Below are 55,909 nucleotides of genomic sequence, written 5' to 3' on the forward strand. Positions count from 1 at the left end.
CCTTTCAAGGGGCGGACTCTAGCTCCGCGTGGAGGAAATTCTCAGGGGCACGTCAAAGCTCGAGGCGTCTCGAACGCCTTTATATTTATCCAGATCGTGTCCAGGAAGCGCGCGAACAAAATCCAAATCAGCGGGATGCCAGCGTCCAATTTCCCAAGCGCACGCGAAACGTATCGCAGATCTTATCGCAACAGCGTCATGCCTAGATAGTTGATCTCGGAACTGATCGATCCATAGTTTTTGAAAATCGTTAGGGGTCAAAGTCGCAACCGCAAACACTATCGCGTGAAGCTTTCCCTCGTCGTGCATCGCTATATAGCGATGGCCGTAGTTCATTACGGTTGTAACCGAACCTTCAATTAATCTGTCAGCTAAATGCGCCCGGATAAACTGATCGATCCATGGGTGATCAAAGCTCAATCTGAGGTTTCTAATACCTCCATTAATGTGCAGCGACCACTCGCTCAGAGCAGGCTGTTTAAGCGTCACATCTTTGCGGCCGTAACGATCCCTGTACCTGACCAAGGGCGGCATGGCCGGCAAAGCAGGGAGGGGAGGGGGCTGTTGATCGAGCGGAAAAAGTGAATACTGCACCACTAGCTCCACACTCCGCTTCGCAACGCTGCCAGAGTGTCATCGAAACTTTCGTTCCACATCTTCGCGTAGCGCGGCTCGAAGAATGCGCGAGCATAGTGAAATGGCATTTCTGAACCTGGAGCCCACCCCATAAAGGGACGAATCCTGCGCCCTATTTCCTCAAACTCCATCCCGCCCTCCGAAAATCGTTGATACCTGACTACAGCTGCTGTGTGTCGAAGCGAGTGGGGCGAGAGTTGGTCATTAGCTCGCGCGGCCAAGGCATTGCGCGCCTGAGCAGAAAGACTCCGTTTTATCTTCAGGAATATCTCATTGAGTGACTGCTTGGATATCGGAGCCCCTTCCTGCGAAGAGAATAGGTACCCATGCGCCGGGTCACCGCGATAATGAACGATATAGTTGTCAATCGCTGCTGTAAGTGCTCTCGACAGCGGCAGGTCGCGGCTTGCCCAATGGTTCTTCAGTTGCGGTGAACTGGATCGTCGATCTTCGTGCTCTGGCGGGCGAATACTGACCCAAAATACCTGTTCTCCCGTGCGAAAATCGAACTCATTCTGAAGGCTATCGGGTGTAAGAAGAAGCAATTCACTGCGACGCAAGCCAAGCTGGAATAGCATTAGAGCCATGGCATAATTCCGCCACCGATTTGTCTCAGTGCGAAACGGATTTCTCTCGCTGTCGGGGTTCACGATGTCAAACACATCTTCTAGGACAATGGCAGGCAAGGACTTTACTTGGATCGACGCAGTAGCTGCTTTTGGCTGGGCGCGTAGCTGCGAATAGGAGCGCTGAAGACGCTGCAGGTCCTTCGATAGATCTCGAGGATCGGCCCCGTTAATCATACTTAGGACACCGAACACGAAGCGCCTTTGGAGCGCCCAACGCTTCTCCGGCGCCGTTTGAGACTGATGACCTAACAAGGCTGAGGACAGTACGCGTTGGATAGCGTTGAGATCCGCAGCAACAAGCGCTCGATCGAGGTCGACTGGCGGATTCAGGCGTTCAGCATCATGATAGAGTTGGGATATAGCAAAGGCATGTTTTTCGCGCGTCGCGATGGCCTGGTGTGCGTTGAGAAAATCAAGCCATATCGTTGCGGCATACCGAGGTAGCCCGAGCGCATCGGTGCATACTGGACCGCGCAAGGATGCTGGGATCAAACTCATACGCCAAAACACACAACCAACCGTAGCTGTCGTAGCTTCAGCAGGATTAGACGGGAATGATCAAGGGCATACGTGTCGAATGGAGCCCGCCCAAGCCCAAGCTGCTGCGCTGTTTTGAATGGCTGCGCAGCTTGGGCTTGAGCTCATGTTGCAACGGAAATGAACTTGGTCGGCCTTCGCATAATATATCTTAGGCGATAAAAACCAACACGCCTCACAGATCATCGACGCTCGCCTCTGCGGCTGCTTGCGCCTCTTCCTTCAGCCAGGCGGCAAAGGCTCTGGCGGGCGCTGACGCGCCGCTGCGCTTGATCAGGACGTAGTAAGCCAACGCCGTGCTCAGCGCGCCGTCAGCGAAAGGCGCCACCAGGCGGCCGGATGCCAGATCCCCGGCTACGAAGGCATAAGGCGCCAAGGCCACGCCCTGGCCGTGTGCCGCCGCCTCGATGGCCAGCGCTGTCTGATCGAACCGCGGCCCTGCCTGGACGTCAGTGTTCGTCAGTCCACGCGCCTTGAACCAGGCCGCCCAGTCCGGGCGCGGTTCCTCCAACTCGCTGGGACGCAAGTGAATCAGCACATGGCGCGCCAGGTCTGACGGACGACGCAAGGCGTTTTCGCCCATAGTTAACGACGGTGCGCAAACCGGGGTTACGTCAGCGTCCAGCAGTTTTTCGGATCGCACGCCAGGATAGTCGCCCCGGCCATAGCGAACGGCCACGTCGACCCGTCCGCCGCTGACATCGGCCAGGCGCATGTCAGCGGACATCCACACCTCGATTTCAGGATGCGCGGCCGCGAAACGGGCGATGCGCGGCGCCAGCCATTTCGAGGCGAAGGACGGCGGTACGCTGACCGCCAGGGCGTGACGCCGGTCGGGGCGATACAGCAGATCCCCTGCCCGTTTCAGATAGTCGAACCCGTCACGCAGCAAGGGGTAGAGTTCGGCGCCCAGCTCGGTCAGGGCGATCTGGCGGCCTTCACGATGGAACAGAGGCGCGCCGGCGTGTTCCTCCAGGATGCGGATCTGCTGGCTGATAGCGCCTGGCGTGACCGAGAGCTCTTCGGCGGCGCGGGTGATGTTGAGACGACGTGCTGCAGCCTCGAACGCCTTCAGGGCGTTAAGCGGCGGAATCCGACTTTCGGCGGCTGGTTCCTTGCGGCGGGTCATCGGCTTATCCAGTCGGGCGCCGGCAGGCCGCGTGCGTTGAGGAAGCCAGGGTCATAGATCTTGCTGGCGTAACGCTGGCCCGCGTCGCACAGCACGGTCACGATGGTGTGGCCGGGTCCCATGTCGCGGGCCATGCGGATGGCGCCCGCGATGTTGACGCCGCTGGACGGGCCGAGCGACAGCCCCTCGTCCCGCACCAGATCGAACAGGATGGGCAGGAACTCGGCGTCCTCGATCCGATAGGCGTGATCGACCGACAGGCCGTTCAGGTTGCCGGTGATGCGGTTGACGCCGATGCCCTCGGCGACCGAACCGCCCTCGCCTTTCAGCACGCCTTCGGTGAACCAACTGTAGAGAGCGGCGCCCGGCACGTCGGCCAATCCGATCTTCAGCGCCGGATTCTGTTCGCGCAGATAGGTCGTGGTTCCGGTCAGGGTGCCGCCTGAACCGACAGCGCAGATGAAGCCGTCTATGTGGCCGTCGGTCTGTTTCCAGATTTCCGGACCGGTAGCTTCATAGTGAGCCAGGCGATTAGCCAGATTGTCGAATTGATCGGCGTAGAAGGCGCCGTTCGGTTCGCTGTCGCTCAGTTCCTCGGCCAGACGGCGCGAGAAATGGACGAAGTGGTTGGGGCTGGCGAAGGGCGCCGGATCGACCTCGATCAGACGAGCGCCGTGCAGGCGAACGGCGCGCTTCTTCTCTTCCGTCTGGGTGCGCGGCATGACGATGACGACCGGGTGGCCCAGCGCCGCGCCGACCAACGCCAGACCGATGCCGGTGTTGCCCGCGGTGCCCTCGACGATGGTCCCGCCGGGTTTCAACGCGCCCGAGGCGCGCGCCGCACGAATGATGCTGAGCGCCGCACGATCCTTGATCGAGCCGCCGACGTTCAGGAACTCGGCCTTGCCCAGGATTTCGCAGCCGGTCAGCTCCGAAGCGCGCTTGAGGCGCACCAGGGGCGTGTTGCCGATCAGGCCGAGGACGTCAGGCGCGACAATCATGGAAAATCCGAACCATGGGGAGGAGCGATCCTCTTAGCCACAGTTCAGATTTTCTAACAACCGCCCTAGATGTGGATCACACGGCCATAGGCGTCCAGGGCGGCTTCGTGCATGGCCTCGGACATGGTCGGGTGCGGATAGACGATGCCGTGGATGTCTTCCTCGGTCGCTTCCATGGTGATGGCGGTGACGTAGCCCTGGATCATCTCGGTGACGTCGGCGCCGATCATGTGGGCGCCGATCAGGGCGCCAGTCTTGGCGTCGAAGATGACCTTGACGAAGCCTTCGGTCTCGCCCGCCGCGATGGCCTTGCCGTTCACCTTGAAGGGGAAGCGGCCGATCTTGACCTCACGGCCTTCGGCCTTGGCCCCCTGCTCCGTCACCCCGACCGAGGCGACCTGAGGCTGGGCGTAGGTGCAGCCAGCGATGGGCGAATGGACGTTCGGCGTCTTGTAGCCGGCGATGTGCTCGGCGGCGTGAATGCCTTCGTGCGAGGCCTTGTGCGCCAGCCAGGGCGCGCCGGCGCAGTCACCGATGGCGTACAGGCCCTTCACATTGGTCTGGCAGTGGCTGTCGGTCTTGATGTGGCCGCGATCCAGTTCGACGCCCAGCGCCTCCAGCCCGATGCCGTCGGTGTTGGCGGTGATGCCGACGGCCGAGATGCAGACCTCGGCCTCCAGGCTTTCGGCCTTGCCGTTGACTTCAAGATCGACCTTCACGCCCTTGGAATCCTTGGTGACCTTCGTCACCTTGGCGCCGAGCTTGAACTTGATGCCGCGCTTCTCGAAGCCCTTCTGGGCGGCCTTGGAGACCTCTTCGTCCTCGACCGGCATGACGCGGTCCACGGCTTCAACGACCGTCACCTCAGCGCCCAAAGCCCGGTAGAAGCTGGCGAATTCGATGCCGATGGCGCCCGAACCGATAACGACGAAGGTCTTGGGCAGCTTCTTCGGCGCCAGGGCGTCGCGATAGGCCCAGATCTTGTCGCCATCCGCCTCCAAGCCGATCTGCGGCAGGGCGCGGGCGCGGGCGCCGACGGCCAGCATGACGGTCTTGGCTTCGATCGCGCGCGTGCCGCCAGCCTTCAGCGCCACGACGACCTTCGGCGCAGCCGCGCCTTTCTCAAGCTTGGCTGAGCCCTCGATGACCTCGATCTTGTTCTTCTTCATCAGGAAGCCGACGCCCTGATTCAGTTGCTTGGCCACGCCGCGCGAACGCTGGATGATGGCGTCAAAATCGAACGACGCGCCCGAGGCGGACAGGCCGTAGTCCTTCAGGTGCGACAGGCTTTCGAACTTCTCGCCCGACTTCAGCAGGGCCTTGGTCGGGATGCAGCCCCAGTTCAGGCAGATGCCGCCCAGGTTCTCGCGCTCGACGATGGCGACCTTCTGGCCCAGTTGGCTGGCGCGGATGGCCGCGACGTAACCGCCGGGGCCCGAGCCGATGACGACGAGATCGAATTCAGCAGCCATGATCAGATCAACTTCTCGATGTCGGCCTTGATGGCCTCGGGTTCAGTCTGGGGCGAATAGCGCGCGACGACGCGGCCTTCGCGGTCGGTCAGGAACTTGGTGAAGTTCCACTTGATGGCCTGGGAGCCCAGGAAGCCGCGCTTCTGTCGGGTCAACCAGGCATAGAGGGGGTGGCGGTTCGGTCCGTTGACCTCGACCTTGTCAAACAGGGGAAAGGTCACGTCGAAGCTGCTGGCGCAGAAGGCGGCGATTTCCGCCGCCCTGCCCGGCTCCTGCGCGCCGAACTGGTTGCAGGGAAAGCCCAAAACCTCGAACGGCGCGTCGGCGAAGTCGCGGTGCAGCTTCTCCAGCCCGTCATACTGACCGGTGAAGCCGCACTTGGACGCCGTATTGACGATCAGCAGCGCCTGACCGCGAAAACGATCCAGCGAGACGTCCGCGCCGTCGATGGCGCGGGCGGAGAAGTCATAGACCGAGGTCATGACTTCACCCCTCCCACTTTTTCAGCACATGATCTCATCCGAAAACCGCTGACACTTTTCGGGATCATGTGATTAGGCCAGCATCGCCACGGGATCTTCGATCAGCGGCTTGAACGCCTGCAGGAAGCGGGCGCCCGTCGCGCCGTCGACCACGCGGTGATCGCAGGTCAGGGTCACGGTCATGACCGTGGCCACGGCCAACTGCCCGTCCTTGACGACCGGACGTTGCTCGCCTGCGCCCACGCTCATGATGCAGCCTTGCGGCTCATTGATGATCGAGGAGAAGGACTTGATGCCGAACATGCCCAGGTTGGACACCGAGAAGGTGCCGCCCTGGAACTCTTCCGGCTTCAGCTTGCGCTCGCGCGCGCGCTTGGCCAGATCCTTGGACTCGGTCGCGATCTGGGCCAGACCCTTGGTCTCGGCCTTGCGGATGATCGGGGTGATCAGGCCGCCGTCGATCGCCACCGCCATCGAGACGTCGGCGTTGTGGTGCATGGCGATGCCTTCCGGGGTGTAGGAGGCGTTCGCCTCCGGCACCATCTTCAGGGCCAGCGCAGCGGCCTTGATGACGAAGTCGTTCACCGAGACCTTGATGCCCTGCGGCTCCAGCATCTTGTTCACCTTGGCGCGGACGGCCATCAGCTGGTCGATCTCGCAGTCGATGAACAGCGGGAAGTGCGGCACGTTCTGGATGCTGTCGACCATGCGACGGGCGACGGCCTTCTTCATGCCGTCCAGCGGGATCAGATCGTAGCTGCCGTCCGGGATGCCCATCTGGGCCAGCGACATGACCTTGCGCGGTTCGACGCCTGCCGCAGGGGCAGCAGCAGCCGAGGCGACCGGCTTGGCGCCGCCCTTGCCTGCGGCTTCCACGTCACGCTTGACGATACGGCCATGCGGGCCGGTGCCGGCCACGCTCTTCAGGTCCAGACCGGCCTGAGCGGCCATACGGCGCGCCAGCGGCGAGGCGAAGATGCGGCCGCCGTCATCAGACTTCGGTGCGGCCGGAGCAGACGCCGCCTCGGCCTTCGGAGCCTCCGTCTTAGGCGCTTCAGCCTTCGGCGTCTCAGCCGGAGCATCAGTCTTCTTGGACGCAGGCGCCACGTCGTCGCCGGACAGACGGGCGATCGGCGTATTGACCTTCACGCCTTCGGCGCCTTCCGGCACGAGGATTTCCAGCACTTCGCCTTCGTCCACGGCTTCGACTTCCATCGTCGCCTTGTCGGTCTCGATCTCGGCGATCACATCGCCGGCCGAGACTGTGTCGCCGACTTTGACGTGCCACTTGGCCAGGACGCCCTCTTCCATCGTCGGAGACAGGGCGGGCATCAGGATGTCGGTCATTGAGCGGTCTCCGTCTGCTGGCTGGAAGCCGCCTTTTCGTGCGCGGCGTCCCAGCTGTCGCGGATAGCCTTAAAGGCTGTCGGCTGGTCGAAACCGTGCATGTCGGCGTAGGCGTGAGAGAAATGCCAAGCCAGTTCGGCCAGCACGACGCCGATGTTCGCCGGTTCGCGCAGAGCCGGGCGGATGTTCATCTGCGGCCCGTCGACGTTCCACCACACGCGGATCAGTTCCAGCACCTGTTCATCGGCGCCGTCGAGCCCCTCGGGGATCGATAGAGCCTTGGCTTCCAGGGCCTCCGTCATGCCATCACCTTCTTCACGGCGGCGACGATCTTGTCGACGCCCGGCAGAGACAGGGCTTCCAGATTGGCGGCATAGGGCAGCGGCACGTCTTCCTGGTGCACGCGCAGCGGCGGAGCGTCCAGGTAGTCGAAGGCGTGTTCAATCACGCGGGCCACCACTTCGGCGCCGACGCCCATCGGACCCCAGCCTTCTTCGGCCGAAACCAGGCGGTTGGTCTTCTTGACGCTCTCAACGATCGTCTCGTGATCCAGCGGACGCAGGGTGCGCAGGTCGACGACCTCGGCCGAGATGCCTTCTTCAGCCAGCTTTTCGGCGGCCTGAAGGGCGAAACCGACCATGCGGCTGTGCGCCGTGATGGTGACGTCCGTCCCTTCGCGGCGGACCTTGGCCTTGCCGATCGGCACGACGTAGTCCTCAACGTCCGGCACGTCGAACTCGTGACCGTACATCATCTCGTGTTCAAGGAAGACGATGGGGTTCGGGTCGCGGATGGCGGCTTTCAGCAAACCCTTGGCGTCAGCAGCGTCATAAGGGGCGATGACCTTCAGGCCCGGAACCTGAGCGTACCAGGCCGAATAGTCCTGGCTGTGCTGGGCCGCCACACGGGCGGCGGCGCCGTTCGGGCCGCGGAACACGATCGGGCAGCGGATCTGGCCGCCCGACATGTACAGCGTCTTGGCAGCCGAGTTGATCACATGGTCGATCGCCTGCATGCCGAAGTTCCACGTCATGAACTCGACGATGGGCTTCAGGCCCGCCATGGCGGCGCCGACGCCCAGGCCAGCGAAGCCGTGCTCGGTGATCGGGGTGTCGACCACGCGGCGATCGCCGAATTCCTGTAGCAGGTCGCGGCTGACCTTATAGGCGCCCTGATACTGGGCGACTTCCTCGCCCATCAGGAAGACGGCCTCGTCGCGGCGCATTTCCTCAGCCATTGCGTCGCGCAGGGCGTCGCGGATGGTGGTCTTCACCAGCTTGGCGTCAGCGGGGATTTCCGGGTCGCGCAGTTCCACCTTGGGCTGAACCGGCGCAGCAGCGGCCGCCACGGCGACAGGCGCTTCGGCCTCGACGGCGGTCATCGGCTCGGCGGCCTTGGGCGCAGGCGCAGCGGCGCCGTCTTCGTCTGCCAGACGGGCGATCGGCGTGTTGACCTTCACGTTCTCGGCGCCTTCGGCCACGAGAATTTCCAGCACTTCGCCTTCATCGACGGCTTCGACTTCCATCGTCGCCTTGTCGGTTTCGATCTCGGCGATCACCTGACCGGCCGACACGACGTCGCCAGCCTTGATGTGCCACTTGGTGAGCGTGCCCTCTTCCATCGTGGGGGACAGCGCCGGCATCAGAATGTCCGTCACGTATCAGGCCTCCACGTAGACGTCGGTATAGAGCTCGGACGGGTCCGGCTCAGGGCTCTCTTGAGCGAACTGCACGGCTTCGGCCACGATGGCCTTCACTTCGTTGTCGATCGCCTTCAGCTCTTCCTCGGTCGCCTTGGCGGCGGCCAGCAGCATCTTCAGGTGGTCGATCGGATCGCGGGTCTTCTTGACCTCGTCCACCTCTTCCTTCGTCCGGTATTTGGCCGGGTCGGACATGGAGTGGCCGCGATAGCGGTAGGTCTTCACTTCCAGGATGTAGGGGCCTTCGCCGGCGCGGGCGCGGGCCACGGCGCGGGCGGCGGCGTCACGCACGGCCAGCACGTCCATGCCGTCGACCTGTTCGCCCGGAATGCCGAAGCTGGCGCCGCGCTGATACAGTTCGGTCGTGGAGGACGAGCGTTCGATGCTCGTGCCCATGGCGTACTGGTTGTTCTCGATGATGTAGATGGCCGGCAGCTTCCACAGCTGGGCCATATTGAAGCTCTCGTAGACCTGACCCTGATTCGAGGCGCCGTCGCCGAAGTAGACGAAGCTGACCGAGTCATCGCCGCGGTACTTGCCCGCGAACGCCAGGCCCGTGCCCAGCGCCACCTGGGCGCCGACGATGCCGTGACCGCCGTAGAAGCCGGTCGGCACGTCGAACATGTGCATCGACCCGCCCTTGCCCTTGGACGACCCGCCGATGCGGCCCGTCAGCTCGGCCATGACTTCCTTGGGGTCCATGCCCGCGACCAGCATGTGGCCGTGGTCGCGATACCCCGTGATGATCTTGTCGTAGCCCTGCTTGACGCTCTCCTGAACGCCAACGGCCACGGCTTCCTGACCGATGTACAGGTGGCAGAAGCCCCCGATCAGGCCCATGCCGTACAGTTGGCCCGCGCGCTCTTCAAAGCGGCGGATAAGGACCATCTCGCGATAGAAACGCAGCAGGTCTTCCTTGGAAGCCTGAGGCGTGTTCGGAATCTTGTCGCCCGTGCTGGGCGAGTTTTTCTGAGCGGCGGCTTTCGCCATCCGGCATCTCCCGGCTTACACCCCTGTTTCAGGGACTCTTATCGTTACAGAAAGGGGCTTTAGCAGCCTTCGTTCCCGAAACGCAAAGCAGCCAGCCGGGCTGTAACAATAGTTCAGGAGGCGCGCGTCGCGTCAGGGTTGTGGCCAGCGGGGCCGTTCAGCCGCACCACATAGTCGCGCGGGTCGGCGAAGCCGATCACCGCCCTCGCCCGTTCCTCCAACAGATCCTTCGACAGGCTCTCTGTGCGCAGATAGCGGACACGGACCTCCAGGTCCTGGCGCTGCTCGGCCAGGCGGCTCAGCTGTGTCTGGCGCTGCTCCAGCAAAGCGTCGCGTTCACCGCCACTTAGCAGGCCGCGTTCACCCGTCAGGGCTTGCACGCCCAGATAGGCGATCAGCAGCAACAACAGGATGGACGGCAGGTAAGGCTTCATCTGCTCGGGCACGACGGACGCTCCTTCTGAGCGCGCATAAACACAGTGACCTATCAGTGAGGGAAAATGCCTAACGAACCGTAGCTTGGCCGTAATTGCGAACGCCGCCCCCGAGGTCCGGAGGCGGCGCCCAGCACATCTTCGTGATGCGGCTTATTTCAGCAGCATGCCGTCGCCGAAATAGGCGGCCTGGTCGCCCAGCATTTCTTCGATGCGCAGCAGTTGGTTGTACTTGGCCGTCCGGTCCGAACGGGCCAGCGAGCCGGTCTTGATCTGACCGCAGTTGGTGGCCACGGCCAGGTCGGCGATGGTCGAGTCTTCGGTCTCGCCCGAACGGTGCGACATGACGGCGGTGTAGCCCGCGCGGTGCGCCATATCGACGGCGTCCAGCGTCTCGGACAGGGTGCCGATCTGGTTGACCTTGATCAGGATGGAGTTGGCCAAGCCTTCACCGATGCCCGCGGCCAGACGGCGCGGGTTGGTCACGAACAGATCGTCGCCGACCAGTTGGACGCGATCGCCGAGGCGGTCCGTCAGCAGCTTCCAGCCGTCGAAATCGTCTTCAGCGCAGCCGTCCTCAATCGAGACGATCGGGAAGCGTTCGACCAGGTCGGCCAGATAGTTGACCATGCCCTCGGCGTCGAAGGACTTGCCTTCGCCTGCCAGCTCATACTTGCCGTTCTTGAAGAACTCGGTCGAGGCGACGTCCAGCGCCAGGTGGAAGTCCTCGCCCGCCAGATAGCCGGCCGCCTGGCCCGCCTTGGTGATGAAGGTCAGGGCTTCGTCGGCCGAGGCCAGGTTCGGGGCGAAGCCGCCCTCGTCGCCGACGTTCGTGTTGTGACCGGCATCCTTCAGCGCCTTCTTCAGCGCGTGGAAGATTTCGGCGCCCATGCGCAGGCCTTCCGAGAAGCTCTCGGCGCCCGTCGGCATGATCATGAATTCCTGAATGTCGATCGGGTTGTCGGCGTGGGCGCCGCCGTTGATGATGTTCATCATCGGCGTCGGCAGGATGCGGGCCGAAACGCCGCCGATGTAGCGATGCAGCGGCAGGCCGGCCGAGATGGCGCTAGCCTTGGCTACGGCCAGAGACACGCCCAGCATGGCGTTGGCGCCCAGGCGCGACTTGTTCTCGGTGCCGTCCAGTTCGATCAGGGCCTCGTCGATGCGGCGCTGGTCCTCAGCGTCCATGCCGGACAAGGCGTCGAAGATCTCGCCGTTGACGGCGTCGACCGCCTTTTCGACGCCCTTGCCGCCCCACAGGTCCTTGTCGCCGTCACGCAGTTCGACAGCTTCGTGCGCGCCGGTCGAGGCGCCCGACGGCACCGCCGCGCGCCCGAAGCTGCCGTCTTCCAGCATCACGTCCACTTCAACCGTCGGATTGCCACGGCTGTCGAGAATCTGGCGGGCGACGATGTCGACGATATCGGTCATGAAACTTTGCGCTCTGACTGAGTTGGGAAAGGTCGGGCCGGTTTAGACCAGACCCGTTGGAATCGCCACAGCCGAGACTGCGGCGAACATATGCGAAAACGGCGCGCGAGAAGCTCGCGCGCCGCTGAACATGCGCCCGGCCGAAGCCGGATCGCCAGAGGAGACCTTAGTCTTCCTTCTGGGTCAGAACCTGACGGCCCTTGTACATGCCGCTCTTCAGGTCGATGTGGTGGGGACGACGCAGTTCGCCGGTGTCCTTGTCTTCGACATAGGTGTTGGCGCCCAGGGCGTCATGAGCACGACGCATGTTGCGACGCGAGGGGGATACTTTGCGCTTCGGAACGGCCATGTCCGTCTCAATCTCTAAGTCGGTGCGCCGGTGAAGACGCGAAAACAACAGCGGCGGCCCCCCGATAAGAGCCGCCACGCGAGGGCGGGCTTATGCATGAAGACGCAACCGATTTCAAGGGTCTCGGCGCAGGTCGACGGAATAGACGTCAAACCCCTGCCGTAAGGCTTTCCGCCACGGCCTCGCCGATAGCCAGAGAACTGGTCAGGCCAGGGCTTTCAATGCCGAACAGGGCCATCAGCCCCTCCATTCCGTGATTCGCCACGCCGTGGAGCTGGAAGTCCGGCTGCGGCTCGCCCGGTCCGTGCAGCTTGGGCCGGATGCCGGCGTAGTCAGGCGTCAGCCGCTCCACCGTCACGCCCGGCCAGAAGCGGCGGATGTAGCGCGCGAACTCGTCGGCCTTGGCCGGATCGACGGAATAGTCCTCGGTCTCGACATAGGCCAGGTCGGGGCCGAACACGCCCTGCCCGCCCAGATCCTTGCGGTAATGGGTGCCTAGCGCGCCAGGAATGGGCGGCGGATAGATCAGGCGGTTGAACGGCGCTGGTCCGGTCAGGCGGAAATAGATTCCCTTGCCCAGATGGCGCGCCGGAATATCGGCGGCGGGATAGCCATCGATTCGCGCGGCAACATCCTGAGACGACAGGCCGGGCGCCGTGACCAGAAGACGGCTGCTCAGGCTCATCGCCCCCTCCCCGCCCACACGGATCGAGAATCCGCCGCCCGGCAGGCTTTCAGCCCTCTCGAACGGCGCCGAGATCACGACCGAGCCGCCCGCGTCCTCGATCTCGCCCTGTAGCGCCAGCATATAGCCGTGGCTGTCGAACACCCCGCTCTCGGGTGAGAGGATAGCGGCGTGGGCGTTCAGCTCCGGTTCCAGCCCCCGCGCCTGGGCGCCGGTCAGATGCTCCAGCCGCTCGACGCCGTTGGTCGTCGCCTGCTGGAAGATCGCCTCAATGCGTTCAACCTCGGCCTCTTCGGTCGCCACGACCAGTTTGCCGCACTTCCAGTGGTCGACCTTGCGGCTTTCCAGGAAGTCGTAGAGGGCGCGCCGCCCCTCGACGCAGAACTTCGCTTTCAGCGAGCCGGTCGGATAGTAGAGGCCGCCGTGGATCACCTCGGAATTGCGCGAGGAGACGCCCTGGCCGATGTGCGGCTCCTTCTCCAGCACCAGCACCGTCAGGCCGCGCCGCGACAGCGCCCGACCGCAGGCAAGCCCCACAGCCCCCGCGCCCACGACCGTCGCATCGAAGTCGAAAGGCGCGCCCATGGTCCTACCTCTTGCCGTAGAGAGCCTTAGCCCGGCCCTCGAAACACTGGATCAGCTTGTCGACCGCCCGGTCGAAGTTCGCCTGAAGCATCATGTCCAGCATGCGCGACTTGAAGGCGAAGTCGATGGAGAATTCCAGTCGCGTCCCCTGCGGATGCGGATGGAACTCCCAGCGGTTCTTCAAATGCTTGAACGGGCCGCGGATCAGGCCGACCTCGACCTTGGGCGCGTGAACGTCGTGACGCACCCAGGTCGAGAACTTTTCAGTCAGGAAGGCGAACCCGACCCCGGCCTCTGCATCCAGCAGATGCACGCCCGGCGCCTCGTCCCGCACGTTCCAGACGCGCATGGAGGTGATCCACGGCACGAAGTCGGGATAGGCGCGCACGTCCGCCACCATGGCGGCGAGTTGCTCGGGCGCATAGGGCAGGATGCGCGTTACGCGATGGACGGCCAAGGGTTCAGCGGCCGTTCCGGGACGACAGCTGGGCCTCGCGCGCTGCGCGCAGCCGGGCGAAGTCATCGCCCGCATGGTGCGACGAACGCGTCAGCGGCGACGACGACACCATCAGGAAGCCCTTGGCCCTGGCGATCGCCTCATAGGCCTTGAACTCTTCCGGTGTGACGAAGCGGTCGATGGCGGCGTGCTTGCGCGTCGGCTGCAGGTACTGACCAATGGTGATGAAGTCGACGCCGGCGGAACGCATGTCGTCCATCACCTGCATGACCTCTTCCTTGGTCTCGCCCAGGCCGACCATGATGCCGGACTTGGTGAACTGGTTCGGGTCGCGCTCCTTGACCATCTGCAGCAGGCGCAAGCTGTGGAAGTAGCGGGCGCCCGGCCGGATCTTCAGATACAGGCGCGGAACCGTCTCGAGGTTGTGATTGAAGACGTCGGGCGTGGCGTCGATCATCACATCGGCCGCGCCGTCCTTGCGCAGGAAGTCGGGCGTCAGGATTTCGATGGTGGTGTTCGGCGCCTGGATGCGGATCTGGCGCACCACTTCGGCGAAGTGGGCCGCGCCGCCGTCGGACACATCGTCACGGTCCACCGAGGTGATGACGACGTGGTTCAGGCCCATCTGGGCGACGGCCAGGCCGACCTTGCCCGGCTCTTCCGGGTCCAGCGGTTGCGGCAGGCCGGTCTTCACGTTGCAGAAGGCGCAGGCCCGCGTGCAGGTGTCGCCCATGATCATCAGGGTGGCGTGCTTCTGGCTCCAGCACTCGCCGATGTTCGGACAGGCGGCCTCTTCGCAGACAGTGTGCAGCCCCTTCGAGCGCACGATGTCCTTGGTCGCGTTGTACTGGCCCGAGCCGGGCGCCTTCACGCGCAGCCAGTCAGGCTTCTTCAGCACCGCCGATTCCGGGCGGTTCTGCTTTTCCGGGTGACGAAGCTCAGACGGCTTCTTCTGCAGGGTGTCGATCAGCGTGACCATCGCCGGCGGTCTGGCTCCTGTTTCTGAAGGCGGTATGTCGGCTTTCCGATGTGTAAAGGCAAGGCACAGACGGTTTCAGTCCGACAACAGAACGTCATCACGCGACGTTACGCATCTTTTCAAGGCGACCTTACGTCACTAGGTTCCGGCCTCTTGTAACCGAGAGGGCCGCGCCAGAGCTCTCCGAAGGAGGACGTGCTTGTTGCGGGCTGCCCTGGACCCCAAGGTCTATGAAGAGACCCTGTTCGACGCGCTGATCGATGCGCGCGCCCGCTACGGCGACAAGGAGATTCTGGAAGACCAGGATCGCCACCCACTGACCTATACGGGCTTGATCCGCGCCGCCTTCGTGCTGGGCCGCAAGATCGCCAAACTGACCCAGCTGGGCGAGCGCGTCGGCGTTCTGCTGCCGTCCAGCGCAGGCGTGGTCGTGACCTTCTTCGCCCTGCACGCCTTCGGGCGCGTGCCCGTCATGCTGAACTTCACATCGGGCGAGGCCAACCTGAAGGCTGCGCTGAAAACCGCGGGCGTGAAGAAGATTTTGTCGGCCAAGCGCTTTGTCACCCAGGCCAAGCTGGATGACCTGATGGAGGCTCTGGGCGAGGTTTCCGAGATCGTCTGGCTGGACGACATCCGCAAAACCATCGGCTTTGCCGACAAGATGTACGGCCTCAGCGCCGGCATGGCCCCCAAGCGGTTTCGGGTGAAGACCGATCCGGATTCGGCGGGTGTGGTCCTGTTCACCTCGGGCAGCTTCGGCGCGCCCAAGGGCGTGGTGCTGAGCCAGAAGAATCTGGTCGCCAACGCGCGCCAGGTCGCGGCGCACATCGACCTGAACCCCGACTGGGTCATGTTCAACCCGCTGCCGACCTTCCACTGCTTCGGCCTGACCGGCGGGGTGCTGCTGCCTCTGTTGCAGGGCCTGAAGGCGTTTGAATATCCGTCGCCGCTGCACGCCAAGCAGATCACCGACCTGCTGCCCCAGGTGAAGGCGTCAATCCTGTTTGCGACCGACACCTTCCTGAACCAGTACGCCCGTGTGGCCGAGCCGGGCGATTTCGCCACCCTGCAGTTCGCCGTGGCGGGCGCGGAAAAGGTTCGCGACGAGACTCGCCAGATGTTCAACACCAAGTTCGGCGGCGTCGAACTGCTGGAAGGCTACGGCGCCACCGAGGCGGCGCCTGTGGTGGCGGTGAACCACCCCGACCGCAACCGGCCGGGCACGGTGGGCCAGATCCTGCCGGGCATGGAATACCGGATCGAGCCGGTCGAAGGCATCGAGGTCGGCGGCCGCCTGTTCCTGCGCGGGCCGAACGTGATGGAAGGCTATATTTCGCCGAGCGACCCCGACAATCTGGAGCCCCTGGCGGGCGGTTGGCACGACACCGGCGACATCGTCGATATCGACGCCGAGGGCTACATCACCATCCTGGGGCGTGCGAAGCGCTTCGCCAAGATCGGCGGCGAGATGGTGTCCCTGACGGCGGTCGAGGGCATGGCCGGCGGCGTCTGGCCGACAGGTCATCACGCCGTCATCGCCGTGCCCGACAGCAAGAAGGGCGAGCGCCTGGTCCTGGTTACAGACGTCGCAGGGGCTGAATCCGCTCGCCTCACAGAATGGGCCCGCGACAACGGGGCGCCCGAACTGGCCGTGCCGAAGAAGATCATCAAGGTCGAGACCATCCCGGTCCTGGGCACCGGCAAGACCGATTATGTGACCATCCAGAAGATGGTTGAGGATGAACTGAAGCGCGCCTGACAAGGCGCTTGCCGTTCGGCGCAAGTGTCATAACCTCGGCCGTCCGGTCCCGCTCGCGGGGCGTAACGGCCGAGGAGACTTCATGGCCCGACGTTCGACATCCCTGGCCACCTGGGAACCGCATTTTCTCAGCATCCTGAGAATCGTCTCAGGCCTGCTGCTGCTCCAGCACGGCGCGCAAAAGATCCTGAGCTTCCCGCCCGGCGGGCGTGGCGGCGTGGTCGACCTGTCGACGTTGGCAGGCTGGTCCGGCCCGATCGAACTGGTCGGCGGCGTCCTGCTGGTGCTGGGTCTGTTCAGCCGCCCGACCGCCTTCATCCTGTCGGGCTTCACCGCCGTGGCCTACTGGATGGTCCATGCCCCGCAAGGCCCCTACCCCATCAACAACGGCGGGGAGCTGGCGGCGCTCTACTGCTTCGTCTTCCTGTACCTGGTCTTCGCCGGGCCGGGGCCGTGGTCGCTGGACAACGCCCTGCGCGGCGGCCGCCGCTGAGACAGGTGGCGCGGCGTCCGGTTAGCCGATCCGGACGCCCGTCATCGAAATCGAACCGCCGTCGATCACATCGTTGAAGAAACTCAAGGATTCGCCGGGCGCCTGTTGAGCGGCGACGTAGAGCAGCGGCAGGTAGTGCTCGTCCGTCGGCACGCTGAGCTGCGCCTGTTCGGCCAGATGGACCCAGTCGATCAGGGCGTCATGATCGCCCGTCGTGAAGGCGCGTTTCACCGCCTCGTTGAAGTCGACGGCCCAGTCATAGGGCTCGCCGCCCGCGCGTTTCCACATCCGGAGATTGTGCACGAAGTCGCCCGAACCGGCGACGATCACGCCTTCATCCCGCAACGGGCGCAGGCGCCTGGCCAATTCATAATGGGCGCGGGCGTCGATGGTGCGATCCAGCGACAACTGCACCACAGGCACGTCGGCATCCGGCCAGACATGGGCCAGCACGGACCAGGTTCCGTGATCCAGCCCCCACTGCGTCGTCTGGGCGGCGCCGGTCAGCTCCGCCACCCGGTCCGCCAGAGCAGGCGAGCCGGGCGCGGGATATTGCATAGCGTGAAGTTCAGGCGGGAAGCCTCCGAAATCATGGATAGTTTCCGGTCGCTCCTGCGCCGTCACGCCCAGCCCGCGCGTCTCCCAGTGGGCCGAGACCATGACGACGCCTTTCGGTTTGTCGATCTCCTCCCCCAGCGCGCGCCAGGTGTCCGCGAAGGGACTGCCCAGGGCGTTCATGGGAGAACCGTGACCAAAGAAGAGTGCGGGCTGGCGCATGATTTTAACCGTGAAGTTTCTTGGCGATCTCAGCGATATGTTTGCCTTGGAAGCGCGCGCCGTCCAGTTCGGTTTCGCTGGGCGTCCGCGAGCCGTCGGGGGCCGAAATGGTCGTGGCGCCGTAAGGCGAGCCGCCGGTGATCTCGTCCAGGCGCATCTGGCCGGCGAAGGCGTAGGGCAGACCCGCAACCAGCATGCCGTGGTGCAGGAAATAGTTGTGCAGACCGGCGAAGGTCGTCTCCTGGCCGCCGTGCTGGGTAGCCGAGCCGGTGAAGGCGCCGCCGACCTTGCCCAGCAGCGTCCCTTGCGCCCAGAGCCCGCCGGTCTGATCCAGGAAGGCGCGCATCTGCGAAGCGGCCGTGCCGAAGCGAGTGCCTGCGCCGATGATGATGGCGTCATAGTTCGCCAGATCGGCCACGGCGGCGACCGGCGCGACCTGGTCCATCTTGTAGCCCGAGCTGCGCGCCAGCTCTTCCGGCACGGTTTCCGGGACGCGCTTGATGTCCACCACGGCCCCTTCGACCTGGCGCGCGCCTTCGGCGACGGCCTCGGCCATGCGTTCGATGTGGCCATAGGTCGAGTGGTAAAGGACGAGAATCTTGGGCATCACGGCTCCGGTTGAATCTGAAACGATGCTTACGGTAACTGCATCAGTGTCTGATTTAACGTCATGCTGCGCCGCCGCAAGCCCTTCCTCTCAAAAATCCGACAAACCGATGGGACAGACCCGCGCATAGAAGGCGGGATCGGCCGGAACCCGCGCGCCCCGCGATTGCAGGAAGCGGTGCTCGACCACCATGGCCTGCTGCTCGATGTTCAAGCCAATCCACTCGCAGCGGTCATCCACCGGATAGGTGTAAGCGCCCGGCCCATCGCCCGCCTTCAGCTTTCCTGTCAGCAGATTGACGCCGTTCTGCGCCTGCCAGACGTGAACCAGTTCATGAATGAAGACCGCCTGGGTCCGCAGCGGCGCCTGCGACAAATCCGGCGCCAGGGTCGCCCTGGGCCAGACGATCCAGTCGCGTCCGAACCAGCGCCCCGGCACAAAGGCCCGGTTGAACGGCCAAGGCGATCCCAGAAAGCGGATGTCGTCCAGCCGCAGGTCACGCCCGAACACTTCGCGCGCCAGAGCCGCCTCGCCATGCGCCAACGATCGGATCATCGACCGACCCACTCCCAGTGCCAGGGCTCATAGACGTAGGGGACGAAGCCGAACCGCCCGGCGTTCTTGACCAGCCAGCGATAGGTCGGGGTCTGGCTCATATGGCGACGGCTGTGGACATCGGTGGAATCGACGCCCATGCCCTGCAGGTGGCCGACATACAGATCGACCGCTGTGCCCGTCCTGTGCGGTGAACAGACGGCGCGCCTCAGACCGTCGCAATTGCCGTCGCGCGCACATCGCGCCGCATCGGCTTCGGGATCGCGGAAGGACGAGAAGACGCGCAACAGTTCCGGCTCGGCGGCGATCTCCGGCACTTCAGCGCGGGCCGCCGCCGCCATGGCGCGATAGGCGTCCAGCACGTCGCGACGCAGCAGGCGCGTCAGGCGCTCGGCGTGTTCCTCGCCCGTCGTCAGATAGGCCAGGTCGCCGACAGGCGGCGGATCGGGACATTCCCCCCTCACCCGCGCCATGACGAAAGGCCGCCGTTCCTGCCACAGGCCGCGCAGCACCTGGAAGGTCGCCTGGTCGAACCGCCCGCTGGCCGTCAGTCCATATCGGCCCTGAAACGCCGCCAGAGCCTCGGCGAATCCCGCCGACGTCGGATCGCAGGGAGAGCCGACCTCCTGCTGCATCAGCGGCACATAGGCTTCCCAACCCAGTTCCGAAGGCCCGAACGGCGTCCACTCCAAGGCGTAGAGCGATATGGCGTTCGCCTCCGCGGTATCGTCCCATGCGCCGGGTGTCCGGTCGCAGATCTGGGCCGTCGGAACCGGTTCCGGCGCCTCGGCGCGCGCGTGTCCTGCGAAGGCGACGGCGGTCAGGGCGGCGAAGAGAGAGGCGGACGCTTTCCACATGGCCGCAGCAGGCCTCAGGATGAGAGTCGCCGCAACCCCTTGCGCGGTCTTCGCGCCTGCGTCGAAAACCTGCATGGTGACGGTTGCGGCCGACTCGCGCCGCGAACGGGCCGTGACCGCATGACCGCAACCGCCGCGCCTTCGTCCGCCATTGCAGCGCCCGACGCGCCGCGTCGATCCAACGCCATTCTGGCCGCCTTCTCAGGCCCGTGCCTGCCGCTGGCGGCCTTCGGCGTGGCCCTGCCCGTCACCCTGCCGGAATTCTACGCCACCCATGTCGGCATCGAGATGGGCATGGTGGCCGCTGTCTTCATGGCCGTACGGCTGATCGACATCTTGTTCGACCCCTTCATCGGCTGGGGCATGGACAAGACGCGCACACGCCTGGGCCGCTATCGGCCGTGGATGGCCGTGGCGACGCCGATCCTGATGCTGGCGGCGCTGATGATGTTCGTGACGGTCCAGCCGGGCGCCGGGCCGGTTTATCTGTTCGCCTGGCTGCTGGTTCTCTACCTCGGCTTCTCCATGGGCACGTTGGGCCAGTTGGGCTGGGCCGCCGTTCTGGCGCCGCAGTACGACCAGCGCAGCCGGGTCTATGGCTGGTGGCAGGTGTTCAACATCATCGGCGTGATCCTGATCCTGATCCTGCCGACCATCGTGGTGAAGACGGGCATCGGCGACTACGCCGACGGCGTGCGGATCATGGGCTGGGCCATCATCATCGCTCTGCCTCTGACCATCGGCCTGGCCATGGTCGCCGTGCCCGAGCCCGTCAACGCCGGCGCCGCGCCGCACGGCGGGCCGAGCGCCTACCTGGCCCTGTTCAAGATGAAGACGGTGCGCAAGCTGCTGATCGCCGACCTACTGCTGGGCATTGCGCCGGGCATCACGGGGTCGCTGCTGTTCTTCTTCTTCGGCCAGATCAAGGGCTACGACCACACCCAGGCGTCGCTGTTCATGCTGATCTACTTCATGGCCGGCCTGGTCGGGGCGCCTATCTGGGCCTGGCTGGCGACCAAGATCGGCAAGGATCGCGCGCTCGCTGTCGCCAGCCTGATCTTCGCCGTCTTTTATGTCGGGGCGACGCTGGTTCCGGGCGGCAACTTCGCCCTGACGGCGGTCGCCATGTTCATCGCCGGTCTGCCCTATGCGGCGGGCCTGTTCCTGCTGCGCGCCATGATGGCCGATGCGGGCGACGAGGTCCGGCTGAATACCGGCGTGGACCGCACCGGGCTAATGTTCTCCATCCTGTCGGCCACGACGAAGATGGGACACGTCTTCGCCCTGATTCCCTACGCCATCCTGCCGCTGGTTGGGTTCAAGGCCCTGCCGGGGCCGGAAGGGAACAGCGACTTCTCCCTGTTGGTCCTGCAGATCCTGTTCATCGCCGTGCCGGGCCTGCTATTGGCGGCCACCGCCTGGGTGCTGAAGGGTTATCCCCTGACGCCGCAGCGGCATGACGAAATCCGCGCCGCCCTGGCGCAAAGAGACGCCGGACACGCCTGAATGACCCACCCCGTCGACCGCCTGAAGGACATCATGGTTCGCCTGCGCGATCCGAACGGCGGCTGCCCCTGGGACGTTGAGCAGACCTTCCAGACCATCGCCCCCTATACGATCGAAGAGGCGTATGAGGTCGCCGACGCCATCGAGCGCGGCGACATGGACGAGCTGAGGGTCGAACTGGGCGACCTGCTGTTCCAGGTCGTCTTCCACTCGCGCATGGCCGAGGAAGCCGGGCATTTCCAGCTGGAGGACGTGGCCGAGGCCATGGCCGACAAGCTGGTTCGCCGCCATCCGCATGTCTTCGGTGACGAAGCCGCCAAGGCCACCGGCCCGGCCCAGAAGGACCGCTGGGAAGACATCAAGGCCGCCGAACGCAAGGCCAAGGAACAGCATGGCGTGCTGGACGACGTGCCGGTCGGCCTGCCCGCCCTGACCCGCGCCGCCAAGCTGACCAAGCGCGCGGGCCGTGTCGGCTTCGACTGGCCCTCTACCGACGAGGTCTTCGACAAGCTGGCCGAAGAGGTCGAGGAACTGCGCGTCGAAATCGCCGCCGGCGACAAGGAAAAGGCGCGCGAGGAACTGGGCGACCTGCTGTTCGTCGTCGCCAACCTGGCCCGCAAGCTGGAGGTCGAACCGGAAGACGCTCTGCGCGCCGCCAACGCCAAATTCGTGCGCCGCTTCGCGTTCATAGAGGCCGAGCTGAAAAAGGACGGCCGCACGCCAGAACAGTCCGACCTGCCGGAGATGGACGCCCTGTGGGACGCCGCCAAGGCGGCCGAGCGCGCGTGAGCCAGGGGCCGTTCGACCTCATCATCTTCGACTATGACGGCGTCATCGCCGACAGCGAGCTGCTGAACAATGCAGTGATGGCTGAACTGCTCAGCGAAATCGGCCTGCCGACCACGCTGGACGACGCTCTAGCGCTCTACCTCGGCAAGCGATGGCTGGACTGCGAGCCGCTCATTTCTGAGCGCCTGGGCGCGCCCTGTCCGCCCGGCATTCAGGCCGAGTGGACGCGCCGTTGCCACGACCGCGCCCGGCGCGACCTGACGACCGTCGCGGGGTTCGAAAGCTTTCTGGCCGAGCGTAGCGAAGCGCGCTGCATCGCCTCGTCCAGCCCGCCGGACTGGATCGAGCTGGGGCTTCGCCATTTCGGGGCTCATGAGACTTTTGCCGGGCCGATCTTCAGCGCCGCGGTCCACGTCAGCCGGGGCAAGCCGCATCCCGACCTGTTCCTGTACGCCGCAGACGCCATGAAGGCGGCGCCGCAACGCACGCTGGTGATCGAAGACAGCCCTGCCGGCGTCCTGGCGGGAGCCGCGGCGGGCATGACCGTCGTCGGTCTTTGCGCGGGCGGCCACATCCGCGGCGATCACCCGCAGCGCCTGACCCAGGCCGGAGCGCATCAGGTGTTCGACAGCTACGCAGCCCTGGCCGCCTGGATCGCGGACGACGCTCAGACGTAGCGCAGTTCCTGTAGGTCGATCTCGCGGATCAGCTTGCGCGCCGTCTCTTCATCGATCAGCCGCTGGCGGCCTAAGCGGACCAGTTCCTCACGTTCAGCGACAAGGCCGGTCAGGCGGAGGCGTCGCTCGATCTCGTCGGCGCGGCGAGCCTGAACCACGGCGTCCTCCTCCATGCTGGCGCGCATGTCGATGCGGTGGCGATAGACCTCCATGACCCGCGTCGCCGTCTCCGCATAGAAGTCAGGGTCCAGCTTGCCCTCGGCCATGGCGTGCTGGGCGTCCTCGATGGCGCGGATCGCGGCCCAGGCGGCGGCCACGCGGGACCGGCTTTCTTCGGCCTGATGATCATCCTCGGGCGGGAGCTGCACGCCCTTCAGCAGGCGCGGCAGGGCGATCGTCGCCAACACCAGGGAGACGATGATCACCCCCGCCGCCAGAAAGATCGCCAGATTGCGCGCTGGTAAAGGCGAACCGTCGCTCAGATAGAACGGCAACGTCAGGATGCCCGCCAGGGTGATCGCCCCGCGCACCCCGGCCAGCGACATGACGGCCACCAGCCTCAGTCCGACCTTGGGCGGCGCGCTGCGGCCCTTGCGGCGGAACAGGGTCAGCTTCAGCGACGTCCACACCCACGCGAAGCGCAGGGCCGCCAGCGCCGCGACAATGGCGAAGACGTAGACGGCCAGCCACCAGACTTCGCTGTGCTGGGTGGTGCGGATCACCTCGGCTGCGCGGGCCATGATGGACGGCATCTGCTCGCCCAGAATGACGAAGATCAGCCCGTTGGCGACGAACTGCACCGTGTCCCACACGACAGCCCGACGAATGCGCGTCGCAGCCAGGGCCGATCCCTGCCGCTCGGTGAAGCTCATGGTCACGCCGGCCGCCACCGCCGCCAGAATGCCCGAGGCGTGGATCGCTTCGGCCGCCAGATAGGCCGCGAAAGGCATCAGCAGGCTGATCAGGATCTGGCCGCCGACGTCCTCGCCCCAACGGCGGCTGATGAAGGCTTTCACCAGGCCGATGGTCAGGGTGACGGCGATGCCGACCGCCACCCCCGCAACCGCCAGCCAGGCGAAAGTTCCGAAGGCGCTGGATAGAGAAAAGGCGCCGGTCGTCGCCGCGATCACCGCGATTCGCATGCAGGTCAGGCCGGTTGCGTCGTTCAGCAGCGACTCGCCTTCCAGGATGTGCACCAGGCGTTTGGGGATCGGCGCCCGTCCGGCGACGGCCTGGACCGCGATCGGGTCCGTCGGCGACAGGATCGCCGCCAGGGCGAAGGCTACGGCCAGCGGCATGGCCGGGATCATCCAATGGATCAGGAAACCCAGGCCCAGAACGGTGAAAACCACCAGCCCAAGCGCTAGCTCAAGGATCACCACCTTGTCCCGGAACAAGGCCTCCTTGGGGATGCGCCAGCCGTCCACGAACAACAGCGGCGGCAGGAACAGCAGGAAGAAGATATCCGGCTTCAGGTCGACCGACTGGCCCGTGATCAGCACCACCCCCGCCCCCAGGGCGATCTGCACCAGAGGCAGGGCGATGCGCGTGATGCGAGCCACCCATCCCGACAGCACCACGGCCAGCAACAGGAAGAGGACGGTCTCGATCAGATGCATGACAGGATCAGTCGATCACGTCCGGATACAGTCTTTCAAGCCGACCCAGCGCGGCAGGATGCAGCCGGACCGTCAGATGGACCCGGCCTTCCTCGTCCGTCTCGCGTCCCGTCACCCGCCCGTTGGCGTAGAGCCAGGCCAACAGGTCGCCACGATGCGGCTCGACCGTCAGATGCGTCTCCGGATCATCATCGATCAGGCCGGCGATGGTTTCGCGCAGGACCTCGATCCCCTCACCGGTCCAGGCGGACACGGCCACGGCCTGTCCCTCGCGCGCCAGGCGCTCGGCCTGGCCGACGACGGCTTCGCGGGTTTCGGGCTCCAGCAGGTCAATCTTGTTCCAGACTTCGAGGATGCGGCGCGTCTTGCCTTCGGGCGTCGGAATCTGCTCCAGCACCGCCTCGACGTCCTTGGCCTGGGCGGCGCTGTCGGGCGAGGCGATGTCGCGCACATGCAGGATCAGATCGGCCTCGCCGACTTCCTCCAGCGTGGCGCGGAAGCTCTCGACCAGTTCGTGCGGCAGGTCGGAGACGAAGCCCACGGTGTCGGCGATGATGGCCGGACGTCCCTGCGGCAGGCGGATGGTGCGCTGGGTCGTGTCAAGGGTCGCGAACAGCAGGTCCTTGGCCATCACCTCGGCCCCGGTCAGACGGTTGAACAACGTCGACTTGCCCGCATTGGTGTAGCCGACCAGGGCGACCGACGGGAACGGGACCTGCTTGCGCGCCTTGCGGTGCAGGCCGCGCGTGCGGCGCACCTCTTCCAGTTCGGCCTTCAGACGCACGATGCGGTCGGCGATCATCCGCCGGTCCAACTCGATCTGGGTTTCGCCGGGGCCGCCCGTGCCGCCCGTACCGCCACGCTGACGCTCCAGGTGGGTCCAGGTCCGAACCAGGCGCGAGCGTTCGTATTCCAGTCGCGCCAGCTCGACCTGCAGACGCCCTTCACGCGTGCGGGCCCGACGGCCGAAGATCTCGAGGATCAGTCCAGTCCGGTCGATGACCTTGATGTCCCAGAAGCGTTCCAGGTTGCGCTGCTGCACCGGGGTCAACTGGTCGTCGATGACGACCGCCTCGGCGTCGGCGGCCAGGATCAGCGCCGAAATCTCTTCCAGCTTGCCCCTGCCGATCAGTGTGGCGGGGGTCACGGAACGCAGGCGCACGATTTCCTGCGCCCGCACGTCAAGGTCCAGCGCCTGGGCCAGGCCCACGGCCTCTTCCAAGCGTTCGGTCGCATGGCGCGCATTGTCGCCGCGGCGGTCGGGGTGGATGACGACGGCCCGGATCAGCGGGACGGCGTGGTCAATGAGTTTGGAGGTCAATCAGTCTTCTTCGGCGTCGGGCTCGTACAGTTGCACGGGCGCGGACGGCATGATGGTCGAGATGGCGTGCTTATAGACTAGCTGCGATTGGCCATCGCGACGCAGCAGCACACAAAAGTTGTCGAACCAGGTGACGATGCCCTGAAGCTTGACGCCGTTGACCAGGAAGATGGTCAGCGGGGTCTTCGTCTTGCGGACGCTGTTCAGGAAGGTGTCCTGGAGGTTCTGTCGTTTGTCTTGCGACATGGCAGGTTGATCCTGTTCTTGGTCTTTTTCATCGGCGGCGGAATGGCCGCGAGGCGGGACGTCGCCCGCATCCGCGACCTTAGCCACGCCCCCGCCGGTGCGGCAACGCCTTAAATGGCTTCGCGGCGCGCCTGTTCCAGATAAATCTCGCGCAGACGGGTCGCCACTGGGCCGGGTTTGCCGTCGCCGATGCGGGTTCCGTCCAGAGAGACGATCGGCATGACGAAGGAGCTAGCGGCCGTGACGAAGACTTCGCGCGCGCGCTTGGCTTCCTCGACGCTGAAGGCGCGCTCGTCCAGTTCGATGCCTTCGGCCTCGACCAGTTTCATGATGGCGGCGCGGGTGATGCCGCGCAGGATATTGGCCTGGGTGTCGCGGGTTCGCAGCTTGCCGTTCTCGTCGATGATCCAGGCGTTGGTCGATGAGCCTTCCGTCACCATGCCCATTTCATCGAACAGGATGGCCTCATAGGCGCCGCGCTCGCGCGCCGCCTGCTTGGCTAGCGCGTTGGGCAGAAGGCCGACGGTCTTGATGTCGCAGCGGCCCCAGCGCATGTCCGGGTGGGTGACGCCGGCTGCGCCCTTGGCGGCCAGAGCCTCGCCCTTTCTCAGGTCGATCGACTTGGCGGTGATGATGACGCTCGGCGCCACGTCTTGCGGAAAGGCGTGGTCGCGCGGCGCCGTGCCGCGCGTGATCTGGATATAGACAATGCCGTTTCGCACCCGGTTCCGGCGGATCGTCTCGCGCAGCACGATGCCAAGGGAATCGGCCGACATGGGAATGTCGATCCGCAATTCCGTCAGACTGCGGGCCAGTCGGCTCAGGTGCCCCTGATAGTCGGCCAGCTTGCCATCAAAGACCGACCAGACCTCATAGACGCCGTCGGCGAACTGGAACCCGCGATCCTCGATATGGACCACGGCCTGACCGTGCGGCTGATAGATGCCGTTTACATAGGCGACCCTGGACATCAGGCGCCCTCTCCTTCTTCGTCTCCGCCGCGTGCGGGCGACACGCCCAGCGACTTAAGCTTGCGATGCAACGCAGATCTTTCCATGCCGATGAAGGCTGCAGTGCGCGAGATGTTTCCACCGAACCGCATGATCTGAGCCGACAGATATTCCCGCTCGAACACCTCGCGCGCCTCACGCAACGGCAGGGCGATGATGCGGTCGGCGCCCAGAGAGGTCGGGCTGGCGGACGACGCCACCTCCTGCGGCAGCATGTCCGCCGTAATCGGCTCGTCCGGACCGCCAGTCGCCAGGATCAGCAGACGTTCAATGTTGTTGCGCAACTGGCGCACATTGCCCGGCCAGGGGTGGACCTGAAGCACGGCCAGGGCGTCGTCGGCGATCCGCCGATGCGGCAACCCTTGAGAGGCCGAAAGGCTCTCCACGAAATACTCCACCAACTCGGCGATATCCTCGCGACGTTCCGACAGCGGCGGCACCCGGATCGGCACCACGTTCAGCCGGTGGAACAGATCCTCGCGGAAACGGCCTTCGCTGATTTCCACGCGCAGATCACGCGAGGTCGAGCTGATGACCCGCACATCGACCTGAACGTCCTGCTCGCCGCCGACCCGACGGAAGCGTTGCTCGACCAGTACGCGCAGGATGCGGCTCTGGCTTTCGCGCGGCATGTCGGCCACGTCATCCAGGAACAGAGTGCCGTTATGGGCTTGCTCGAAAACACCGATCTTACGCGGGCGGCCATCGACGCCTTCTTCGCCGAACAGTTCGACGTCTAGGCGTTCGGGCGCCATCCCGGCGGCGGAAATGGCGACAAACTCGGCTTTGGCGCGCGGACTCGCATCGTGAATCTGGCGCGCCGCTAGCTCCTTGCCGGAACCTGGCGGTCCCGAGATAAGGATGCGGCTGTTGGCTGGCGCGACCTTGGAAATGGTGCTGCGCAGGGTCTGGGCGGCGACGGATTTGCCGATCAACCCGCTGGGCGTCAGCGTCTGGGCGCGCAGGCGCCGGTTTTCACGCTTCAGCGCAGCCGCCTCGAGGGCGCGCTCCACCACCACGACCAGCCGGTCGGACTTGAACGGTTTTTCGATGAAGTCATAGGCGCCGCGCTTCAGGGCGCTGACGGCGGTTTCGATGTTGCCGTGGCCCGAGATCATGACGACCGGCAGGTCTTGATCCAGCTCGCGCACGACATCGAGCAGTTCCAGCCCATCAAGGCCGCCGCCCTGCATCCAGATGTCGAGCACCGCCAGCGACGGCTTGCGCGCCCGGATGGCGGCCAGAGCCTCGTCCGAATTGGCCGCCGTGCGAACCGAGTGGCCCTCGTCCTCAAGCAGGCCCGAGACCAGTTCGCGGATGTCCGCTTCGTCGTCAACGACCAGAATATCAGCACCAGTATTACGCATGACGCCTCGCTTAACTCGCCGCGCTCGTCGCGCCGGAAGCGCGATGAGCGGACTTATGGTTCTGGGTCAGTGGGAAGATCAGGCCTACCCGTGCGCCCGACAGTGTTTCCGCGTCAGCCAGCCGCAACTCGCCGCCGTGGTCCTCGCAGATGCGCTTGACGATGGCCAAGCCCAAGCCTGTGCCCTTCTTGCGCGTAGTGACATAAGGCTCAGTCAGCCGATCTCGATCCTTGGCCGGCAGGCCGACGCCATCGTCCTCAATCGTGAAAATAGCGCGCTCATCCTCAATCTCGAGCCTGGCGATGATGCCCAGCGCCCCTTCGGCAACGGGGTCGCGCGCTCGCTTGGCGCTGACGGCCTCGCCGGCATTCTTCAGGATATTGGCCAGAGCCTGCCCCACCATGCGGCCATCGCATTGCAGCACGACGCTGGGCAGCGGCTCCACCAAATCCACCTCGATATCGGGCATGGCGACGCGCTGGGCGAACACCGCCTCGCGCAGCATTTCAGCCGGGTTCTCCATCGAGAAACGTGGAGCCGGCATCCGCGCGAAGGATGAGAACTCATCCACCATTCGGCCGATATCGCCCACCTGACGGATGATGGTCTCAGTGCAGCGATCGAACACCTCGACGTCGTCGCCCACACGCTCGCGATAGCGGCGACGCAGGCGTTCCGCCGACAGCTGGATCGGCGTCAGGGGATTCTTGATCTCATGAGCGATGCGTCGCGCCACGTCGCGCCAGGCCGCGTTGCGCTGAGCCGTGACCAGTCGGGTGATGTCGTCGAATGTCAGCACCATCTCGCCGCCCTGTCCGCCCTCGATGCGGACACGCAGACGCATGGCCTCGCCATCGCGGCTGACGTCGATGTCTTCTTCGATGTGGGCCTCGCCACGCTCGGATAGTTCGCCCAGTTCCGGCGCAACCTCGGCCAGACGTAGCCCCTGCACCTGCTCAGGGTCGAGGCCCAGCAATTGACTGGCGCTGTCGTTAATAGCCGAAATGCGCCGCATACGGTCCAGGCCGATCACGCCCGCGCTGACGCCCGACAGAACGGTCTCGATGAACAGGCTGCGCCCCTGCGCCTCATCCGACGCGGTCTTCAACGCGGCCTGCTGGGTCTTGATGTCCTCTGTCATCCGATTGAAGGCTTCGGACAGGACGATGATCTCGGACGGCGCCCCTGAGTTGTCGACGCGCGCGTCCAGGTCGCCGCCGGCCACCTGATCCGCCGCCTTCACCAGCCGCCCGATCGGCGCAGAGATCGAACTGGCCGCCGACATGGCCAGCCAGACCGCCCCCACCAACACCAGCAGAGCCGTCTCCAGATAGCTGAGCGCAAAGGCCGCCTGAATGCGGGCGCGGCTTTCCTCGGCGGCGCGATAGGCAGTGATGGACTCCTCGCCGTTGCGCATCCGCTGGATCAGGCCCGGCGCCAGCGGCCGCACGACGTAGAGGTAGGCGTGACCGTAATCCGGCAACGGATAGAGGGCCCGAACCATGTCCGGGTTCTCTGTCACCGTCGTCGGCGCCACTTCGCCGCCGGCCACGGTTTCAAAAGCCTCGCGCGGCGGCGCGACATAAGGCGGCGCGCCCGGCTGTTCGCCGCTGGCGAGAACGCGCCCCTCTTCATCCAGAATGTAGAGCGCCGGATAGCCGAAGAAGTCGCCGATCTGCGACAGGGCGCGCGAGAACTGGATCCGGTTGTCGAACAGGTCGCGCACCCCGCCCAGTTCGGTCGCCATCGTCTCCAGATCGACCTCCAGCCCGGCGCCCACGTCGGCGACATAGGCGCGGCCGATCTCGGCCCCGTTCTCGACCGCCGAACGGACGTTTGTGCTGAACCACTGATCCACCCCCCGATTGACCAGCAGGCCGAACACCAGGGCGATCAGCACCGCCGGCACGACCGAGACGAGCGAGAAAAGGGTGACGAAGCGCAGGTGCAGGCGCGCACCTGGATCATTTCGATTGCGCGTGAGGCGCAGCACCCGCCCGCCGATCACCGCCGCCAGACCCGCGATCAGGATCAGATTGGCCAGAAGAATGAAGAGCACGACCTGACTGGCCGCCGTGCGCGCATCACCGCCCGCCGTGGCCCCAGGCGCGATGGCCACCAGCCAGATGGCGGCGGCCGTGATCAGAAACGCGATGGCGTAGGCGGTTCCGAACAAGGCCCGTGCGCGACCATCAGCCAAACGCCCCCAGAGCGAGCGCTCTGAAGTCTGTTGCTCAGCCGTGGAAACGGGCGTGTCCGACATCAGGCCACAGCTTCGAACACCTGTGGCTCGTTTTCAACATCGAAGTTGCTCAAATGTGTCACACCTAGCCATAGGTCGGTCAGGGCGGCCTCAACCTCTTTGGGCGTCTCCAGGCGACACAGACGGGCCTTGGCGGCGCGACGTTCCAGCGGATCGGCGGGCCAGGGCGCCTGTTCGATGTACCAGCCCAGATGCTTGCGGAACATCTTCAGCCCCAACGGTAAGCCGTAGAAGTCGGCCGATGCGCGCAGATGTTCGAGAACAATGGTCAGGCGCTCTTCGCGATCCGGTTCCTGAAGTTGCGTTCCGTCGATCAGCGCGCGTTCCAGATGCGCCGCCAGCCACGGCCGCCCATAGACCCCGCGCCCCAGCATCAGGGCGTCTGCGCCCGAACGGTCCAGCGCCTCGCGCGCCTGTTCGGCGGTGATGATGTCGCCGTTGACGATGACGGGGATGGCGACCGCCTGCTTGACCTCGGCCACGGCGTCCCAGTCAGCGACGCCGGTGTAGAATTGCTTACGCGTGCGGCCATGCACGGTGACGGCGGCGACGCCCAGCGCCTCGGCCCGGCGCGCCAGATCGGGGGCGTTGTGACTGTTCTCGTCCCAGCCCAGTCGCATCTTGACGCTGACCGGACGGCTGACGGCGCCGACGACCGCCTCCATGATCCGCGCGGCCTGATCGGGGGTGCGCATCAGGGCCGAGCCGCAGGCGGCGCCGGTGACTTCCTTGGCGGGACAGCCGAAGTTCAGGTCGATGATGTCGGCGCCCGCCGTCTCGGCCATGCGCGCGCCCTCGGCCATGGCCGCCGCATCGCCGCCGACTAGCTGGATCACCGTCAGCGGCAGGCCGCCGCCGACGGCGGCGCGCCGCACCACGTCGGGACGGGCGCGCGCCAGTTCAGCCGCCGCCACCATCTCCGTCGCCACATAGGCGGCGCCCAGCCTTGAGGCCAGCACACGGAACGGCAGGTCCGTGATCCCGGTCATGGGCGCCATCAGCACCCGCCCTGCGATCTTCACATCGCCAATCTGCAACCCGGTCGTCATGAGGCTCCTTAGCACCGATGAAGGCCCCTCTCGTCAAGCGGAACCGGGACGCCTAGAAGACCCGCATGGGATTCTCAGCGATCGTCGTCGCCGCCGGTTCAGGCTCCAGGGCGGGCGGCGCCAAGCAGTGGCGCGTGGTCGCCGGCAAGCCGGTCGTGCGCTGGTCGGTCGAGGCCTTGCAGGACGCCGGAGCGCGCGAAGTCGTCGTGGTGATCGCCGCCGGGGCCGAGACCGAGGCGCGCGACGCCCTGTCCGGCCTGAACGGTTGGCGGGCCGTCACCGGCGGAGACACGCGCGCCGCGTCGGTGTGCGCGGGCCTGTCCGCCCTGACCTGCGCCGACAGCGAACCCGTGCTGATCCACGACGCCGCCCGCCCCTTCCTGAGCACCGAAGTGATCGCGCGCCTGCTGGAGGGCCTGCATGAGGCCGACGGCGCCCTGCCCGCCCTGCCCGTCGCCGACAGCCTGCGCCGGGGCGATCAGGACATGGTCGTCGGCGCCGTCGACCGAGAAAACCTGTGGCGCGCCCAGACCCCGCAAGCCTTCCGTCTCAAGACCATCCGTGACGCCTATGCCGCCTGGCCCGCCGACGAAGCCGCCACCGACGAGGCCGCCGTGGTTGAGCGCGCGGGCGGCCGCGTCCGACTGATCCCGGGCGATCCGCGCCTGATGAAGCTGACCTATCCAGAGGATTTCGCCATGGCCGAGGCCCTATCCGCCGCCCGCACCGTCACCCGCATCGGTCAGGGCTACGACGTCCACCGCTGGGGGCCGGGCTCGTCCGTCTGGCTGTGCGGGGTCGAGATTCCGCACGACCAGACCCTGATCGGCCATTCGGACGCCGATGCAGGCCTGCACGCCCTGACCGACGCCATTCTGGGCGCCATCGCCGACGGCGACATCGGCGACCACTTCCCGCCCAGCGATCCCAAGTGGAAAGGCGCCTCATCCGACCGCTTCCTGGTCTACGCCGCCGAGCGGGTGGCCCTGCGCGGCGGGCGCATCGTCAATGTTGACGTGACCCTGATCTGCGAGCAGCCCAAGGTGAAGCCGCACCGTCTGGCCATGCGCGAACAGCTGGCGGAGCTGCTGAAGCTGCCGCTGGACGCCGTCAGCGTGAAGGCCACGACCAGCGAGGAAATGGGCTTCGTCGGCCGCAACGAAGGTTTGGCGGCGCAGGCCGTGGCCTCCATCGAAATGCCCGCCTGAAGCCTCCATCAGCCGCGCCGGATCGGCAGGCCGTGCAGTTCGACGCGCAACCCGCCCAGAGCCGACGGCGCAAAACGCACCGTCCCGCCGTGCGCCTTCATCGTCGACAGGACGATGGACAGGCCCAGACCGCTGCCGCCGATGGGGGCGTCGGCGGTGCGGAAGAAGCGACGACCCAGGCGCTCCAGATCAGCCGCTGACACGCCCGGGCCGTCGTCCTCGATCACCAGAACGGCGTCAGGCCCTTCGCCGACGACCGTCACGCAGATCCGTGTCCGCGCCACGCCACGCGCATTGGCCATCAGGTTGGCGACGACCGTTTCAAAGCGGTCCAGCTGAACGTGAAGCTCAAACTCTTCGCGCGGCAGATGCAGGCGGTCGTCGGCGCCCGTCGCCTGGAACAGGCTCCGCAGATCGATCCAGCGCTTGGCGGCATCGTCCACCGCCGCCTCGTCCTCGCGGGCGAGCGTCAGCAGGCCCGTGACCAGGCGCGCCGTCCGATCAACGGAGGTCTGGATCTGCTCCAGCGCGTGTTTGCGCACGGCCGGATCGTCCGTGACGGCTGCGATCTGGGCCTGCACCCGCAGACCCGCCAGCGGCGTCCGCAGTTCATGGGCCGCCGCCGCGGTGAACTCCGTCTCTCGACGACGCGCCTCGCTAACACGCGCAATCAGATCATTCAGCGCCGAAGCGAAGGGCAGCAGATCCTTGCCGCCCGGCGCGACGTCGATCGACGTCAGATCGTCAGCCCGGCGACTGGCGAGCGCTCGGGTCATCTGCTGAATCGGCCGCAGGCCCGCCCCCACCGACCACCAGATCAGAACGCCGAGCGCCAACAACCCCAGCACCGCCGGCGCCAGCAGGCCGGTGACGACGCTGCCCACCAGGTGTTCGCGGATCGCCAGATTGTCGCCTACCATCACGCGATAGCCGCTTTCAGGCATGTGGACGGTGTAGACACGCCAGCGCTGGCCATCGATCACGCGCTCGGAGAAGCCGTCCTCACCATCCGCCAGCATTTCCGTCGGAGCGCTGCGCGAGCGCGCGATCAGTTCTCCCTGCATCGACCATATCTGACAAGCCAGTTGGCGCTCATAGGCGGTAAGCGGGCGGCCCCCCTCCTCATTGGCTACAGGAGACAGGCTGCCCGGCCGCATCATGGACGACACCAGACGGGCCGATTCCATCAGCCGGCGATCCAGAACCCTTTGCACCTCATGGCGCGTCTGAATCTCGACCCAGACAACCGCGCCGCCCCACACCAACGCCGTGACAAGCGCGAGGATCACGAACAGCCGCATCCGAATGGACATCATTGGAGCGTGTATCCCAGGCCGCGCACAGTGCGGATGAAGTCAGCGCCCAGCTTGGCGCGCAGGTGATGGATGTGAACCTCGACCGCGTTCGAGCCGATGTCCTCCTGCCAGCCGTAGAGCCGCTCCTCCAACTGGCTGCGGGACAAGACATGGGACGGGCGCTCCATCAGGGCCTCAAGGATGGCGAACTCGCGTCGCGACAGATGAAGGTCGCCCTGCCCTCGCCAGGCCAGCCGCGACTTGGGGTCTAGCGTCACGCCTTCATGCGACAGCGCCGGTTGCGAGCGGCCCAGCAGGCGCCGACGAACCGCCCGCAAGCGCGCCGCCAGTTCATCCAGATCAAACGGCTTGCCGACATAGTCGTCAGCCCCTGTATCCAGACCGGCGATGCGATCGCGGCTGTCGTCGCGCGCCGACAGGATCACCACGCCGACGTCCATGTCCCGCTGCCGTACGAAGCGCAGGATTTCCAAGCCGTCGCCATCCGGCAGGCCCAGGTCCAGAACGACCGCGTCGAAACTCGAGCTTTCCAGCGCGGCCAGGGCGTCTTCGACCCTGGCGACCGGCTCGACGGTCCAGCCGCAGGCCCCCAGGCCGACGCGCAGTCCATCCGCCAGCACCGGATCGTCTTCTACAGCGAGCAATCTCATTGGCTATTGATGCGAAGCTCGGCTTAAGCCTGACTTAAGCTCATTCTCCGACCTGACAGGTATGAAGATCATTCTCGTACGCCTCCTCGCGGCCCTGGCCGTCCTCATGCTGCCGGCGCCGAGCCTGGCCCAAGGACTGGGCCAGGGCTTCGGCCAGCCGCTGCTTTCCCCCGAAGAGGCGTTCACCCTTCAGATCTCGCGAGAGGCTGACGGCGACATGGTGTTCGTCTGGAAGATCGCGCCGGGCCACTATCTCTACAAGGATCACACCGCCGCCACTGCGCCCGACGGCAAGACCGGGTTTCCTCTCCGCCTTCAGGCTGGAGAAAAGAAGGACGACCCCGGGTTCGGCGTCGTCGACATCTGGCGTGACGCTGGGCGCGCGGTTCTGTCAGCGGATGCGCTGAAGCGCGCGAACGATCCCGCGTCGATCAACATCACCTACCAGGGGTGCCTGGAAAACTCGATCTGCTACCCGCCGACCACCCGCACGGTCGACGTCCCCGCCCTGCCGAGCGCTCGGATCGCTTCGCGCGAGGCCGAGGCCGCGACGGCCCAGGCCGCCGCCGTGCTCGCTCTGCAGAAGGCTCCTGCGGCTCCAGCGACCGAGGCCGCCGAAACGATTGAGGCGGAGCCTACGCCTGTCGCTGCACCTGAACCGGGCGCCGTCGCGTCCACGCCCGCCATCCAACTTCAGCAGGATCAGGGCTTCGTCGATCGATTGGCGGGTCAGGGGGGAACGGCCTGGGTGCTGCTGGCCTTCTTCGGCTTCGGCGTTCTGCTGGCGTTCACGCCCTGCGTCTTCCCCATGTACCCGATCCTGGCTGGCGTCATCGGACGAGGCGTCGACGGGCAAGGCACGCGACGCGGCCTACTGCTTTCGGGCGCCTATGTCCTGGGCCTCGCCGTGGCCTTCGCCCTGCTCGGCGTCGCCGCCGCATGGTCGGGCCAGAACCTGCAGATGGCGTTGCAATCGCCATGGGCCGTGGGAGGCCTGGCCGTCCTCTTCGTCATCCTGGCGGTCTCGATGTTCGGCGCGTTCGAGCTTCAGCTGCCATCCGTCTGGACCAGCCGCCTGTCGCGCGACGCCGGAACGGGGCGTCGATCCGTAGCCTCTGCATCAGGCCTGGGTTTCCTCTCGGCCCTCATCGCCGGGCCGTGCGTCACCGCCCCGCTGGCAGGCGCCCTGCTCTATATCGCGCAGACCGGTGATGTCGTCCTGGGCGCAGCCGCCCTGTTCTTCCTGGGGCTGGGCAAGGGCGTGCCGCTGATCGTCTTCGGGACCGCTGGCGCGCGCTTCCTGCCCAGGGCCGGAGCATGGATGAACCGCGTGAAGATCGTCTTCGGCTTCATCTTCCTGGGTATGGCTTGGTGGCTTGCCAGTCGCATCCTGCCGCCTGTCGCGACCCTGGCGCTGGGCGCGGCCCTGTGCTTCACGACCGCTGCCGCCCTCGGCCTGTTCCGTCCGGCGGCGTCGGGCGTCCTGAACAGCATCGCGCGCGCGGCTGGCCTGATCACCGCCGTCTGGGGCGTGCTGCTGTTGATCGGCGTAAGCCTCGACGCCGTCAGTCCCTGGCGTCCTCTGGCGCCGCTGGCCCGGCCGGCCGTCGCGGCCAACGGCGCCTCGCCTCTCGCGGCCGTTCCGGCGGCGGTGGTCGCCGATAACGCTGCGCTGGAGACCGCCGTCGCCCAGGCGGCCACCAAATCCCGGCCGGCCCTCGTCTATTTCACGGCGGAATGGTGCGTCAGTTGCCGCGTGATGGAGCGCGAGGTTTTCCAGAACGGCGAAGTCCTGGCCGAACTCGGCGCAGTCGATCTGATCGAGGTCGACGTGACACACAGCACACCCGAAGTGCGCGATCTGCTCGACCGCTATGGCGTCGTCGGCCCGCCGACGATGATCTTCCTGTCGAAGACGTCAAAGGAAGCGCCTGACAGCCGCTTGGTCGGCGAGGTTCCGGCTCGCGCCGTCCTGACCTCGCTGGAGCGCGCAGGGGCGACCGAATGAACAGTCTGTCGCTCGGCCCCCTGGTCCTGTCCGGCGAACGTTTCGCCATCATCGTCGGCGTCGTCGTCTTCATGATCGGCTCCAGCATTCTGGTCAGCCGGATCAGCGGCCGCTTCAACCTGTGGAGCACGGTTGTCGCCATCGGCGGCGTCGCCGTCGCCCGCCTGGCCCACGTCATCGCCAACTGGGAATATTTCAGCGGCGACCCCATGCGCGCCTTCGCCGTGTGGCAGGGCGGGTTCGCCTGGTTCTGGGTTCTGCCCTTCGTCGCCCTGGCCACCGTCCTGCTTCTGAAGACCCGGCAGGAACGGGCCTGGGCGATCGCACCCGTGGCGGCGGCTGCCCTGGTCTGGGTCACGACGCATCAGTTGGCTTCGGCCACCGAGCCCCTGCCGCCCGCCCAACTGACCCTGGTCCAGTTGGAAGGGGCTTCGATCGACCTGGCCCAGCCGGTCAATCAACCCACCGTCATCAACATCTGGGCGACCTGGTGCCCGCCCTGTCGCCGCGAAATGCCGGCCCTGGCGCAGGCCGAGCAGTCTCACCCCGACGTCCGCTTCCTGTTCATCAATCAGGGCGAGAGCCGGGAGACGGTCGGCGATTATCTGACGCACGAGGGTCTGTCCCTACGGCACGTCCTGCTCGACACCGGCATGGCTCTACCGCGTCACTATCGTACGGTCGGCATTCCGGTGACGCTCTTCCTTCATGCGGACGGCAGCCTGGCGAAGGCGCACATGGGCGAGATCGCGCCCGAACAGATCGCCGCCGAGATCGCTCGCCTGAACAAGGCCTCGCCCGCCGCCTTAAGCGTGACTTAAGCGGGCGCCTCGACCAAGAAGCATCAACCGTCGCCTTGGCGCGGCCCCTCCCCGCCTAACCGTGCGGCCATGCGCCGAACGAAGCAGGAAAGCCTGACCCGATGAAGAACCCCGCCCTCGTCATGAAGCTCGCTGTCGCCCTGACCCTGGCCGCGTGCGGTCCGGCCGACGCTGGCAACGCCCCGGCGGCTGTCGCGGCGGCTGGAACGTCGGGCGCTCAGGATCTACCCATGGTGGCGGAGGTCGGCTTCAGCGACCTGCTGCGCGATCCGGCGACGCCGTTCATCGGCGGCGAGAACGCCGATATCATCATCATCGGCTTCATGGACTACAACTGTCCCTACTGCAAAATGATGATCCCGGAGTTGGAGGGCCTGATGAAGGCCGATCCCAAGGTGCGCATCCTCTACAAGGAATGGCCCATCTTCGGCGCCGTGTCCGACAACGTGGCTCGCCTGGCGATGGCCGCCAACTACCAGGGCAAGTACCATGAGGTGCACAAGGCCTTCATGAGCGCCAAGGGCCGCATCGAGACTGACCAGCAGGCGCGTAGCCTCGCTCGCGCAGCCGGGGTCGACATGAATCAGCTGGATCGCGACCTGGCCACGCACCGCGAGGAGATCGACGCCGTGATTCTGCGCAATACGCGCGAAGCCTCGGCCCTGGCCCTGAGCGGAACGCCCGCCTTCATCATCAACGGCAACCTGATCCCCGGCGGCATGCCTCAAGCGCAGTTGGAAGCCGTCATCGCCCGTATCCGTGCGGGCCAACCGCTGCGCTGATCCTTTAGGCTTCACTTTACGCTCGCCTCAGAACGGCAGGCTGGCATAGTCGCCAAATGCGAAGCCTGCTGTTCAACATCGCCTATTGGGCGCTTTCCATCACCTACGGCCTGGCCGCCGCCTTTGCGGCCCTGGCGCCCGGGCGCAAAGCCACCAGCTGGATCATTCGCCGCTATGTCCGGCGGATGGTGCAAGCCATGAGCCTGTTCGCGGGCATTCGAATCGAAACGCGCGGCAAGGAACGAATTCCGACCGGCGCATTCATCATCGCCTCAAAGCACCAAAGCTGGGGCGACGGCTTCGCCACCTATGACCAGTTCGACGACGTGGCTTTCGTCACCGGTGACCATCTGGAGAAGTTCCCCCTGCTTGGAACGGTGCTGAAGAAGCTGGGCGCCATCGTCGTCAACAACTGCGGCGGTCACGCCGCCCGCGCCGCCCTGAAGGAACGCGCCGCCGACGCCAATCGCGAGGGCCGCAAGATCCTGATCTATCCGGAAGGCCATCTGGCCAAGGTCGGCGAGAAGTTCCGCTATCGCTCGGGCGTCTGGCACATGTATCGCGACTTCGACATGCCGGTCGTGCCGCTGGCGACCAACCTGGGCCTGTTTTGGCCGTTGGAGGAGTTCCGCAAGAACCCCGGCACGGCGACGCTGGAATTCCTCGAACCCATCCCGACCGGCCTGCCCAAGGCCGAGTTCCTGGCCAGGCTGGAAGCCGCCGTGGAAGGCAAGACCGCTGAACTGATCGCCGAGGCGACGGGTCAGCCGGTAACGCCGGCTGTTCTGGTGCTGCCCGCGAACGAAATGAGCAAAACACTGGAACCGCAGCAATCCTCCGCAGCTTGACGCCCTTACTGAACCTGTCGCCGAGCCAGGATCATTTTCGCGACCAAGCCAATCAGCCCGCCAATCGCTGCACACACCGCCGCTGCCGTCAGCGCAGCGACGATCCACCAGTGACCACTCCAGTCGGTCTCAGAGCTGAACAGCGCGTCCCTCAGAACGACTAACGGGCCAACAGCGGCACCGGTAACTGCAAAAACAACGACAACATTACGCTTCATAGACGTCACGATGCAGCCTCCCGAATAAAGACCGAGGCTTAAACGCAAAACAACGTTACGGCAATATAGCCTGTCAGGCGGCTGGGATCACCGCACCTTCATACTTCGAGGCGATGAAGTCCTTGATCGCCTGACCGCGCAGGGCGTTGGCCAGCGCTTGGACGCGCGGGTCGTTCTGATTGTCCGGACGGGCGACCAGATAGTTCACATAAGGGCTGTCGGCGCCTTCCAGCGACAGCGCGTCGGTCTTGGGCTTCAGACCGGCGTCGAGGGCGTAGTTGGTGTTGATCACCGCGCCATCGACCTGCGGCAGGATACGCGGAATGGTGGCGGCCTCGACCTCCTGGAACTTCAGCCCCTTGGGGTTGGTCGCGATGTCGCGCACCGTCTGCAGCGGGTTCTGCGGGTCCGTCAGGGTGATCAGGCCCGCTGCCTGCAGCAACAGCAGGGCGCGGCCGGTGTTGGAAGCGTCATTAGGCAGCACCACTTGGGCGCCGTTCGGCAGATCGGTCAGAGCCTTGTGTTTGCGCGAATAGAGACCAAGCGGCTCGACGTGGATTCCAGCCACGGTGACAAGGCTCGTGCCCCGCGCCGTGTTGAATTCGTCCAGATATGGCTTGGTCTGGAAGTAGTTCACATCCAGCCGCTTTTCAGACAGTTGCACGTTCGGTTGAACGTAGTCGTTGAAGACCTTGATCTCGATCGGCACGCCCTGCGCGGCCAGGATCGGCTTCACCTGCTCCAGGATTTCCGCGTGCGGCACGGCGGTGGCGCCAACCAGCAGAGGCGCGCCCTCGGCCCCCGCCTTCTTGTCCGCGCCCTGACCGCAGGCGGCGAGCATCAGGACAGCAGCGGCGGACAGCAGCAGCGAACGGCGGATCATGAGGCAGGCTTTCGTAAAATCAGCGGTGCGAGACCTTAGCGACCAGACGGTCGCCGATCATCTGCAGAATTTGTACGAGGATCAGCAGCAGAACTACGGTCACAACCATGACGTCGGTCTGGAAGCGTTGATAGCCGAAGCGGATGGCCAGATCGCCTAGGCCGCCTGCCCCCACCACGCCCGCCATGGCGGTGTAGCTGACCAGGGCGATGGCGGTGACGGTCGCGCCGGCGATGATGCCGGGCATGGCCTCGGGCAACAGGGCGCGCGTCACGATCTGGAAGGTCGAGCCGCCCATGGCCTGGGTCGCCTCGACCACGCCCTTGTCCACCTCGCGCAGCGCCGTCTCGACCAGACGCGCATAGAAGGGCGCGGCTCCGACGACCAGCGGCGGAATGGCGCCCGCCACGCCCAGCGAGGTGCCGACCAGCAGCACCGTCACCGGCAGCATGACGATCAGCAGGATGATGAAGGGCACCGAGCGCAGCACATTGACCACGAAGGACAGCGCGGCGTTCAGCACCGGATTAGCGGCCAACCGTCCCTTGCCCGACAGATAGAGCAGCACGCCCAACGGCACGCCCAGGATCACGGTCAGCACCATCGAGCCGCCCAGCATCAGCAGGGTGTCGATCGTCGCCTTGCCGATATCGGCCCAGTCCACATTGGCGAACATCAGACCGTCTCCACCACGACGCCGCGCGCGGCCAGTTGCGCCAAGGCGGACTCGGCGTCGCCGCCGGTGAAGGCCACCGTCATCTGGCCGTAGGGCTCGCCCCGGATGCGGCTGATGCGACCCGACAGGATTGAATAGTCCACGCCGACAGTCCGCGCGACGCGGCTCAACTCCGGCTCATAGGTCGCGGGACCACGGAAGGTCAGGCGGGCCATGCGCGCCCCGGCGGGCGCGACCGAGGCGTCGATCGCCTCCTCGCCCTCGGCCAGCATGGCGCGGGTCACGGCGTGCTGCGGATGCAGGAAGACATCGGCCGTCGCGCCCTGCTCCACGATCTTTCCATCTTTCAGAACGGCCACCCGGTCGCAGACGCGACGCACCACCTCCATCTGGTGGGTGATGAGCACGATGGTCAGGCCCAGATCGCGGTTCAGCCCGTCCAGCAGGGTCAGGATGTCCTCGGTCGTCTCGGGGTCGAGGGCGCTGGTCGCTTCGTCGCACAACAGGACGCTGGGGCCGCAGGCCAGGGCGCGGGCGATGCCGACGCGCTGCTTCTGGCCGCCCGACAGTTGGGACGGGTGTTTCTTCGCGTGATCAGCCAACCCCAATTGGACCAGCAGTTCCGCCGTGCGGGCCTTCACCTCGGCCTCGGGCCGCCCTTCCAGCCGCAGGGGAAAGGCGACGTTGTCCTCGATCGTCTTGGCGTTCAGCAGGTTGAAGTGCTGGAAGATCATACCGATGCCGCGCCGCGCGGCGCGTAGTTCGGCCGGGTTCAGGGCGGTGATTTCCTGATCGCCGACGAAGACCTTGCCCGCGTCGGGCGTCTCCAGTCGGTTGATGGCGCGGATCAGTGTGGACTTGCCTGCCCCCGAACGGCCCACCACGCCGAACACCTCGCCGCGCGCGACGTGCAGGTCGACGGCGTCCAGCGCCGTCCGGTCGCCCGCTGCGCTGCGATAGCGCCGGGTCACCCCCTCCAGTCGGATCATGTCAGTCGGCGTCCAGAGCAGCAGCGGGGATGATGGTGACGCTCTCGCCGCAGCCGCAGGCATCCGTCTCATTCGGATTGCGAAAGACGAACTTCGACGCCAGCTTCGTCACCTCATAGTCTATCTCGGTGCCGATCAGGAACAGAACCGCCTTGGGCTCGATCAGGATGGTGACGCCCTTGTCCTCCACCACCTCGTCCAACGGCTGGGCTTCTTCGGCGTAGGCGAAAGTGTATTCCTGCCCGGCGCAGCCGCTGTTCTTCACGCCGACGCGCAGGCCGACATAGTCCTTTTCCGCGTTGTCCATGATCTCGCGCACGCGCGCGGCGGCGGCGTCCGTCAGGGTCACCGCCTTGGGCCGGGGCCGTCGGGGCCGGGTCGTCGCCGTCTGAAGTTCGGTCATCAGGGCCTCCTCAGAACATGTTCAGGGCCAGTTTGGCCTCATCGCTCATCTTGGAAGAGTCCCACGGCGGATCGAACACCAGATTGGCCTTGGCGCTGCGGACGCCCTCGACCTTAGCCACCGCCGTCTCGACCCAGCCAGGCATCTCTCCGGCGACCGGGCAGCCCGGCGCCGTCAACGTCATCTCGACCAGCACATCGCGGTCGTCAGACACGTCCACCTTGTAGATCAGGCCCAACTCATAGATGTCGACCGGGATTTCGGGGTCGTACACCGTCTTCAGCGCCTCGATCAGGTCGTCCGTCAGCTTATCCAGCTCAGCCTGGGACAGGGCGCTCTTCTGCGGCTCGTCCCAGCTGGCGGCGAAGGTGTCGCTGTCGCTGATCGCGTTGTCGGTCTTGGCGTCCATACTCGTCACACGAAGAAGTTCCGCGCCTTGATCAGCGCGTCCACGAAGGCGTCTGTATCCTCCATGGTGTTATATAGGGCGAAGGATGCGCGCGCGCTTGCGCTGACGCCCAGTCTTTTCGCGAGAGGCTCGGCGCAGTGCAGACCGGCCCGTACGGCTACGCCATAGCGGTCCATGATCTGGGCCACGTCATGAGCGTGCGCGCCCTCGACGGTAAAGGTCAGGATGGCGCCCTTCCCTTCCGCTTCCCCCAGAATCCGCAGCCAGTTGTGGCCCTGCAGGCGCTCGACGGCATGGCGATACAGCGCCATTTCATGCGCCTGGATCGCCGCCGCATCATATTGTGACAGCCATTCGACCGCAGCGCCCATGCCGATGGCTTCCAGAATCGGCGGAGTGCCGGCCTCAAAACGGTGCGGCGGCTTGGCGTAGGTCACGCCTTCCTTCTCGACCGTGACGATCATCTCGCCGCCGCCCTGATACGGCGGCAGGGCGTCCAGCGCCTCAGCCGAACCGTACAGGACGCCAATGCCCGTGGGCGCGAACAGCTTGTGCCCCGTCAGGACATAGTAGTCGCAGCCGATGGCCTGAACGTCCGGCGCCGCGTGGACGGCGCCCTGACAGCCGTCGATCAGCACCCGCGCTCCGGCCGCATGGGCCAGACGGGTGATCTCGGCGACCGGATTGATGGTGCCCAGCACGTTGGACATATGGGTGACGGCGACCAGCTTGGTCCTCGGTCCCAGCAAGGCGGCGAAGGCCTCCATGTCCAGCGAGCCGTCGTCCTTGATCGGCGCCCATTTCAGCACCGCCCCGCGCCGCTCGCGCAGGAAATGCCACGGCACGATGTTGGAGTGGTGCTCCATCTCGGTGACGATGATCTCGTCGCCCGGCTGGATCGACAGGCCGACGCCGTTGGCGACCAGATTGATCGCCTCGGTCCCGCCCTTGGTCCAGACGATGTTGTCGGCCGACGGCGCATTCAGGAAACGGGCGACGATCTCACGCGCCCGCTCATAAGCCTCGGTCGCCTCATTCGACAGGGTGTGCAGACCCCGGTGGACGTTGGCGTAGCTGCCCTCCATCGACGCGACCAGGGCGTCGATCACGGCGCGCGGTTTCTGCGCCGAGGCGGCGGTGTCCAGATAGACCAGCGGCTTGCCATTCACCTGCCGCGACAGGATCGGGAACTGCGCGCGGGCGGCATAGGGGTCAAACCCCGTCACAATTGCGTTGGTCACAGGCGAGCCGTCAGCCATTCCCGCACCACCTCTCTGGCGCCTTCATCCTCAATGCGGTCGACGACCTCGATCAGGAAGGCATGGGTCAACAGGGCGCGGGCCTCATCGGCCGAGATGCCGCGCTGCTGCATGTAGAACAGGGCGCTCTCGTCCAGCGTCCCGACGGTCGCCCCGTGGGCGCACTGCACCTCGTCGGCGTAGATGATCAGCTCGGGCTTCACATCGATTTCGCCGCGATCCGAGGCGATCAGGCCGTGGTGGCCCATGCGGGCGTCGGTGTCGTCAGCGCCCTTCTGGACCAGGATCTTGCCCTGGAAGACGCCGCGCGCTTCGTCCCGGACCACACCCTTGATCAACTGGCTGGTCGTGCCGTTGGGCGAGACGTGGTCGATCACCGTGGTCAGGTCGAAGTGGCGCGCGCCGTTCAGCAGATACAGGCCGTCCACACGCGCATCGGCGCCCTCGGCTCCGTGTCGCAGACGCGTCTCATGACGTTGCAGCTTGGCGCCGGTGGCGACGATGGTCTGGCGATAACGGCCGCCAGCCTCCAGCCGCACCTCGGCCTCGGCCACCGAAATGGCGTCGGCGGGTTCATCAGTCAGGACGATGCGAATGACCTCAGCGTCAACGGCGACGTCGATCTCGACCTTGTTGTGAGCCACATAGGCCGAGCCCTTGCCCTCATGCGTTTCCAGCAGCAGCAGGCGCGCGCCGGGGCGAGCCACGATGCGCGCCGCCGCCGTATGGCCGGTGCCCGTCGCATCCGAGATGAAGCGCAGGCGCAGCGTCTGATCGCCCGAGGCGATATAGTCCTTCACCCCGACCGGGCGGCCGTTGGCGAAGACGATGGCGTCGCCGCCCAGATCATAGAACGGCCCCGGCGCGCCCACGACGGCGGTGCCTGAAGGTTCGGGCGCTTCACGAAGGAAGCGCTTCAGATCACTGTATTTCCATTCCTCGACCCGCCGCGAGGGGAAGGTCGCGGCATCGGTCAGGTCCAGCCGAGCGAGCGCCTTCATGCCGCCTCCGGCAGGAACTTGTCGTAGCCTTCCGCCTCCAGCTCATGCGCCAGTTCCGGCCCACCCGAGGCGACGATGCGGCCGCCCGCCAGAACGTGCACCCGGTCCGGTTTGATATAGTCCAGCAGGCGCTGATAGTGGGTGATCACCAACATCGACCGGTCGGCACGGCGCATGGCGTTCACGCCGTCGGCGACGATGCGCAAGGCGTCGATGTCGAGGCCCGAGTCCGTCTCGTCCAGGATCAACAGCGACGGCTCCAGCAGGGCCATCTGCAGGATCTCCATCCGCTTCTTCTCACCGCCGGAGAAGCCGACGTTCAGCGGTCGCTTCAGCATGTCGAAGTCCATCTTCAGCGCCTGCGACGCCGCCTTGACCAGCTTCAGGAAGGCAGGAGCGGAAACCTCTTCCTCGCCACGCGCGCGCTTCTGGGCGTTCAGCGCTGTGCGGATGAAGGTCATGGCCGGCACGCCGGGGATCTCGATCGGATACTGGAACGACAGGAACAGGCCCGCCGCCGCGCGCTCGGCCGGTTCGAGGTCCAAAAGGTCGGCGCCGTTCCACGAGGCGGAACCGTCCGTCACCTCATAGCCGGGACGGCCCGACAGGCTGTAGCCCAGCGTCGACTTGCCCGCGCCGTTCGGCCCCATGACCGCATGAACTTCGCCCGCAGGCACATCGAGCGTCAGGCCCTTGAGGATCGGCTTGTCGGCGACAGAGACGTGGAGGTTATTGATCTTAAGCATTGTTTTTCTTCTTCAACTCACTCAGCCGACCGAGCCTTCGAGACTGATCGCCACCAGCTTCTGCGCCTCGACGGCGAACTCCATCGGCAGCTCCTGCAGGACGTCGCGGACGAAGCCGTTGACCAGCAGGGCCACGGCTTCCTCTTCAGACAGACCGCGCTGCTGGGCGTAGAAGAGCTGATCCTCGGACAGGCGGGTCGTGGTCGCCTCGTGCTCCAGCTGAGCCGAGCCGTTGCGGACCTCGATGTAGGGGATGGTGTGGGCGCCGCACTCCTTGCCGATCAGCAGGCTGTCGCACTGTGTGAAGTTGCGCACGCCCGTCGCCTTGGGGTGGATCGACACCAGGCCGCGATAGGTCGAGTCCGACTTACCGGCCGAGACCGTCTTGGCGATGATGCGGCTGCGGCTGTTCTTGCCCAGGTGCATCATCTTGGTGCCGGTGTCGGCCTGTTGGTGGCCGTTGGTGATGGCGATGGAATAGAACTCGCCCGAGCTTTCCTCGCCCTTCAGGATGCAGGACGGATATTTCCAGGTGACGGCCGAGCCCGTTTCAACCTGCGTCCAGCTGACCTTGGAGCGATCGCCGCGGCAGTCGGCGCGCTTGGTGACGAAGTTGTAGATGCCGCCCTTGCCCTCGGCGTCACCGGGGTACCAATTCTGCACGGTCGAGTATTTCACCTCGGCGTCGTCCAGGGCGATGATTTCGACGACCGCCGCGTGCAACTGGTTCTCGTCGCGCATCGGCGCCGTGCAGCCTTCCAGATAGGAGACGTAGCTGCCCTTGTCAGCGATGATCAGGGTCCGCTCGAACTGGCCGGTCTGGCTGGCGTTGATGCGGAAATAGGTCGACAGCTCCATCGGGCAGCGCACGCCCGGCGGGATGTAGACGAAGCTGCCGTCAGAAAAGACCGCGCTGTTCAGGGCTGCGAAATAGTTGTCGCTGACCGGGACGACCGTGCCCAGGTATTGGCGCACAAGATCAGGATATTCACGCAAGGCCTCAGAAATTGGCATGAAAATCACGCCCGCCTTAGCCAGTTCCTCCTTGAAGGTGGTGACGACCGAGACGCTGTCGAACACAGCGTCAACGGCCACCCGGGGCGCGCCCTGGACGCCGGCCAGGACTTCCTGTTCCTTCAGCGGAATGCCCAGCTTGGCGTAGACTTCCAGCAGTTCGGGATCGACCTCATCCAGTGATTTCGGCCCCTCCTTCTTAACCGGCGCGGCGTAGTAGTAGAGGTCCTGATAATCGACAGGATCGTATTTCACCGCCGCCCAGGTCGGCTCTTCCATCGCCAGCCAGCGCTCATAGGCGGCGAGACGCCATTCCAGCATCCACTGCGGCTCGCGCTTCTTTTCAGAGATGAAACGGATGATGTCGGGGTTCAGGCCCTTGGGGGCGAACTCCTGCTCGACGTCGGTGGTGAAGCCGTACTTGTACCGCTCCAGCTCCGCGACCGTATCGATTGTTTCCTGAACGATAGCCATAAGTTACGCGACTTCCTTTACGCGCTCTTGCAAGCGCGCCTTGTGCTTGTCCCAGGCCGCGACCCAGGCGTCGGCGAAGCGGGTCCAGTCGGCCTCGGTCGTGCCCCATCCGCCGGAGACGCGCACGCCCCCGGTCGCCAGATGATGCAGGCCCATGGCGCTAATCGCCTTGGACGGCTTGACCTTGCCTGACGAGCAGGCGGAACCGGCGGAGACCATGACGCCGACCAGATCCAAAGTGATGAGTTGCTGCGGGCTGTCCCAGCCCTCGACCGCCATGAACAGGGTGTTGGGCAGACGCTCGACAGCGCCGCCGATGACGGTCGCTCCCGCCGCCGTGACCTTGGCCTCGGCCGCGTCGCGCCAGGCGACATGAGCCATGGCGGCTTCCAGATCGCGCGCGGCGCAATCAGCGGCGACGCCGAAGCCGGCGATGCCCGGCACGTTCTCAGTTCCGGCGCGCAGGCCGCGTTCCTGCCCCGCGCCATGCAGGATGCGAACGGCGGAAACGCCGTCCTTCAGCACCAGAGCGCCCACGCCCTGCGGCCCGCCCAGCTTGTGCGCCGAAAGGGTCAGGCTGTCGGCGCCGAGCGCGCGCATCGTCACCGGAACCTTACCAGCCGACTGGATGGCGTCGACGTGCAACCAGCCGCCCGCCGCGCCGACCAGCTTCGCCGCCTCGGCGATGGGCTGGATCACGCCGCTTTCGTTGTTGGCGTGATGGATGGCGACAACAGCCCGCTCCGGACGGGCCAGCGCCTCAGCCAGCCAGGCCAGATCGACCACGCCGTCCGCATCGACCGGCAAAACCTCGACCGGAACGCCGCTGACGGCGGCAGCCTCGGCCACACAAGGGTGCTCGGTCGCGCCGACGATCAGCCGCTCGCAACCGGCGGCCAGGGCGCTGTGGATGGCCTGGGCGTTGGACTCGGTCCCGCCCGAAGAGAATATGATCGCCGTCGGATCGGCGCCGATCAGATCGGCCACCTGAGCGCGCGCCGTCTCGATGCGGGCGCGAGCGCGGCGCCCGGCGGCGTGCACGGCCGAGGGATTGCCGTTGTCGGCCAGAGCCTTCGCCATAATCTCCTGAACCTCAGGACGAACCAGACCCGAGGCGTTGTAATCTAGATAGACGCTCACGCCGCAGCCTCCATGGACGTCGCGTCCTTCTGGCCCATGCGCGCCCGGTTGGTGCGCTTTTCGATCACATCAGCCAGACTGACTCCGGCCAGATAGCGATGGATCTCGGCGCCCAGATCTTCCCAAAGGTCGTGGGTGATGCAGCGTGCGCCGCCCGTCATGCAACCGCGCGGCGTGCCATGGGCGGCGCAGCGGGTGGCGCGGATCGGTTCGTCTACGGCCAGGACAATGTCGGCCACGACCGTCTCTTCCGGCGCCTTGGCCAGGCGATAGCCGCCGCCCGGCCCGCGAATGCTCTTCACCAGCCCGCCCTTGCGCAGCCGTGCGAAGAGCTGCTCCAGATAGCTGAGCGAGATTTCCTGACGGGTGGCGATTTCGGCCAGGGACACAGCCCGGCCCGAGCCGTTTTTCGCCAGATCGGCCATCGCCATCACGGCGTAACGTCCCTTTGTCGACAGGCGCATCCCTATAACCTCAAAATTCTAACGCTTTTCGGGGCGGCCATGCTAAGACCCCCGGCCTCGCTGGCGAGTGCGTCACGCACCGGGGACTTAGAAAGTCCTACCTCCCCGGTCAAGTATTATCCGTCCGGCGAAACCTCTATTGATTGTAGGGATCGCGATCCATGCCTGAAGTCATCCTGCCCGGCGCCTCTGGCCGTATCGAAGGCCGCTATTCGCCCGGCAAGCGCCCCGACGCGCCGATCGCCCTGATCCTGCACCCCCACCCCAAGGCGGGCGGGCATATGAACAACCCGGTCGCCCTGACGATGCACCAACTGTTCGTGCAGCGTGGGTTCGCCACCCTGCGCTACAACTCGCGCGGCGTGGGCAAGTCCCAGGGCGAGTTCGACAGCGGCATCGGCGAACTGGCCGACGCGGCCACCGCTCTGGACTGGCTGCAGGCCAACAACCCCGCCGCCACCCAGACCTGGGTCGCCGGCTATCAGTTCGGCGCCTACATCGGCATGCAGTTGCTGATGCGCCGCCCCGAGACGGACGGCTTCATCTCGGTGTCGCCGCCCTCGAACATCTATGACTTCAGCTTCCTGGCCCCCTGCCCGGCCTCGGGCCTGTTCCTGCACGGCACGGCCGACACCGTAGTGCCTCCGGCCGAAGTCGAGCGCGTGGTCAACAAGCTGCGCACCCAGAAGGGCATCGTCATCGACTACGAGCTGGAAGAAGGCGCGACCCACTTCTGGCAGGACCACATCGGCGCCGTCGAGCGCCGCGTCGGGGCCTACCTGGACAAGCGTCTGGCCGAAAAGCCGGCCTGACATCCTGACGATCAGCGCGGAGGTCCAACCTCCGCGCGGGTCCGCCACAGGGACCAGGCCACCCCCGTCGCCAGGATCGCCGCCGTCACCGATAGTGAGACAGGGGGCGGCACCTTCTCGATCCCCAGCAGGGGCGCCGCGAACACCTTGGCGCCGATGAAGACCAGCAGGACAGCCAACGCCTGCTTCAAATAGGCGAAGCGGTGGATCACCGCCGCCAGGGCGAAATAGAGCGCCCTCAACCCCAATATGGCGAAGATGTTGGACGTGTAGACGACATAGGCGTCCGTCGTGATGGCGAAGACCGCCGGGACGGAGTCCACGGCGAAGATCACGTCAGCGATCTCGATCGTCACGAGGGCCAGGAACAGCGGCGTGGCGTGCAACTTCATCTCGCCCGAACGACTGTGCGTTCGGACGAAGAAGGCGTGACCGTGCAGGTCGTTTGTCACCCGCATCCGTCGTCGGAACCACTTCAGCAGCGCATTATCGGCGATGTCCGCTTCCTCGCCGCGCGCAAAGAACATCTTCACGCCCGTGAGGATCAGAAAGCCGGCGAACAAGTACAGCACCCAGTGATAACGGGCGACCAGCACGGCCCCGCCGCCGATCATAATCGCCCTCAGGACGATGACGCCTAGCACGCCCCAGAACAGCACCCGGTGCTGATAGAGACGCGGCACGGAAAAGGCGCTGAAGATCAAGGCGATAACGAAGACATTGTCCATCGCCAAGCTTTTCTCGACGGCATAGGCGGTCAGATATTCGACCGCGCTATCCGCCCCAAGCCACGACCACAGCCATGCCCCAAAGGCCAGGGCAACGGCGATATAGAAGGCCGACAGCCCCAGGCTCTCGCGCACCCCGATCTCATGATCACGCCGGTTGAACAGCCCCAGGTCCAGCGCCAGCAGGGCGATGACGATTGTCAGGAAGCCGGCCCACATCCAGACGGGCTTGCCCAACCACTCCAGCAGCAACAGTTCCATCGACGCCTTCGCGAGCCGTTTCAAACGACGCGGCCGACATCGCGATGAAGGGTCGCCAGAGGGGCCCGGTCCGCTCTAGGTCAACGCCTAGAGACGGCGAGCGTTGCCTAATGCTCGCCTTCCGCCGCCGCCACAGCCGCCGGACGGTGAGCGCGGACGCACCAGACGACGCTGACGATCATCAGGATCATGGCGACGATCTCGATCACGGTCGGGCCGCGCTGCTCCCAGATGAAGCCGTAGATGAAGGCGAACAGAGTCTCCGACACGATCATCTGGCCCAGCATGGTCAGCGGCAGCAGGCGGCTGGCCTGGTTCCAGAAGGCGTTGCCGATGACCGAGGCGAAGATCGCCACGCCCGCGCTGACCCCGATGAGGCGCAGCCAGGCGTCATCCGTCATGCCGCCCAGCATGAACAGCGACGGAATGACCAGCAGCAGCGCCAATGCGCCCGTGACCACGCCGGTCAACAGCGACCACTCATGCGGGGTGACATCAGGCAAGCGCCCCATCCAGCGGCTGTTGCCGACAGCGAAGGCGGTCCAGGACAACAAGGCCGCAATGGCGCAGCCAAGCCCGATCAAGGTCGCGGAGCCGCTTTGCGCCGCCGCGCCGCCGCCCTGGCTGAGCGACTCCCAGCCAATCAGGCCGACGGCCAGCGCCGCCACGGCGATAGGCGGCGCCACGCGCGACAGCGGCGGCGAGTCCTTGTCCCGCAGGCCCCACAGGGCCACCACCACAGGCACCATGCCGACGATCAGGGCCGAGGCCGCGACGCCTGCGTAATGCACCCCGACCACCAGAAAGGCGAAATAGACCAGATTTCCCGCCAAGCTCAGCCAGACCAGGGCGCCCCACGCCTTGCGCGTCAGAGCCGCCGTCACCCGCCGCCAACGCGGCGCGATCAGCAGGACTGCGATCAGGCCATAGGCGAGATAGCGTCCGGCCGTCAGCAGCAGGGGCGAGGCCTCCGGCACGACCTTCGGCGCCAGGAAGACCAACCCCCACAGGGCGCCCGCGGCAAGGCCGCTGGCGATGCCCCAGAAGCGCGATGACGCCGCCACTATTCCGCACCCGGCTCGACGATTTGGCCGCCGGTCATAGGCGTCGGGACGCCTGTCGTGCCGGGGAAGCTGATCGGCAAGCCCAGACGACAGCGCGCGGCCAGGAAGGCGAAGGCCTCGGCCTCGATGGAGTCTCCGCGCCACCCCTTGTCTTCGGCCGTCGAAACAGGGACGCCGACACGCTCGCGAATGGCGACCAGCAGCACGGGGTTGTGTCGACCGCCGCCGCAGACGACGATCTCCTTCGGCTGTTCCGAACAGCGCGAAACGCCCAGCGCCACGGCCTGAGCCGCAAAGGCGGTCAGAGTGGCGGCGGCGTCCTCCAGCGACAGCTCCGCCACCGGATCCAGTGAGAAGTCGAAACGGTCCAGCGACTTCGGCCCAATCGCGGCGAAGTAGGGATGGGCCAGATAGGCGTCCAGCATGGCCTGATCGACGACCCCCGCCGCCGCCAGACGACCGCCCTCATCCATCCGCTTCTTCATCCGCGACTGGACCAACAGATCGACCATGCCGTTGGCCGGGCCGGTGTCGAAGGCCTCCAGTTCGCCATCAGCACGGATCAAGGTGATGTTGCCGACCCCTCCCAGATTCAGCACGGCGACCGGGCCCGGCATCCCCGCCTTGCGCACAAGCGCCGCGTGATAGACAGGCGCCAACGGCGCACCCTGCCCGCCCGCCGCCACGTCGGCGCTGCGGAAGTCAAAGGCCGTTGGCACGCCCAGGCCTTCGGCCACGCTGGCGGCGTCGATCAACTGGACCGTGCGGCCCGGCTTGTCCAGCGTCGGCGCCTCGTGCAGCACCGTCTGGCCATGGACGCCGACCAGATCCAGCGCGCTGGACTTCACCCCATTCACCGCCATGAAGCCGAGCGCAGCGGCCAGATGCGCGTCGGCCACCGCCATGCGGGCGTCCTCGAAGCTGTCGGGTTCTTCCTCGTCGCGTTCCCAGTCGAAAGCGTCGTCGATCGCGTCCTCGATGAGGGCGCGCGTTTCGCCGTCCAGCTTCATCTCGCCAGCGGGACCAAAAGCCAGGATGTCGTGGCCATCCGTCTCGATCACCGCCATGTCCACAGCGTCCAGCGAGGTGCCGGTCATGAAGCCGAGCACGCGAAGGGTCTTTTTCGAGGAGGTCGTCATAGCGGCTTGACTGCCACGTCGGGCGCGACGTAGCTAGCGCCCATGATCGCGCAACCGGCCCTTTTCGCCGCCTATTACTACGGTCTCTACTCGTAGAGCGGCCGCGATCCTTGCCGCCCCTCCCTCGGCGGCATTATTCCTCGGAAGACGGCCGCCGGTTCTGATGTTACGGACCCGACCATGACCGAGACAACGCCCCAAACCGTTTCCGAAACCGCCTTCAAGTCAGACTTCCTGCGTCTGATGAAGGCGCGTGGCTATATCCATCAGATCACGCACCCGACCGAACTGGACGAAGCGGCGGCGACGGGCGTGGTTACGGGTTATATCGGTTTCGATGCGACGGCGCCGTCGCTGCACGTCGGCCACCTGACGCAGATCATGCTGTTGCGCCGCCTTCAGCAGGCCGGACACAAGCCGATCGTCCTGATGGGCGGCGGCACGACCAAGGTCGGCGACCCTTCGTTCAAGGACACCCAGCGCCCCCTGCTGACCGAGGAAAAAATCGCCGAGAACATCGCCGGCATCAAAAGCGTGTTCGAGAAATTCCTGACCTTCGGCGACGGCCCCAGCGACGCGCTGATGCTCGACAACGACGAGTGGCTGTCCAAACTTGGCTACCTGCAATTCCTGCGTGACTACGGCACGCACTTCACCGTCAATCGCATGCTGAGCTTCGACTCGGTCAAGCTGCGCCTGGAACGCGAGCAGCCGCTGACCTTCCTCGAGTTCAACTACATGCTGATGCAGGCGACGGACTTCCTGGAACTGAACCGTCGCTACGGCTGCAATCTGCAGATGGGCGGCTCGGACCAGTGGGGCAACATCATCAACGGCGTCGAACTGACCCGCAAGGTGGACCAGAAGGCCGCCTTCGGCCTGACCACGCCCCTGCTGTCCACCGCGTCAGGCCAGAAGATGGGCAAGACGGTCGGCGGCGCCGTGTGGCTGAACGCCGACGCCCTGGCGCCGTTCGACTACTGGCAGTACTGGCGCAACACCGAAGACGGCGACGTGGGCCGCTTCATGCGCCTGTTCACCGACCTGCCGCTGGATCAGATCGAGCGTTATGAGGCGCTGGAAGGCGCCGAGATCAACGACGCCAAGAAGGCGCTGGCTGACGCCACCACCTCCATGCTGCACGGCGCCGAGGCCGCCAAGACCGCGCGCGCCGCCGCCGAGGCCGCCTTCGAGAAGGGCCAGCTGTCGGCCGACCTGCCGACGATCGAACTGCCGAAGGATGAGGTGATCGGCGCCATGATCGCCGCCGTGACGACCAAGGCGGGCCTCAGCGCCTCCAACGGCGAGGCCCGTCGCCTGGCCCAGGGCGGCGGCCTCCGCCTGAACGACGAGGTCGTCAATGACGGCGCCCGCCTGATCGAAGAAGCCGATCTGAACGCCGACGGCGTGCTGAAACTCGGCGCCGGCAAGAAGAAGCTGGTGCTGGTGCGGCCGGTGTAAGGAGAGACCTGTGACCGACATCACCGAAAACACCCCTGCACCAGCTTTTGACCTAGCGACCGACGGCGGCGGGCGCGTGTCGCTGGACGGGCTGAAGGGAAAGACGATCGTCCTCTACTTCTACCCCAAGGCCGATACGCCCGGCTGCACGACCGAGGGGCAGGACTTCTCGGCGCTGACCGACCGGTTCTCGGCGGCGAACGCCGTGGTGATCGGCGTATCGCGCGATGCGGTGAAGAAGCTGGACCGCTTCAAGGCCAAACATGACCTGAAGGTCGTGCTCGGCTCGGACGAGGACGGCGTGGTCACCGAAGCCTGGGGCGTGTGGGTGCTGAAGAAGCTCTACGGCCGCGAATACATGGGCATCGAGCGCGCCACCTTCCTGATCGACGGCCAGGGCGTGGTCCGTCGCGCCTGGCGGAACGTCAAGGTGAAGGGGCACGCCGAAGAGGTGCTGGCCGCCGTCGAAGCGCTCTGATCGGCGAGCGGGGTTCGGAAGGCCCCGCTTGACCTCTCCGCCTCAGCCCCCCCTAAGTATTGTCAGGGATTGTATCCTCAGGGGCTGACATTGACCAAACGCCGGTCGTCCCGGCGTGACGCGGAGAGTATAGATGTTCAACAAGAACAAACCCCTCGACAACAGTACTTCGAGCGGCCTGGGCATTCCGACGCCGCCGGAACCGGCCAAGCCGACACCCGCACCCGCAGCTCCGATCGCTGCTGCGCCTGTGCGGACGCCCGAGCCGCCGCGTCCCGCCGCGCGATCGTCCAGCCTGTCGACCCTGTCGGCGGGCGTGAAATATGAAGGCAACATATCCGGCGCGGGCGAGCTTCAGGTCGACGGCTCGCTCAAGGGCGACATCCGCGTGGTGCGCGTGGTGATCGGCGAAGGCGGCGCGGTCGAGGGCACGGTCCACGCCGATATCCTTGAGGTGCGCGGCCGCGTCTCGGGCGCCATCGTCGCCAAGCAGGTCAAGCTGTTCGCCACCTCGCGCGTCGAGGGCGACATCACGCAGGAACAGCTTTCGATCGAACAGGGCGCCTGGTTCCAGGGCCGCTGCACCCAGGCCAAGCGCGACACGCCGGGCGCCAATATGCTGGAAGGCCCCGCTCCTGCCGAGAAGCCCGCTCCCGCCAAGGCGGACGCCAAAGTCGAAGCCAAGCCCGCCGCCTGATCGTCGCGGCGGACGGAAACGAGAAAGGGCGGCCCGCGAAGGCCGCCCTTTTTTATGCGTCGGTCTGGCGGCTGGATCAGCCCTCGCGGGTCTCGCCCACGCGAGCCGCAAGCGCGGCGCCCATGAACGGATCCAGGTCGCCGTCCAGAACCCCTTGCGTGTCCGAGGTCTCAACCTCGGTCCGCAGGTCCTTCACCATCTGATACGGCTGCAGGACATAGGA

General features: G+C 65.6%; 58 protein-coding genes (1 of these 58 cut by a window edge). 14 read left to right on the forward strand and 44 right to left on the reverse strand.

Going from position 1 to position 55,909, the window contains the following annotated elements:
* Nucleotides 1-18 precede the first annotated feature (18 nt).
* From FM111_RS16120 to lipA, 16 genes are all read right to left on the reverse strand, one after another.
* Nucleotides 19-594: a hypothetical protein gene (locus tag FM111_RS16120; protein ID WP_143276039.1), complete on the reverse strand. Its 576-nt coding sequence runs from the start codon at nt 592-594 to the stop codon at nt 19-21.
* A 2-nt stretch (nt 595-596) separates the two neighbouring features.
* On the reverse strand, nt 597-1,757 hold the full coding sequence (locus FM111_RS03380) for a site-specific integrase (RefSeq protein ID WP_167349643.1): 1,161 nt from the start codon (nt 1,755-1,757) through the stop codon (nt 597-599).
* Nucleotides 1,758-1,977: 220 nt separating this feature from the next.
* Complete coding sequence (gcvA, locus tag FM111_RS03385; protein WP_087139325.1) at nt 1,978-2,931, reverse strand: transcriptional regulator GcvA; 954 nt, start codon at nt 2,929-2,931, stop codon at nt 1,978-1,980.
* Complete coding sequence (locus FM111_RS03390) at nt 2,928-3,932, reverse strand: cysteine synthase A (RefSeq protein ID WP_087139326.1); 1,005 nt, start codon at nt 3,930-3,932, stop codon at nt 2,928-2,930. Before FM111_RS03390 ends, gcvA begins: the two co-directional genes overlap by 4 nt.
* 65 nt (nt 3,933-3,997) lie before the next feature.
* Nucleotides 3,998-5,404, reverse strand: coding sequence for a dihydrolipoyl dehydrogenase (gene lpdA, locus FM111_RS03395; RefSeq protein ID WP_087139327.1), 1,407 nt, complete (start codon nt 5,402-5,404; stop codon nt 3,998-4,000).
* Between the two features lie 2 nt (nt 5,405-5,406).
* Entirely contained in the window at nt 5,407-5,886 is a 480-nt protein-coding gene (locus FM111_RS03400; RefSeq protein WP_087139328.1) for a glutathione peroxidase, read from the reverse strand.
* Nucleotides 5,887-5,958: 72 nt separating this feature from the next.
* On the reverse strand, nt 5,959-7,233 hold the full coding sequence (locus FM111_RS03405; RefSeq protein ID WP_087139329.1) for a pyruvate dehydrogenase complex dihydrolipoamide acetyltransferase: 1,275 nt from the start codon (nt 7,231-7,233) through the stop codon (nt 5,959-5,961).
* Nucleotides 7,230-7,535 (reverse strand): DUF5076 domain-containing protein, encoded by a 306-nt coding sequence (locus FM111_RS03410; protein WP_087139330.1) that lies wholly within the window; start codon nt 7,533-7,535, stop codon nt 7,230-7,232. Before FM111_RS03410 ends, FM111_RS03405 begins: the two co-directional genes overlap by 4 nt.
* Nucleotides 7,532-8,890, reverse strand: a complete 1,359-nt coding sequence (locus FM111_RS03415) for a pyruvate dehydrogenase complex E1 component subunit beta (RefSeq protein WP_087139331.1) — start codon at nt 8,888-8,890, stop codon at nt 7,532-7,534. The genes FM111_RS03410 and FM111_RS03415 overlap by 4 nt, the downstream gene beginning before the upstream one ends.
* Before the next feature lie 3 nt (nt 8,891-8,893).
* Nucleotides 8,894-9,922 carry a pyruvate dehydrogenase (acetyl-transferring) E1 component subunit alpha gene (gene pdhA, locus FM111_RS03420; RefSeq protein WP_087139332.1) on the reverse strand — a complete coding sequence of 343 codons (1,029 nt, stop codon included), beginning with the start codon at nt 9,920-9,922 and terminating at the stop codon, nt 8,894-8,896.
* A gap of 113 nt (nt 9,923-10,035) precedes the next feature.
* Nucleotides 10,036-10,356: an FtsB family cell division protein gene (locus FM111_RS03425; protein ID WP_087139333.1), complete on the reverse strand. Its 321-nt coding sequence runs from the start codon at nt 10,354-10,356 to the stop codon at nt 10,036-10,038.
* 153 nt (nt 10,357-10,509) lie between these two features.
* Nucleotides 10,510-11,787 (reverse strand): phosphopyruvate hydratase, encoded by a 1,278-nt coding sequence (eno, locus tag FM111_RS03430; RefSeq protein ID WP_087139334.1) that lies wholly within the window; start codon nt 11,785-11,787, stop codon nt 10,510-10,512.
* Between the two features lie 166 nt (nt 11,788-11,953).
* The gene (rpmF, locus tag FM111_RS03435; RefSeq protein WP_087139335.1) at nt 11,954-12,136 is read right to left on the reverse strand and encodes a 50S ribosomal protein L32; all 183 of its coding nucleotides are present in this window, start codon (nt 12,134-12,136) and stop codon (nt 11,954-11,956) included.
* Nucleotides 12,137-12,284: 148 nt separating this feature from the next.
* Nucleotides 12,285-13,406, reverse strand: coding sequence for an NAD(P)/FAD-dependent oxidoreductase (locus tag FM111_RS03440; RefSeq protein ID WP_087139336.1), 1,122 nt, complete (start codon nt 13,404-13,406; stop codon nt 12,285-12,287).
* A gap of 4 nt (nt 13,407-13,410) precedes the next feature.
* On the reverse strand, nt 13,411-13,863 hold the full coding sequence (locus FM111_RS03445) for a type II toxin-antitoxin system RatA family toxin (protein WP_087139337.1): 453 nt from the start codon (nt 13,861-13,863) through the stop codon (nt 13,411-13,413).
* Between the two features lie 4 nt (nt 13,864-13,867).
* The gene (gene lipA, locus FM111_RS03450) at nt 13,868-14,842 is read right to left on the reverse strand and encodes a lipoyl synthase (protein WP_087139338.1); all 975 of its coding nucleotides are present in this window, start codon (nt 14,840-14,842) and stop codon (nt 13,868-13,870) included.
* Nucleotides 14,843-15,044: 202 nt separating this feature from the next.
* Here lipA and FM111_RS03455 point away from each other — a divergent pair, with 202 nt between their 5' ends.
* Together FM111_RS03455 and FM111_RS03460 are read left to right on the forward strand one after the other, a co-directional pair.
* The gene (locus FM111_RS03455) at nt 15,045-16,601 is read left to right on the forward strand and encodes an AMP-binding protein (RefSeq protein ID WP_373407952.1); all 1,557 of its coding nucleotides are present in this window, start codon (nt 15,045-15,047) and stop codon (nt 16,599-16,601) included.
* A gap of 82 nt (nt 16,602-16,683) precedes the next feature.
* Entirely contained in the window at nt 16,684-17,094 is a 411-nt protein-coding gene (locus FM111_RS03460; RefSeq protein ID WP_087139340.1) for a DoxX family protein, read from the forward strand.
* 21 nt (nt 17,095-17,115) lie between these two features.
* Here the strand turns inward: FM111_RS03460 and ygiD are convergent, their stop codons facing one another.
* The 4 genes from ygiD to FM111_RS03480 form a co-directional block, all read right to left on the reverse strand.
* On the reverse strand, nt 17,116-17,871 hold the full coding sequence (ygiD, locus tag FM111_RS03465) for a 4,5-DOPA dioxygenase extradiol (protein ID WP_087139341.1): 756 nt from the start codon (nt 17,869-17,871) through the stop codon (nt 17,116-17,118).
* A gap of 4 nt (nt 17,872-17,875) precedes the next feature.
* On the reverse strand, nt 17,876-18,478 hold the full coding sequence (gene wrbA, locus FM111_RS03470) for an NAD(P)H:quinone oxidoreductase (RefSeq protein ID WP_087139342.1): 603 nt from the start codon (nt 18,476-18,478) through the stop codon (nt 17,876-17,878).
* A 90-nt stretch (nt 18,479-18,568) separates the two neighbouring features.
* The gene (locus FM111_RS03475) at nt 18,569-19,033 is read right to left on the reverse strand and encodes a hypothetical protein (protein ID WP_087139343.1); all 465 of its coding nucleotides are present in this window, start codon (nt 19,031-19,033) and stop codon (nt 18,569-18,571) included.
* Nucleotides 19,030-19,890, reverse strand: coding sequence for a M15 family metallopeptidase (locus tag FM111_RS03480; RefSeq protein ID WP_087139344.1), 861 nt, complete (start codon nt 19,888-19,890; stop codon nt 19,030-19,032). The genes FM111_RS03475 and FM111_RS03480 overlap by 4 nt, the downstream gene beginning before the upstream one ends.
* A gap of 120 nt (nt 19,891-20,010) precedes the next feature.
* Between FM111_RS03480 and FM111_RS03485 the strand changes: the two genes are divergently transcribed.
* The 3 genes from FM111_RS03485 to FM111_RS03495 are packed head-to-tail and all read left to right on the forward strand — an operon-like array spanning nt 20,011 to nt 22,862.
* Nucleotides 20,011-21,396 carry an MFS transporter gene (locus tag FM111_RS03485; protein WP_087139345.1) on the forward strand — a complete coding sequence of 462 codons (1,386 nt, stop codon included), beginning with the start codon at nt 20,011-20,013 and terminating at the stop codon, nt 21,394-21,396.
* Nucleotides 21,397-22,185, forward strand: coding sequence for a nucleoside triphosphate pyrophosphohydrolase (gene mazG, locus FM111_RS03490; protein ID WP_087139346.1), 789 nt, complete (start codon nt 21,397-21,399; stop codon nt 22,183-22,185). It begins immediately after the preceding gene.
* The gene (locus FM111_RS03495) at nt 22,182-22,862 is read left to right on the forward strand and encodes an HAD family hydrolase (protein WP_087139491.1); all 681 of its coding nucleotides are present in this window, start codon (nt 22,182-22,184) and stop codon (nt 22,860-22,862) included. The genes mazG and FM111_RS03495 overlap by 4 nt, the downstream gene beginning before the upstream one ends.
* Here the strand turns inward: FM111_RS03495 and FM111_RS03500 are convergent.
* From FM111_RS03500 to dusB, 7 genes are all read right to left on the reverse strand, one after another.
* Nucleotides 22,853-24,481, reverse strand: a complete 1,629-nt coding sequence (locus tag FM111_RS03500; protein WP_087139347.1) for a Na+/H+ antiporter — start codon at nt 24,479-24,481, stop codon at nt 22,853-22,855. The two genes, FM111_RS03495 and FM111_RS03500, sit on opposite strands and share 10 nt — an antisense overlap.
* 7 nt (nt 24,482-24,488) lie before the next feature.
* Nucleotides 24,489-25,802, reverse strand: coding sequence for a GTPase HflX (hflX, locus tag FM111_RS03505; protein WP_087139348.1), 1,314 nt, complete (start codon nt 25,800-25,802; stop codon nt 24,489-24,491).
* On the reverse strand, nt 25,803-26,048 hold the full coding sequence (gene hfq, locus FM111_RS03510) for an RNA chaperone Hfq (RefSeq protein WP_003164861.1): 246 nt from the start codon (nt 26,046-26,048) through the stop codon (nt 25,803-25,805).
* Between the two features lie 110 nt (nt 26,049-26,158).
* Nucleotides 26,159-27,019 carry a D-amino-acid transaminase gene (locus tag FM111_RS03515; protein WP_087139349.1) on the reverse strand — a complete coding sequence of 287 codons (861 nt, stop codon included), beginning with the start codon at nt 27,017-27,019 and terminating at the stop codon, nt 26,159-26,161.
* A complete protein-coding gene (gene ntrX, locus FM111_RS03520; protein ID WP_087139350.1) occupies nt 27,019-28,425 on the reverse strand; it encodes a nitrogen assimilation response regulator NtrX in 1,407 nt (468 codons plus the stop codon). Before ntrX ends, FM111_RS03515 begins: the two co-directional genes overlap by 1 nt.
* Nucleotides 28,426-28,435: 10 nt before the next feature.
* Entirely contained in the window at nt 28,436-30,688 is a 2,253-nt protein-coding gene (locus FM111_RS03525; RefSeq protein ID WP_087139351.1) for a sensor histidine kinase NtrY-like, read from the reverse strand.
* Nucleotides 30,688-31,737, reverse strand: a complete 1,050-nt coding sequence (gene dusB, locus FM111_RS03530) for a tRNA dihydrouridine synthase DusB (RefSeq protein WP_087139352.1) — start codon at nt 31,735-31,737, stop codon at nt 30,688-30,690. Before dusB ends, FM111_RS03525 begins: the two co-directional genes overlap by 1 nt.
* Nucleotides 31,738-31,802: 65 nt before the next feature.
* Here dusB and FM111_RS03535 point away from each other — a divergent pair, with 65 nt between their 5' ends.
* A complete protein-coding gene (locus tag FM111_RS03535) occupies nt 31,803-32,945 on the forward strand; it encodes a bifunctional 2-C-methyl-D-erythritol 4-phosphate cytidylyltransferase/2-C-methyl-D-erythritol 2,4-cyclodiphosphate synthase (protein WP_087139353.1) in 1,143 nt (380 codons plus the stop codon).
* Nucleotides 32,946-32,953: 8 nt separating this feature from the next.
* Here FM111_RS03535 and FM111_RS03540 read toward each other — a convergent pair whose 3' ends face one another.
* A complete protein-coding gene (locus tag FM111_RS03540) occupies nt 32,954-34,234 on the reverse strand; it encodes an ATP-binding protein (RefSeq protein WP_256968075.1) in 1,281 nt (426 codons plus the stop codon).
* A gap of 23 nt (nt 34,235-34,257) precedes the next feature.
* Nucleotides 34,258-34,911, reverse strand: a complete 654-nt coding sequence (locus FM111_RS03545; protein ID WP_087139355.1) for a response regulator — start codon at nt 34,909-34,911, stop codon at nt 34,258-34,260.
* A 61-nt stretch (nt 34,912-34,972) separates the two neighbouring features.
* On the opposite strand from FM111_RS03545, the gene dsbD reads away from it, so the two are divergent.
* From dsbD to FM111_RS03565, 4 genes are all read left to right on the forward strand, one after another.
* Complete coding sequence (dsbD, locus tag FM111_RS03550) at nt 34,973-36,919, forward strand: protein-disulfide reductase DsbD (RefSeq protein ID WP_087139356.1); 1,947 nt, start codon at nt 34,973-34,975, stop codon at nt 36,917-36,919.
* The gene (locus FM111_RS03555; protein WP_087139357.1) at nt 36,916-37,740 is read left to right on the forward strand and encodes a TlpA disulfide reductase family protein; all 825 of its coding nucleotides are present in this window, start codon (nt 36,916-36,918) and stop codon (nt 37,738-37,740) included. Before dsbD ends, FM111_RS03555 begins: the two co-directional genes overlap by 4 nt.
* 101 nt (nt 37,741-37,841) lie before the next feature.
* Nucleotides 37,842-38,522 carry a DsbA family protein gene (locus tag FM111_RS03560; RefSeq protein ID WP_087139358.1) on the forward strand — a complete coding sequence of 227 codons (681 nt, stop codon included), beginning with the start codon at nt 37,842-37,844 and terminating at the stop codon, nt 38,520-38,522.
* Between the two features lie 56 nt (nt 38,523-38,578).
* Nucleotides 38,579-39,370: a lysophospholipid acyltransferase family protein gene (locus FM111_RS03565; protein WP_087139359.1), complete on the forward strand. Its 792-nt coding sequence runs from the start codon at nt 38,579-38,581 to the stop codon at nt 39,368-39,370.
* Between the two features lie 291 nt (nt 39,371-39,661).
* Here FM111_RS03565 and FM111_RS03575 read toward each other — a convergent pair whose 3' ends face one another.
* Genes FM111_RS03575 through FM111_RS03625 form a run of 11 tightly spaced genes read right to left on the reverse strand, consistent with a single transcriptional unit; the run spans nt 39,662 to nt 49,046 of the window.
* Nucleotides 39,662-40,471, reverse strand: coding sequence for a MetQ/NlpA family ABC transporter substrate-binding protein (locus FM111_RS03575; protein WP_087139361.1), 810 nt, complete (start codon nt 40,469-40,471; stop codon nt 39,662-39,664).
* Between the two features lie 19 nt (nt 40,472-40,490).
* The gene (locus FM111_RS03580) at nt 40,491-41,147 is read right to left on the reverse strand and encodes a methionine ABC transporter permease (protein ID WP_087139362.1); all 657 of its coding nucleotides are present in this window, start codon (nt 41,145-41,147) and stop codon (nt 40,491-40,493) included.
* Nucleotides 41,147-42,136 (reverse strand): methionine ABC transporter ATP-binding protein, encoded by a 990-nt coding sequence (locus FM111_RS03585; RefSeq protein WP_087139363.1) that lies wholly within the window; start codon nt 42,134-42,136, stop codon nt 41,147-41,149. Before FM111_RS03585 ends, FM111_RS03580 begins: the two co-directional genes overlap by 1 nt.
* 1 nt (nt 42,137) lies before the next feature.
* Nucleotides 42,138-42,539 carry a HesB/IscA family protein gene (locus FM111_RS03590; protein WP_087139364.1) on the reverse strand — a complete coding sequence of 134 codons (402 nt, stop codon included), beginning with the start codon at nt 42,537-42,539 and terminating at the stop codon, nt 42,138-42,140.
* Between the two features lie 10 nt (nt 42,540-42,549).
* A complete protein-coding gene (locus FM111_RS03595; protein WP_087139365.1) occupies nt 42,550-42,948 on the reverse strand; it encodes an SUF system Fe-S cluster assembly protein in 399 nt (132 codons plus the stop codon).
* A gap of 5 nt (nt 42,949-42,953) precedes the next feature.
* The gene (locus FM111_RS03600; RefSeq protein ID WP_087139366.1) at nt 42,954-44,207 is read right to left on the reverse strand and encodes an aminotransferase class V-fold PLP-dependent enzyme; all 1,254 of its coding nucleotides are present in this window, start codon (nt 44,205-44,207) and stop codon (nt 42,954-42,956) included.
* Nucleotides 44,186-45,208, reverse strand: coding sequence for a Fe-S cluster assembly protein SufD (gene sufD, locus FM111_RS03605; protein WP_087139367.1), 1,023 nt, complete (start codon nt 45,206-45,208; stop codon nt 44,186-44,188). The genes FM111_RS03600 and sufD overlap by 22 nt, the downstream gene beginning before the upstream one ends.
* Complete coding sequence (gene sufC / locus FM111_RS03610; RefSeq protein ID WP_087139368.1) at nt 45,205-45,954, reverse strand: Fe-S cluster assembly ATPase SufC; 750 nt, start codon at nt 45,952-45,954, stop codon at nt 45,205-45,207. Before sufC ends, sufD begins: the two co-directional genes overlap by 4 nt.
* A 21-nt stretch (nt 45,955-45,975) precedes the next feature.
* Nucleotides 45,976-47,442, reverse strand: coding sequence for a Fe-S cluster assembly protein SufB (sufB, locus tag FM111_RS03615; RefSeq protein WP_087139369.1), 1,467 nt, complete (start codon nt 47,440-47,442; stop codon nt 45,976-45,978).
* A 3-nt stretch (nt 47,443-47,445) separates the two neighbouring features.
* Nucleotides 47,446-48,582 carry a cysteine desulfurase family protein gene (locus tag FM111_RS03620; RefSeq protein ID WP_087139370.1) on the reverse strand — a complete coding sequence of 379 codons (1,137 nt, stop codon included), beginning with the start codon at nt 48,580-48,582 and terminating at the stop codon, nt 47,446-47,448.
* A complete protein-coding gene (locus FM111_RS03625) occupies nt 48,579-49,046 on the reverse strand; it encodes an Rrf2 family transcriptional regulator (RefSeq protein ID WP_087139371.1) in 468 nt (155 codons plus the stop codon). Before FM111_RS03625 ends, FM111_RS03620 begins: the two co-directional genes overlap by 4 nt.
* 161 nt (nt 49,047-49,207) lie before the next feature.
* Here FM111_RS03625 and FM111_RS03630 point away from each other — a divergent pair, with 161 nt between their 5' ends.
* The gene (locus FM111_RS03630; RefSeq protein WP_003164840.1) at nt 49,208-49,858 is read left to right on the forward strand and encodes an alpha/beta hydrolase; all 651 of its coding nucleotides are present in this window, start codon (nt 49,208-49,210) and stop codon (nt 49,856-49,858) included.
* An 11-nt stretch (nt 49,859-49,869) separates the two neighbouring features.
* On the opposite strand, the gene FM111_RS03635 is transcribed toward FM111_RS03630, so the two are convergent.
* The 3 genes from FM111_RS03635 to FM111_RS03645 form a co-directional block, all read right to left on the reverse strand.
* A complete protein-coding gene (locus tag FM111_RS03635) occupies nt 49,870-50,847 on the reverse strand; it encodes a TerC family protein (RefSeq protein ID WP_087139372.1) in 978 nt (325 codons plus the stop codon).
* A gap of 107 nt (nt 50,848-50,954) precedes the next feature.
* On the reverse strand, nt 50,955-51,911 hold the full coding sequence (locus FM111_RS03640; RefSeq protein ID WP_087139373.1) for a DMT family transporter: 957 nt from the start codon (nt 51,909-51,911) through the stop codon (nt 50,955-50,957).
* Nucleotides 51,911-53,050: an anhydro-N-acetylmuramic acid kinase gene (locus FM111_RS03645; RefSeq protein WP_087139374.1), complete on the reverse strand. Its 1,140-nt coding sequence runs from the start codon at nt 53,048-53,050 to the stop codon at nt 51,911-51,913. The genes FM111_RS03640 and FM111_RS03645 overlap by 1 nt, the downstream gene beginning before the upstream one ends.
* Nucleotides 53,051-53,230: 180 nt before the next feature.
* Between FM111_RS03645 and tyrS the strand changes: the two genes are divergently transcribed.
* The 3 genes from tyrS to FM111_RS03660 all read left to right on the forward strand — a co-directional run bounded on the left by tyrS (nt 53,231) and on the right by FM111_RS03660 (nt 55,686).
* Nucleotides 53,231-54,511, forward strand: a complete 1,281-nt coding sequence (gene tyrS, locus FM111_RS03650) for a tyrosine--tRNA ligase (RefSeq protein ID WP_087139375.1) — start codon at nt 53,231-53,233, stop codon at nt 54,509-54,511.
* Between the two features lie 10 nt (nt 54,512-54,521).
* The gene (locus FM111_RS03655) at nt 54,522-54,989 is read left to right on the forward strand and encodes a peroxiredoxin (protein ID WP_087139376.1); all 468 of its coding nucleotides are present in this window, start codon (nt 54,522-54,524) and stop codon (nt 54,987-54,989) included.
* Nucleotides 54,990-55,122: 133 nt separating this feature from the next.
* Nucleotides 55,123-55,686, forward strand: a complete 564-nt coding sequence (locus FM111_RS03660) for a bactofilin family protein (RefSeq protein WP_087139377.1) — start codon at nt 55,123-55,125, stop codon at nt 55,684-55,686.
* Nucleotides 55,687-55,762: 76 nt separating this feature from the next.
* On the opposite strand, the gene prfB is transcribed toward FM111_RS03660, so the two are convergent.
* Nucleotides 55,763-55,909, reverse strand: a protein-coding gene (gene prfB, locus FM111_RS03665; RefSeq protein ID WP_143276040.1) for a peptide chain release factor 2 (it continues 967 nt past the right edge of the window). Within the gene, nt 55,763-55,909 belong to an annotated coding region that runs on past the window's edge; the region does not span the whole gene.

It is taken from the genome of Brevundimonas diminuta 3F5N (genome assembly GCF_900163625.1).
Lineage (GTDB): Bacteria > Pseudomonadota > Alphaproteobacteria > Caulobacterales > Caulobacteraceae > Brevundimonas > Brevundimonas diminuta_A.

Bases quoted from the DNA above. Each gene is read 5' to 3' on its own strand.
- ntrX (WP_087139350.1), bottom strand. From the start codon at position 28,425: ATGCGTAATACTGGTGCTGATATTCTGGTCGTTGACGACGAAGCGGAC.
- FM111_RS03500 (WP_087139347.1), bottom strand. From the start codon at position 24,481: ATGCATCTGATCGAGACCGTCCTCTTCCTGTTGCTGGCCGTGGTGCTG.
- FM111_RS03625 (WP_087139371.1), bottom strand. From the start codon at position 49,046: ATGCGCCTGTCGACAAAGGGACGTTACGCCGTGATGGCGATGGCCGAT.
- FM111_RS03485 (WP_087139345.1), top strand. From the start codon at position 20,011: ATGACCGCAACCGCCGCGCCTTCGTCCGCCATTGCAGCGCCCGACGCG.
- dusB (WP_087139352.1), bottom strand. From the start codon at position 31,737: ATGACGACCGGGTTGCAGATTGGCGATGTGAAGATCGCAGGGCGGGTG.
- gcvA (WP_087139325.1), bottom strand. From the start codon at position 2,931: ATGACCCGCCGCAAGGAACCAGCCGCCGAAAGTCGGATTCCGCCGCTT.
- wrbA (WP_087139342.1), bottom strand. From the start codon at position 18,478: ATGCCCAAGATTCTCGTCCTTTACCACTCGACCTATGGCCACATCGAA.
- FM111_RS03545 (WP_087139355.1), bottom strand. From the start codon at position 34,911: ATGAGATTGCTCGCTGTAGAAGACGATCCGGTGCTGGCGGATGGACTG.
- dsbD (WP_087139356.1), top strand. From the start codon at position 34,973: ATGAAGATCATTCTCGTACGCCTCCTCGCGGCCCTGGCCGTCCTCATG.
- FM111_RS03575 (WP_087139361.1), bottom strand. From the start codon at position 40,471: ATGATCCGCCGTTCGCTGCTGCTGTCCGCCGCTGCTGTCCTGATGCTC.
- FM111_RS03525 (WP_087139351.1), bottom strand. From the start codon at position 30,688: ATGTCGGACACGCCCGTTTCCACGGCTGAGCAACAGACTTCAGAGCGC.
- FM111_RS03660 (WP_087139377.1), top strand. From the start codon at position 55,123: ATGTTCAACAAGAACAAACCCCTCGACAACAGTACTTCGAGCGGCCTG.
- FM111_RS03460 (WP_087139340.1), top strand. From the start codon at position 16,684: ATGGCCCGACGTTCGACATCCCTGGCCACCTGGGAACCGCATTTTCTC.
- FM111_RS03515 (WP_087139349.1), bottom strand. From the start codon at position 27,019: ATGTCCAGGGTCGCCTATGTAAACGGCATCTATCAGCCGCACGGTCAG.
- FM111_RS03595 (WP_087139365.1), bottom strand. From the start codon at position 42,948: ATGGACGCCAAGACCGACAACGCGATCAGCGACAGCGACACCTTCGCC.
- FM111_RS03560 (WP_087139358.1), top strand. From the start codon at position 37,842: ATGAAGAACCCCGCCCTCGTCATGAAGCTCGCTGTCGCCCTGACCCTG.
- eno (WP_087139334.1), bottom strand. From the start codon at position 11,787: ATGACCGATATCGTCGACATCGTCGCCCGCCAGATTCTCGACAGCCGT.
- FM111_RS03645 (WP_087139374.1), bottom strand. From the start codon at position 53,050: ATGACGACCTCCTCGAAAAAGACCCTTCGCGTGCTCGGCTTCATGACC.
- tyrS (WP_087139375.1), top strand. From the start codon at position 53,231: ATGACCGAGACAACGCCCCAAACCGTTTCCGAAACCGCCTTCAAGTCA.
- rpmF (WP_087139335.1), bottom strand. From the start codon at position 12,136: ATGGCCGTTCCGAAGCGCAAAGTATCCCCCTCGCGTCGCAACATGCGT.
- FM111_RS03555 (WP_087139357.1), top strand. From the start codon at position 36,916: ATGAACAGTCTGTCGCTCGGCCCCCTGGTCCTGTCCGGCGAACGTTTC.
- lpdA (WP_087139327.1), bottom strand. From the start codon at position 5,404: ATGGCTGCTGAATTCGATCTCGTCGTCATCGGCTCGGGCCCCGGCGGT.
- sufD (WP_087139367.1), bottom strand. From the start codon at position 45,208: ATGAAGGCGCTCGCTCGGCTGGACCTGACCGATGCCGCGACCTTCCCC.
- FM111_RS03585 (WP_087139363.1), bottom strand. From the start codon at position 42,136: ATGATCCGACTGGAGGGGGTGACCCGGCGCTATCGCAGCGCAGCGGGC.
- ygiD (WP_087139341.1), bottom strand. From the start codon at position 17,871: ATGCGCCAGCCCGCACTCTTCTTTGGTCACGGTTCTCCCATGAACGCC.
- lipA (WP_087139338.1), bottom strand. From the start codon at position 14,842: ATGGTCACGCTGATCGACACCCTGCAGAAGAAGCCGTCTGAGCTTCGT.
- pdhA (WP_087139332.1), bottom strand. From the start codon at position 9,922: ATGGCGAAAGCCGCCGCTCAGAAAAACTCGCCCAGCACGGGCGACAAG.
- FM111_RS03635 (WP_087139372.1), bottom strand. From the start codon at position 50,847: ATGGAACTGTTGCTGCTGGAGTGGTTGGGCAAGCCCGTCTGGATGTGG.
- hfq (WP_003164861.1), bottom strand. From the start codon at position 26,048: ATGTCGCAAGACAAACGACAGAACCTCCAGGACACCTTCCTGAACAGC.
- sufB (WP_087139369.1), bottom strand. From the start codon at position 47,442: ATGGCTATCGTTCAGGAAACAATCGATACGGTCGCGGAGCTGGAGCGG.
- FM111_RS03600 (WP_087139366.1), bottom strand. From the start codon at position 44,207: ATGGCTGACGGCTCGCCTGTGACCAACGCAATTGTGACGGGGTTTGAC.
- mazG (WP_087139346.1), top strand. From the start codon at position 21,397: ATGACCCACCCCGTCGACCGCCTGAAGGACATCATGGTTCGCCTGCGC.
- FM111_RS03405 (WP_087139329.1), bottom strand. From the start codon at position 7,233: ATGACCGACATCCTGATGCCCGCCCTGTCTCCGACGATGGAAGAGGGC.
- FM111_RS03580 (WP_087139362.1), bottom strand. From the start codon at position 41,147: ATGTTCGCCAATGTGGACTGGGCCGATATCGGCAAGGCGACGATCGAC.
- FM111_RS03440 (WP_087139336.1), bottom strand. From the start codon at position 13,406: ATGGGCGCGCCTTTCGACTTCGATGCGACGGTCGTGGGCGCGGGGGCT.
- FM111_RS03480 (WP_087139344.1), bottom strand. From the start codon at position 19,890: ATGTGGAAAGCGTCCGCCTCTCTCTTCGCCGCCCTGACCGCCGTCGCC.
- FM111_RS03535 (WP_087139353.1), top strand. From the start codon at position 31,803: ATGGGATTCTCAGCGATCGTCGTCGCCGCCGGTTCAGGCTCCAGGGCG.
- FM111_RS03400 (WP_087139328.1), bottom strand. From the start codon at position 5,886: ATGACCTCGGTCTATGACTTCTCCGCCCGCGCCATCGACGGCGCGGAC.
- FM111_RS03475 (WP_087139343.1), bottom strand. From the start codon at position 19,033: ATGATCCGATCGTTGGCGCATGGCGAGGCGGCTCTGGCGCGCGAAGTG.
- FM111_RS03630 (WP_003164840.1), top strand. From the start codon at position 49,208: ATGCCTGAAGTCATCCTGCCCGGCGCCTCTGGCCGTATCGAAGGCCGC.
- FM111_RS03390 (WP_087139326.1), bottom strand. From the start codon at position 3,932: ATGATTGTCGCGCCTGACGTCCTCGGCCTGATCGGCAACACGCCCCTG.
- FM111_RS03410 (WP_087139330.1), bottom strand. From the start codon at position 7,535: ATGACGGAGGCCCTGGAAGCCAAGGCTCTATCGATCCCCGAGGGGCTC.
- FM111_RS03590 (WP_087139364.1), bottom strand. From the start codon at position 42,539: ATGACCGAACTTCAGACGGCGACGACCCGGCCCCGACGGCCCCGGCCC.
- sufC (WP_087139368.1), bottom strand. From the start codon at position 45,954: ATGCTTAAGATCAATAACCTCCACGTCTCTGTCGCCGACAAGCCGATC.
- FM111_RS03565 (WP_087139359.1), top strand. From the start codon at position 38,579: ATGCGAAGCCTGCTGTTCAACATCGCCTATTGGGCGCTTTCCATCACC.
- FM111_RS03425 (WP_087139333.1), bottom strand. From the start codon at position 10,356: ATGAAGCCTTACCTGCCGTCCATCCTGTTGTTGCTGCTGATCGCCTAT.